The sequence below is a fragment of the Archangium sp. genome (genome assembly GCF_057119385.1).
The window spans coordinates 1-53863 of sequence record NZ_DBNGVP010000133.1 but is presented as its reverse complement, the minus strand read 5'-3'; the positions used below and the strand labels follow the sequence as shown (position 1 = coordinate 53863).

The following is a 53863-nucleotide window of genomic DNA, read 5'->3' as shown; positions in this document are numbered from 1 at the left end:
AAGGCCATTCATGAGCTGTATCGACTCGATGGCACCCTGGTCCGGCGGTATGTGCCTCCAGGCGTCAGCTTCCCCTGAATGACCAAGGCAGGAAATGAGTCACACGATGGACACGGTGCAGCTACAGGACGAACTGGTCGACGCGTGCAAGTGGGGAGAGTTGGACCGCGCCCGTGAGTTGATTTCAAGGTTCGGCGCAGAACCGGAGGCAAGGACCCTGCTCGAGGAGATGTTGCAGGGGGATGATGCGCTCGCAAGACAAGCCGCGGTCTTCGGTCTGGGTGAGCTTGGCGGAACGGCAAGCGTCAAGCGACTGGAGCAACAACTCGCTCTCGAGGAGACACGTGGGGATTACGACGGGAAGTCCGTCGTCGACGAAATCATCAGAACACTGGGGCGGATTGAGGACCCGGAAGCCCGGGCCGTGCTCGTACGAAAGCTGGAGCGGCTGGCCGCGGAAACCGCTCCGGAGGTCAGCGACGTGAACGTGGTGACACAAGCTCTGTGGAGGAGACGCCACCCGGCTCTTCTACCCACCGTCCGGAGATGCCTGGCCCAGCTCGACCTGAAGAATCACGGCTCGCTGCCTGGCCTGCGCGTGCTGCTGGAGAAGACTCCGGATGAGCTCCGTGCGTGGGTAGGCTCCCCCCTGGTCTCCGTGGAGGACAAGACACGAGTCATCACGGTTCTCGACGCGGCTCTTCCCGCCGTCGTGGCGTCCACGTTGCCCTCGTTCATCTCCACTGCCTCCGGGCTGCTCGAGGATGCCGCGGGTCAGGACGGAGAGGCCGCGTACTACTGCGACCGCCTGTTCGTCCTGCTCCCGCGGTACAAGGAGCAAGTCCTCCCTTCACTTCCGGACGAGACGCGCGCCGAGTTGCGCACCCTTGCCCGAAGCCTCGTGCCCGCGGTCTCGCCCAACTGCGCCTTTGGCGCCGTGGCCCTGCTCGAACTCGTCGGGCGACCCGAAGACGCGGCGGTCATCGAAGCGAACCGTCCGGAGGACTCCGTCGGAGCCAAGGCGTTCGACGCCATCGCACGCGCCCTACGCAACCGCCAGGAACAGTCATGAACAGCCGGCTCACGCGCTCTTGCGGCGGCGGATCATCGCCTCGTACGAGCGGTTCACGCCCTGCGAGAGGATGAGCAGCTCGCCCACGTCGGGCGGGGTGAGCTGGCCGGGCCCGTTGTCCACGTACAGCAGGTGCACCAGCTTGCCGCGCACCAGCAGCGGGAGGATGACGGCCGTCGTCGGGTAGTCCCCGCCCAGCAGCTTGTAGAAGAGGCCCGAGGCCGCATCCCGGCGCACCGGGCCCACGTAGTGCGAGCGCGTGTCCCGCACCAGCCGGAAGGTGCTCGGCGCCTGCAGGCCGATGCCGATGCGCTTCACCGCGGCCTCGCGCACCCCCTGCCCCATGCCGCGCCAGCCCGTCACCAGGCTGCCCTGCACGCTCAACAGCAGGCTGCGCTTCCACTTGCCCAGCGCGAAGCGCAGCACCGTGGTGGCCACCTGCTCGCGATCCAGGCTGCGCCCCAGCTCCGCCTGCGCCTCGGCGAAGGTGAGCGGCGTGGGCGGCGGCTCCGGTGCCACCACCACCGGCGCACGCGGCCGCACGGACGCCACCGGGGGCGGCGCCGCGACAGGCGGCGGTGGCTTCGGCGGCACCGCGATGGGAGGCGGCGGCTTCGATGGCACGGCGGGCACCCGGGGCGGAGCGGCGGGCGGCGCCTCCTCCAGCACCATCGCCTCCGGCAGCAACTCCAGCGGCGGCAGCTCCACCGGCGCCTCGGTCACGTACCCCTCGACGATCGGAGCCGGGGCCTCCTCCTCCACCATCTCCACCAGGTCCAACACCGGCTCCGCCCCCACGGGCGCACCCCCACCGGTGAGCGCCTGCGCGTAGAGCGACTGGAACTCCTCCTCGCTCATCAGATCCGCGGACTGCTCCGCCGCGGCCGCCTTCTCCGCCTGCTGCTGCGCGCGCGAGGGCCGCACGGCGTTCATGTCGATGGCCCGCATCGCCCGGAATGCCTTGCAGTAGCGCCGCTGCAGCTGGTTCATCCGGAACTCGGGGATGACCACCGGCACCACGCGCTTACCCGTCCTGAAGGCCAGCGCGTCCAGCGTCTCGATGTCCTGGGGGTTGATGACCGCCACGCTCATCCGCGTGGCGTCCACCCGCATGGGCAGGTAGTCCTTCTCGTCCGCCTCGTTGAGGTCCACCAGCTCCAGCGCACGGGGATCCGGCACCATCTCGCCCGAGGCGGACGCCACGTTGTGCTGCTTGCCCAGCAACCGGGCCAGCTCCTGCTCGGTCAGCAGCCCCAGCTCGACGAGGTTCGTCCCGAGCCGCCCGCCGTGGACGACCTGCGACTCGAGCGCCTCCTCCAGCGCCTCGGGGGTGACGACGTTTTCCTGAAGGAGCAGTTCGCCCAGGCGCATGACGGCACGGCTTGTAGTCCCCCCCCGCCGCCTTCCGCAAGGCGCGCCTGCGCCCTCAGTCCTCCGGGTGGTGACTGAGCGCCACCCGGTTCCCCTCGGGGTCCCGGACGTACACCGTCCAACGCGTCTCGTGCTCCAGCGGCACCCCCGCCCGGGCCAGCGCCTCCACCGCCCCGGCCCGCCCGGCCTTGGGGATGCGGAAGGCCAGCAGGAAGAGGCCCGGCTGCTCGTTCCGGAAGGGGCCCGGCTCGGGCTGCCCCGACACCTCCTCCAGGGCCAGGAAACCTCCTCCCGGCACCCCGACCCAGATGCTGCGCAACGAGCCGTCCGGCCGGTGGTGCCTCTCGAGCTCGGAGAAGCCCAGCACCTCCCGGTAGAAAGCCGTGACCTTCTCAACGTCCCGAACCTGGATTGCCAGGTGGTGGAAGCCCTGAACGTCCATGAATCGAATGCTATGGTGCCCACCCCCCATGGCGCGACTGCTGATCGTCGAGGATCACCCCGAACTCGCCTCCCTCATGGTCGCCGCGGCCGAAAGCCGCGGTCATGAGGCCACGGCCGTCCATACCGGCGAGGCCGCGCTCGCCCTCTTGCGCCCTGCGGCCTTCCATGCCGCGGTGGTGGACCTGCTGCTGCCCGACATGCGGGGCAGCGCCGTGCTCTCCGCGCTCCGGGACCACGCCATCCCCGCCGTGGCCGTCAGCGGCGTCTTCAAGGGAGACCGCTTCGCCCGCGAGGCCACCGAGGTCCACGGCGCCCGCGCCTTCTTCGAGAAACCCTTCGAGCTGCTGCAACTGCTGGAGTCCGTCGAGCAGCTGTGCGGCCTCACCCGTCCCCTGCCGCCCCCTGCGTCCGGCGAGGACGAGGAGGAGGTGGTCGTCTTCGAGGACGCCGCGCTGCTGGACATGGACGACGAGCCCGTCTTCACCTCCTCCGAGGACGAGCCGGGCTTCACCTCCAGCGACGACGAGCCCGTCTTCAGCCCTCCTCCCGAGGAGCACGCCCCCGTCATCGAGGGGCTCGTGCTCGTCGAGGAGGCCCAGGAGCCCATGGGCGGCGAAGCTCCGGCCGAGGCCGCGCCCGAGCTGGAGGCCGTTCCCGAGCTCGAAGCCGTTCCCGAGCTCGAAGCCGTTCCCGAGGCAGAGGCCGAGCCCGGCCCCGACGAACAGGCGCCTGCCTTCGGCCAGGGGGTGCACCCCGTCACCCTCGAGACGGAGGATCTCGAGGAGCTGGATGCCCTGGAGGAGATGGCGTCGGACGACAAGACGCCGACCATGGCGCTCTCCTCGGAAGAGCTCCAGGCGCTGGACTCTCTCGCCCAGCAGATAGAGGAAGCGCCGCCACCGCCCGCCTCCGCCGAGGAGCTCCAGGCGCTGGACGCACTCGAGCCCACCGTCGAGAGGGCGACCCCGCTCCCTTCCGCCGAGGAGCTCCAGGCGCTGGAGGCACTCGCGCCCGCCGCCGAGGCACCGGCGCCAGCCCCCGCCACCGAGGCCTTCGCGGCGTTGGAGGCGCTCGAGCCCACCGCCGAGGCGCCCGCACCGGCCGCGGCCCCGGAGACGTCCCCGGATCCCGAGCCCGGGCTCGCCCTGCCCTTCGGTGAGCGCGAGAAGGTGTGGAGCAAGCCGGCCGCTTCCGGCCCCGGCCGCCGTCCGCCGCCCGAGTGGTCGCTCTCGGGAGACCTGAAGAACACCAGCGTTCCCCGGCTGCTCAACGCCTACTACGAGGCGCGCCACAGCGGAGAGCTGAAGCTCAAGCAGGGCTCAGTGCTGAAGGTCGTCTACTTCGAGGCGGGCCGCCCGGTGTACGCGGCCTCCAACCTCGCGCACGAGCGCTTCGGCCGCTTCTGCGTGCGCCGGGGCGTGCTGCCCGAGGCGAAGCTGCAGGAGGTGGCCACGCTCGCCCGCGAGCAGAACCTCCGCACCAGCGAGGCGATGATGCGCCTGGGCCTGCTGGACGCGCGCAAGTACCCGCAGCTCATCGAGGAGCAGGTGAAGGAGATCCTCTGGTCCACCTTCTCGTGGACCGAGGGTGCCTACGGCTTCAGCCCCACGCGTCCGCCCCGGGCGGGCCTGGTGAAGCTGTCCGTGTTCCCCGGGGATCTCATCCTCGAGGGCGTGCTGCGCTCCGAGCCGCTGGAGACGCTGCGCCAGCACATGCCGCGCTCGCGCCGGCTCTTCCCCGCGGCGGCCCCGCCCTACGGACTGCACGAGCTGAAGCTGAAGGGACCGCAGGCGCTGCTGCTGGCCTACACGGACGGCAGCAAGACGGTGGCGGACCTGCTCACCATCACGGAGCTGCCCGAGCGCGGCGTGCTGGCCACGCTCCGGGGCCTGGAGCTGATCGGCGTGCTGGAGGAGCGGCGCGACGAGCCGGGCACCAGCAACCGCAGCCGCATCAGCTTCGGCCTGTAGGACGCGCGCGGCGGCGGCGCACGGCCGCCACCAGCGCTCCGAGCGCGAACAGCATCGGGCCCGGACCCGAACCGGAGCAGCCACAGCCGGAGTCCGGCACCGAGGGGCCCGTGGGCTCGCGAATGGAGATGAGCTCGCCGCCCAGCCGGGCCTCGCCCTCCATGCGGCGCTCGCCCACCAGGTGCGGACGCGCCACGTACGTGAGCGTGTGGGTGCTCCCGCCCGCCAGGGGCAACCCCGTCGCGGTGAGCGCCCCCGACTCCCAGGTGGCCTCGAGGGGCTGGCCGTCGAACTTCGCGCTGCCCTCCACGTACGTCAGGCCCTCCAGGCGCTCCACGTAGCTCACCCCCGTCACCCCGCATGAGGTGGTGTTGGAGAGGTCCACCGAGACGCCGACGAGCCCCGTCTCCGAGGCGGCGGGCAGCTCGGTGCGGCGGCGCACCTTCACGAAGGGCTCCACGGTGATGGGCACGGTGAGCTGCTGCGAGGCCTCGTTGTCCGGACCCACGCTCGCCGTCACCCGCATCACCACCGACCTGCCCACCAGCGAGTCCAGCCCGGTGTCGCGCGTGACCAGTGACACCGTGGCGCCCGACAGCACCTCCTGCTCGAGCGCGGGGCCCCCATCCTGCTCCTGGACCCAGGTGACCTCCGGCGTCTGGCAGGTGCCCGCCGGGAAGGTCTGGGTCAGGGTGACGCGGGCCTGATCTCCGCACCGGGCGACCAGGGCGGGCACCTCCGGGAATGGCTCCAGCCCCGCGTCCACCCGGAGTGTCGCGACCTCCTGCTGGCGCACCGCGGAGCGCTGGCCCGCGTCGTCCTCCATCCACCCCTTCAACACCACGGGCCGGCCGCACCCCGTCCCCAGGGGCACCTCCCATGTGCCGGGAATGGACAACTCCTGCGTCCTCAGGACGCCGCCATCCTGGCGCTCGAGCCAGACCTGCGCTTGCAGTCCACGACGCGCGGGGCAGTTGAGGTCCGAGTCCACGCCCACCCGCAGCTCGCCCGAGGGGCTCACGTCCGGCACGAGCAGCAGCGAGCCCGCGGCGAAGTCCATCAACGCGGCACGGACGCGCAGGTGGTGCTCCGAGCCCGGACCGGTGATGGCCTCGTCGGACACCAGGTAGTGCTGGGCGGAGACCTTCAGGTCCGCATCGACGCACTCCGGCGTCTCCACCACGTACCGCCCGCCCTCCTCGCGGAACCGGATGCCGACATCCGGCACGACACCGCCATCGGACAGCGTCGGATTCCACCGGGTGGCCACCTCCGGGAAGGGAGACGTTCCATCCATGCAGGCGTGGAGGGGCTTCAAGGGCTCGAGGACCCGCGACTCGCCCGCGACGAGCTCCTCGACCGGACCCGTACCGAAGACCGCGTTCGGCCTGCCCCAGGGCGCCATGCCCACGTTGAACGTCCGGGCGTTGGAGAGGCCCCCGTCGTCCGTGACGCTGAGCTGGAAGCCGAAGCTCCCAGCCGCCGGAGAACAGAACCTGGCCGGCGGCGTGATGATGGCGGTGCCCCCATCCTGCTCCAGCGAGGGAACCCCCGTGCCCGAGAACAGCGGCTCCCATTTCGGATGAAGCACGCAGCCCGCGGCCGTCGTGCCACCGCTGGCCATCCGCAGCACCAGCGGCGGTCCACCCGGCATCAACTGGCTCACGGCACCACTGCCCGGCAGCGTGCCCCCATCGTCGAACACCACCGTGGGCGGCTCCGGCGACGTCGAGTGCTTCACGTACACGTCGACGGTCTCATGTGCCTCATGCCGGGCCAGACCATCCGAGGCGGAGACCGTGAAGCTCCCGAGCTTCCGGGTCTCGCAGGCGGCGGCGGTGGTGACGTCCCAGACCTCGGGGTCCCCCGGCTGCGTTCCGGCATCCCGCACCGCTGTCCACCCTCCCGAGGCTCCACCCGGCGGAGGGGTGGACGTCACCAGCACCGGATCTCCATCCGGATCCTCCGCCGCGAAGGTGAACTGGTAGCGCCCGCCCTCGTCGAGCGTCACCACGGTCTCCGACGCGGAGGTCCCGGCGTCCACCACGCCTCCGTCCGAGACCGTGACCGCCAGCTCCGGGCCCGCGGCGTTGGTGTAGATGAAGAGGTTGCCCCCATCGGCCTTGTCGGCGGAGAAGACGCAGGAGCTCGCCTCCGTGCAGGCCACCGCCTTCAAGGGAGCCGACGAGACCCCCGCCGGAAGGCTCCGGACCCGCCAGAGGGTCCCCGCCTCCGTGTCCGAGAGCATGGGCACCGGACTCATCACCTGTCGGCTCCCGTCCGCCAGTGCCACGATGGCCATGCCGAAACCCTGTCCGGCGGCGCCTCCAGCACCCACGTTCATGGAGACGCCCAGCACGCCCGCATCATCCGCGAGCTGGAGGACCGGCCGGATCGACTTCACGGCAGCCAGCGAGCCCTGCAGCAGCGCGTGCTGGGTGCCCACCACCGCATAGGGAGCGGGCCTCGCCGGAGCACCCGCGGAGAACACATCGATCGCCTGCACGGCGGCGGGCGTCAAACCCGTCTGGCTCTGGAGCTCCTGCCAGGTGAGATTGTTGAGATCAATCCAGTAGACGCTCGAATTGGTCATCGTGGTGCCGAGCAGCGCATAGACGGCGCTGCCCACCCGCACCACCCCGAGCTCCCCACTGAGGGAGCGCAGCTTCGTGCTGTCGAGGGGAACCGGGAAGAAGGACGTGGACTCGTAGAGGCTCTTGTACGACGCGTAGCCCACCACGCCCACCTCGCTGCCGAAATCCACCACCGCCACGGCTCCGCCATCCTGCGCGTGCTTCAGCCGCAGGACGCGGCCGTCCACCGGGACGAGGGAGTTTCCATTGGGTCCGCAGGTGCCCCCATCCGCCCTCACCGCGCTCAGGGCCGCCCCCAACTCCTGGCTGACCGAGATGAAGCAGTCCTCGGGGGGATGGTAGTAGGTGGCGGCGGAGGCGGTGACGGACGAGAGCCCACCAATGGCTCGCGGGGTCCCCCCATCCATGAACAGGTAGGCCCCCTGCCCGTGGCCCACCGAGAAGCGCTCCGGCCCCCACACCTCGAGGACGTGGTTGGGTTGCTCCTTGAGGGAAAGGTCCGTGCGCCAGTCGGCATGCGCCCGGGCGGCGGCGAACATCACCCCTCCCGCGAGCACGCACAGGGACAGGAGCCGCAGACGCACGCCCCACCTAGTACGCCAGCTCCGCCCGAAGATAGAGCCTGTCGGACCCATCACGTGCCTCCTTCGGCAGGCCCGTCCCGGTGAATCCCAGGAGCGTATAGCCCGCGGCCACCCGCAGCCGTTCGTCCACCCGGTATGCCACCTCGCCGCGGAGCGACCCCAGGGATTCGCTCTCGGGCGCGACCGACCGGCCCGCGGCCTCCACCGCGACTTCCAGACCACCCACCACTCGGACCGACGGGCGCAACGAGCCGGTGAGAACCCATATCGACACATCGTCGCGGGTGCTGCGGCTCGCATGCAACCCCGCCGCGAGCGCGAAGCGGTCCCCCAGGCGCACCGCCGGCAGCAGTGAAATTATCTGTTGGCCACGTTCCCCGAAGACGGAGCGCTCGCCGGGCAGCAGCTCGCGGGTGAGGCCGTAGCGCGCCACCAGCAGGAAGGGGCCGGGCCTCCAGGCCAGTGCCGCATAGCCCTCGAGCAGGCGGGCCTCGGCCTCCCTGCTCTCCCGCTGGTACGTGCGGCCGTAGTTCATCCGCGCCGAGAGTGTCAGGTCCTCGCGCAGCACCGCCTCCGTGGCCAGGGCCATCACCGCCTGGATGCGATCCACCGGCTCCGTCGAGCCACGCGGGGGCGTACCGTGCTCGAAGCGCAGCTCCACGCGCCCATCGGCCCGGAGGCGCTCCCACAGGAGCTGCCCGGAGAGGCTCGCCACGTCGCGCCGCAACGAGCCCGGCAGCTCCAGGGGATGGCGCAGGCCCCGCTCGTAACGGGCGCCCACGTTCAACGCGCCGAAGACGGTCTGCTGGAAACCCACCGCCCGCGCCAGGCGCACGGCGTTGGCGTCGTGCGAGGCCACGTCCTCCACGAAGAGGCGCGTCCCGTCCCCCAGCTCCGTGCTCGCCCCGCTCACCGCGCGGCTGGCGCCGAAGTCCGGCCCGTCCACGTCCACCGAGTGGCTGCCGTAGTAGACGTCCTGTCCCCGGCGCCACGTGCCCTGCACCCAGGCCAATGGGCCCAGCTCGGGGCCCCAGCCGCCGCGTACACCCACCCTCCCCTCGTCGCCCACCTTCACGTCCACGCCCGCGGAGGAGAAGCTGTCATCCACGCGGCCCGGCCCCAGGCCCCGCTGGTGGAGCACCTGCCGGTGGCTGGCCGACACGCGCAGCCAGTCATTCACCACGTAGTGGCCCTGCAACCCCGCGGACGTGCGCCCTCCCTCGAGCAGCGCCCCCTCACCGGGCTCCTCGCTGGCGCGCAGGAGGGAGTCCCGGAGGCTCAGCTCCACCCCCCAGCGCTCCGCGGTGTAGCCCCACCCCACGCCCAACGTCCGTGCCCCCAACAGCCCCTCCGCGAAGGGCCGCCGCGGGTCCGCAGAGAGCCGCTCGTCCCCGAGCAGCGTGAGCCGCCAGGGCCCCAGCGGCTGCACGGCGCGCAGGGAGAACTGGCGGAAGGAGCGGGTGTCCGCGTGTGTCCCATCGGAGAACCCCTCGGTCCTCCGGCGGAAGGCCACGTCCACGGAGCCCGTGCCGAAGAGGCCCGGCCCGCGCAGGCGCAGCCCCAGGGCGTCCCCGCCGCCCGCCGTCTCCTCGTCGTCCGGCCGCAGGAAGGTGAGGCCCCCATCGTCCGAGACACCGAAGCGCTCCGGTATCACCGCCGAGCCCCGGCTCCGCGCCACCTCGGCCATGAGCGTGTAACCGCCCAGCGTGGTGCGCGCGTGCCCGGAGAGGAGCAGGAAGGGTGCCCCCCCGCGCTGCTCGCGCACGGCGGACACGGACACCCGCCCGCCCCGCCACTCCGTCCACGCCTCGCCTCCCGCGGCGTCCGCCGGGGAGCCCGACTCCAGCGCGGCGTACTGCACCGTGAGGACGGGCTCCGGCGCCGCCGTGAATGGATCCGCCCGCAGCAGCGGCTCGCCAGCGATGAGGGACAGCGGCCGCGCGAGCAGGATGCGGCCCGCCAGGTAGTCGATGTCGTAGTCCCGGCCCCGGATGAGGTGGCGCTCGGCGAGCGGCAGCCCGGTGAGGCCGTCGCGCACCTCCACGCGCACCCACTCCGAGCCCTCCGCCACCGGGGAGGAGCCCAGGTAGTAGAGGCTGCCGCCGGTGCTGCGCAGCTCCTCGTACGCGGGCTGGGCGGCGAGCGCGCGCGTGGGATCCGCCAGCCCACCGGCGAAGGCATTCACGCCCGCGCGCAGCCGGCCCCATTCCGCCTCCAGCTCGGCGAAGGGACCGAACAGCGGCCGGTGGTAGCGGCCCACCTCCCCTTCCGCCTGATAGGCCCGGTACGTCCCCAGGCCCACCCGGCCGAACCGCTCGTGGCGCACCTCCAGCCGCAGCCGGCTCTCGGTGGGGTTGGGCGTGAGGCCCACGGAGGTGTCTCCCCACTCCGCGATGGCCAGGTCTGGATCCGGCGCCCGATCCAACCGCGGGATGCGGGGACGCAGCCAGTCCGCCACCGGGCGCTCACGCAGGAGATCCACGTCGGTGTCCCGCAGATCCAACTCCCCCACCAGAGACAGGGGCCCCAGGCGCGCCTCACCATGGGCCGCGCCGCGCCCCCGCAGCCGGAAGTTCCCCTGGGACGGCGAGAAGGTGGCCTCCACGTCCAGCAACCCCACCGCGAAGGGCCGGGGCACCGCCTCCAGTTGGATCGTCACCGTCCGGGCCGGCTCGCCGGGAGGCTGCACCTCCAGCGCCACCAGGTTGCGGCCCGGGACGAGCACCAGCGGCACCAGCGCGGACCCCTCCGGCCCCACCGTCACCTCGCCCCGTGACGAGCGCACGCGCGTGCCCGCGGGGTACTCGGCCATCAACGAGGAGGGGCCACTCGCCGGTGGCTCGTCCCTGCTGCCCGGCAGCCGCAACACCCCCGCCGGCTCGGGCTCGCGAGGAATGACGAGCAGGCCGCCCTCGCGCGACACCACGTCGATGCGCTGGCGGAAGAGGCGCAGGGTCGACTCCGGCCCGAAGGCGGTGATGGACAGCACGTTCTCCCCGGGCACGAGCCGGACGCTCGCACGCCAGTCGCCGCGCGCGTCCACCTCGGCCGGGCGGCCGCCCACCAGCACCTCGTCTCCCGGCGAGGCATGCCCCGCCACGACGAAGTCCACCCCGCCCGGCACCGCCGCCGCGGCGGGAGGTGTCGTGTCATAGCCGAGCACCAGGGGAGGCGTGGACTCGGGCAGGGAACGCACCGCGAAGTCCCGCAGCACCACGGCGGCCCAGGGCACCTCCACCGTGACGGCCTCGGGGACGGCCACGCTGTCGGGCGGCAGCGTGCGCGCATCCACCTTCAGCCGCTGCCGGCCGGGCCGCAGGTGCACTCCGCCCGTCGTATCGGGCCCGCGCGCGTCCACCTCGGCGAAGTGGTAGCGGCCCCGAGCGTCCGTGCGCACCTCGCGGCCCGTGGCCAGCACCAGCCGGACATCCGCCAGGCCCGGCTCCTCGGGGGCACACCGGCCATCCGCGTCCAGGTCCCGGCACACGCGCCCGGTGATGGCCGCCGCCAGCTCCGGAGACTCCGCCCGCGCGAGCTGCGCACGCACCGCGCCCGGCAGCAGGAGCAAGCCCACGCACAGTGCCCACGTGGCCCGGCTCAAGGCCGCACCTCGGCGAGCGCGGTGACACCGGTGGCCACGTCCGCCACCGAGACACTCACCGGCCCGTCATGCGTCACCTGGAAGCTGCCGCGCCCGTCCTTCACCTCGATGGCACCGCGCTGACCGGCGGACAGGGACACGTGGGCCTCGCGGCCCTGCAACACCCGGCCCGACGCGTCCTCCATCCAGAACGTGACGCGCGAGCCCTCCACCTTCAGCCGCACGTTCACCGGCACGGAGGGCGCGAGCCGCACCGTCCGCTCCGCATGGGCGCGGGCGAGGGGCGGCTCCAGCGGAAACACCGGCCCGCCCTCGGCCACCACGTGCACCGTCTCCCGGAGGCCGGGCCACAGGCCGTGCACCACCTCCACCCGGCCCGGGCGCACGGGGCCGAGCACCACCGTGCCCTCCTCACCCGTCACCCGCTCCTCGCCGCCCACGCGCAACGGCTGTCCCGGCACCGGCAGGCCGGCCAGATCCGTCACGCCCGCGGACAGCACACCGCCGTCCGCCCAGACACGCAGGCGCGCCGGCTCCGTGCCCGGCGGGCCATACGCGTGCACCTCCACCTCCGCGTCGCCCGGCGTACCGTCCGGAGGCAGCGTCCAGGCACTGCCGAACACGCCGGGGGCTTCCTCGCGAGGCGGACTGAACGTGCCCACCGGAGCGCGGAGCACCACCACGGCCCCGGGCCTCGGCTGGCCGGAGGCATCCCGCGGGGTGACGGTGACGGCCACCGTCGAGCCGAGGTGCACCACCGTCTCGGCCAGCGACAGGGTGGTGCTCGCCACGGGCCCCTGCACGAGCCACAGCGGTAGCTCCTCGCGCGAGCTGGTGCCCCGCTCCGGCCAGGTGGCCACCAGCCGCAACGGCTCCGCCGACGGAGTGCTCGGAGCGGTGAAGATCCACTCGAGCAGGCCCCCCGCGGCGCGCGTCGGCCCGCTCAAGGTGCCGCCGCGGACCGAGGCCGTCACCCGCGCGTCCTGCACCGGCCGGCCGTAGGCGTCGCTGGTGGCGCACAGCATGCGCGCCCGGGAAACACCATCCGCTGGGAGCCGCTGCGGGTTGAGGACACACGCCAGCCCATCCGTGGGCGGCAGCGCCAGATCCATCCTCGAGCGCCGCACGTTGCCCGCCGCGTCCACCGCGCGGATCTGCGCGACGCTGTGCCCGGGAGGGACGATGACGGGCAGCCGGAAGCGCCCGTCCGGCGCGGCCTTCACCGGCCCGAAGCTCGTCCCGGCGATGGTGGCGGAGAGATCCGCGTTGGGCTCGGTGCGGCCCGGCAGCTCCACCGAGGCGGCGAGCGGCACCAGCACCTTGCCGTAGGCGCCGTAGATGGACTGGGGGTGGGGCCAGGCCGAGAGGGCCACCAGGATGGCCACCTCCGGGTAGCGCGTGTCCGGCAGCACGTAGCGGGCCCGCCACGTCCCGGGCCCGGTGCGCTCCAACTCCTCCACCCGTCCCACGTTGGCGCGCAGCACGGGAGGCGCCCCGGAGTCATCCGGCGTGCCATCCGGCTGGAGCATCCGCACCGTGAGCCGCGCCTCCTTGTCCCTCCCCTTCACGGGCGCGGGCGGCTCCACCGTGAGCGACACCTGGGTGGCCGGCGGGCCCAGCACGTACCGCGCCTCGGCCCTCAGCCCCGCCCCCTCGGCCGTCACCCGCCCCTCCCGTGCACCCGGCTCCGGGACGACGACGAACGTCCGCAAGGGCGCCTGCTCGGGCCCGGGCCTCAACCGGGCGCCGCTCGCCGACACGGACAGTCCCTGCGCCGCCACGGGCGCACCCGTCCCGTCCCGCCGCACCAGGGCGATGGGAAACCCATCGGGTGGGACGGGCGCGGACGGACCCAGGATGTCGAGCGTGTCCGCCGAGGCCGCCGAGGCCACGAGCAGCAGCACGGGAAGGAGACAGTTCAGAGTGTTGGTAATTTATCAGCGACCTTGCCGTGCCCGAAATTCTATCGCCGCGACGCGACAAGGCTCCGCGCCCGGGTGGCCCGTCCGTCACGAAGCAGCAACGAGGCGAACAGCCAGACACCCAGCAGGGCCACCGGGCCGCCCGCGGCGCCACAGCCCCCGCGCACCCCTTCCAGCGGCTCTCCGTCCGGTGTCCCACCCGTCTCCGAGCCGCCGTCCCGGACGCGCTTGCCCTCGTACCCGCTGGGGACGAAGTACCGCGTGAGGGCGGCCGCCGGTGGCCGGGCCTCCACCTGCGCGGGGACGAGCTGGCCGTAGCGGGACTCCGTCTCCTGGGACATCCCCTCCTCGGGCCCGATGTCACAGGTCATCTCGCCATAGAGACGCACCCGGAACGCACTGCCGGGAGCGCCCGCGGCCTGGGCGGACAGCGCGAGCCGGCCCTGGAGCGGCACCTTGCGGGCCAGACTCGTGACGTCCTCCCGGATCTCATCCGGGCCCACATGCAGGCCCACCCCCATCCACACCCAGCCCGCGGTGGCCGGCGACGCCTCGAAACCGTTGTCCACGCAGAGCACCCCGGTGCCCGTGCTCTCGAACTCCGTGGAGACCACCTCCGGGGCCCCCTCGGCGCGGCTCACCACCAGCGAGCCCAGCAGCGAGCGCGTACCGGGCGAGGCGCACACGGCGGCGGCATCCTTGATGGGAGTGCGCGTGCAATCGGCCGGCAGGCGGAACACGTAGGCGTACACGTTGAGATTGCCGCCCTGCCGCACCGTCCACGCCACCCGCACCAGCCCATCCTCGCCCATGCTGATGTCGCTGAGCGTCTCGCTCTCCGGCGTCTCGGTGAGGCGGTAGTACGTCTGCGTGCGCAAGTCATACAGCACGACGTCGAAGTTGGGCGTCGCGCTGGACGCCTCCCGCCGCTCGAAGGCGATGAGCGGGCCGCTCACGTTGGGGTTGGTGTCCGTGCCCGGGAGCGCGAGGCGATGGACCTCGCCCCCACCCACCGGCTGCCAGGCGATGTCCGACTCCACCACGCCGTCGACGACGGAGCGCGTCACGTACGCCACCACCTCGCCGTTGGTGTCGGGCAGGGACTCCTCGCCCTCGGGCCCCGTGAGCTGGGAGACGTCGTAGCCGCCCTCCACCTCGCGGGCCGCCCAGAGGTCACACCCGTTGGTGCTGGTGACGCACCGGGTCCACACCACCACCCGCCCATCCGCGCTGACGGCGGGCGAGCGATCCACGCGCGTGTCCTCGGTCAGCCGGGTGAGCGCGAGCGTGTCCAGGCGGTAGGCGAAGATCTCCGGCGGCAGGGACTCGGCGGTGTAGCCCAGTTCCTGCCAGGCCACCGTCTGGCCCCCGATGGAAGCCGCGCGCCGATCCGCGCCGGACCGCGGGGCGAGCTCCCGCGCGCCACCTTCCGCGCCCACGTCGAAGCGGAAGACGCGGCTGTCGTCGGTGGTGCGGGTGAAGACGATCGTGTTGCCACTGATGTCGGCCAGGGAGTCGTAGCCCCCCTCGGTGGGGATGGCCCGGTCCACGCCCGTGAGCAGATCGTGGTAGCGGATCTCACTGCTGCTGAGGCTGCCCTGGTGGGTGTAGGCGATCAGCGCCCCGCTCACGTGGGGATCCGTCTGATCCCCGGGCCCGTCGTTGACCACCTGCGTCCTGCCCGTCAGCGGTGCCAGGAGCTGGCCCAGCGCCAGCGCGGGGACCAGACACACGAGGGGAATCAGCGTTCGCGACATCGTGGCGGACCTCGGATGCACATCGGGGAGATGGACCCATCCCGCCCAAGGACACTCCCGGGTACAGCCCCCCAACGCCACGCTCGGCGCCAGTTCCCACGGCAACCACGGCCGGCCCACTTCAGGCCCCACGGCTTTGCGCACCCAGGCTTTCACCCGGGATTGCCCTTGTGCAGGGACGACTCTCAGTTCTTGAGATGGTGCAAATCCGAGGCCGGGCGGCCGGATGGCGGGGCGCTCGTCTGTACGCCCGCCGTCATGGGCCCTTGGACCCTGGGTCATCCCAGAGACCCGGGTCCACTTTGACCGAGGGCGGGGTGGTATCCAGGTTGAAATCGCGCGCCTCCTCCTGGCGCAGACCGCCCACGGAGACCGCCTGCACCTGGACGGAGTTCTGGCCTTCCTGGAGAGGCAGGACCTGGGAGAAGCGGCCCTCCTCGTCGGTGGGGACGATTCGACCCCCCACCCGCACCTGAGTGCCGGGGTCGGTCTGCCCGGAGACGACGACCTTGCGCCGCGGGTGGGCGGGCCAGTTCACCTTGAGCAGGAGGCTGGTGGGGATGGGGGTGGGCTCCACGGGCGCGCGGCCGGGGCGGATGATGGACTGCTGGCCGGCGCGGACGATGACGACCTTGCGCTGGCCACTGAAGGCGACCTCGCCCTTGAGGGTGGCCAGGGACACCGTGCCCGCGCCGTTGTTGTTCATGGTAAAGGTACCGCCCTCGGTGCGGGCCTCGGCGTCGCTGCCGGCGGCCTTCATCTCGAAGGTCTGCCCCGCCCCCATGTCGACGCGGGCCGTCGTCATACCGTTGGTGAGCAGGAAGCGGGTGAGCGAGTGCGTGAGGGCCTCCACGGACACCTCGGCACCGGCCTCCATGCGCACCTCCACGGCCTCGCCACCGATGATGACGGCGTAGGCGCCTTCCCGGGTGCGCACCGCGTCCGAGGGGTGCAGGGCCTCGCCCACGCTGGCGGTGCGCCATTCGCCGCCGCCCCGGCGCACTTCCACCGTGCCGCGGATCTCCTCCAGCTTGAGCTCCATCGCGCGCTGCTCGGGCGGAGCCTCCGGAGCCGGGGCCACGGGGGGCGGGGCCTCCACCACCGGCGGAGGCGGAGGAGCCGGGGGCTGATGGAGGAAGAGGAAATAGCCCAGCGGCAGTGCCGCCAGGATGGCGAGAAGACCCAGGAGGAAGGGCGCACTGCGCCGGGGGGAGCGGGGGGCGTCCATACAGCCCCCAAGCTACCTCAGGCGGGGCCCGGGCCTCACGCCTTCGGCAACCACACGGTGAAACAGGTGCCCTGCCCCACCTCCGTGCGCACATCGATGGTACCGCCCGCCTCGCTGACCACCCGCCAGGCCACGGAGAGCCCCAGGCCCACGTTGGACCAGACGTCCTTGGTGGTGAAGAAGGGCTCGAAGATGCGCGAGCGGTGCTCGGGGGCGATGCCCTTGCCGGTGTCTTCCACCTCGAAGAAGCCCCGCCCGTCCCGCTCGCCGGTGCGCAGGGTGAGCCGCTTCACCTCCGTCTTCATCATCGCGGTGCGCGCGTTGGACACCAGGGCCAGCACCACCTGGGACAGGTGTCCTGGATCCGCCTTCACCTTCGCCTGCGGAGAGGCCAGCTCCGTGGTGAGGACGATGCCCTCCCCCCTGAGCTGATTCTCCGTGAGCGAGAGCGCGTCGCGCAGCACGGCGTTGAGATCCACCGCGCGCAGCTCCGGCTTCGCCCGTTGCTGGGAGAAGCGCAGCAGGTTCTGGGTGATCTCCTTGCAGCGCTTGGCGCTCAGCTCGATCTTCCGCAGCGTGTCGAAGTCGGGATCCTTCTCGTCGCGCTCGAGCATCAACAGCTGGGTGTTGCCCAGGATGCCGGCCAGGGGGTTGTTGATCTCATGGGCCACACCGGCGCCGAGCTGCCCCACGGCCGCGAGCTTCTGGGCCTCGAGCAGCTGGGCCTGGGCGGCCTTCAGCTCGGCGGTGGCCTCGTCCACGCGGAGCTTGAGATCGTCATTCCAGCGCAGCATCCGGGCGCGGGCGGCCTCCAGCTCGGAGCCCATGCGGTTGAAGGTGGAAGCCAGCTCGCTGAGCTCGTCCCCTCCGTCCACCGTGACGCGCCGATCCAACTCGCCACGCCCGAAGGCCTCGGCACCGGCCACCACCCGGGACAGGCGGAGGTTGAGCCGGCGCGTGAAGAGCGCGCCCAGGCCGAGCAGCACCACGAAGGCGCCCCCGATGGACAGCAGCACCGTGCGGCGCATGCCGTGCACCGGGGCCAGGGCGACGGCCTCGTCCACGGCCACCACCACCTCGAAGCCGGGCACCTTGGGCACCCGCGCGGCGCTCACCCAGATGGCGGGAGCGTCCACCCGGAAGCCACGCACCGGCGCGTCGCCCGAGGCGAGCTGGGCGGCCAGCGCGGGCTCCAGCGGCTGGAGGCGGCGATCCGGCAGGGAGCTGGCCAGGATGCGCCCGGCCGTGGTGTCCACCAGGTGGATGTACCCCGGGTTGCCCTGGGCGCGCCGGGCCAGCAGGGCCTCCAGGTCGGAGAGGACCACCTCGGCGAGCGCGAAGGGCGCGTCCTCTCCATCCCCCAGCTTCACCGCCACCGCCACCGCGGCTCGGCCACTGAGGGCGTGCGCGTAGACGCGGCCCAGGGCGGCCTGTCCCTTGTTGCCCCGGCGCAGCGTCTGCACCGGCACGGCCCGGGCGAGCGCCTGCGTCGCGGAGGGCTCGAAGCCCGGGTGCTCGCTGTCGCCAGCGGCCTGGAAGACGGGCGGGCCGCGCGGGTTGCCCTGCGCATCCAGGTGCAGCACCGCGCTGACGGCGGGAGACTGCCCGTAGAGCAGCTGCAGCCCACCCTGGAACTCCTCGGGGGTGATGCTCTCCCAGTTGAAGAGCTCCGCCGAGCGGGCCAGCGCATCCACCGTCTTCATCAGCTCCGAGGACGCGCTCTCGGCGGTGCTCTCCGCGATGACGCGCTGCTCGGAGAGGATGCGCCCGGCCAGCTCCGCCTCCGCGCGCGACAGCAGCAGGAAGCCCACCGCCGCCAGGGGCAGCACGGTGGCCGCGAGCATGAAGAGGATGAGTTGCTGGTAGAGCCTCATCCCGTGGCCGTCCGGATGACCGCCAGCTCCCGATCACTGCGCAGGTAGACGGAGCCGTGAATCGCCTTGGCGCGCTTCTTCATGTCCGCGGCCTGCCGCGCCAGCTCGGCATGATCGCTGGACAGCCCATCGCTCAGCACCGCCACCACGGACACGCTCATGATGGGGAACTTGCGCTTGTCTCCGTAGCGGTCATCCGCCTCGATGTAGCCGCGCTCCCGGTCCTGCTTGTCGTAGTAGAGCGGGATGATGCGATCGAAGGCCTCGATGGCGCGCTGGCAGATGCGATCCACGCTCTCCGGCGAGGTGACGAAGACGAAGTCGTCACCCGCCACGTGGCCGAGGAAGTCCCCGGGCAGGCCGTCCTGGCCGAACACCTCGCGCAGCAGATCTCCCGTCTGGCGGATGACGCCGTCGGCCTTCGCGAAGCCGTAGTAGTCGTTGTAGGCCTTGAGGTTGTCCAGGTCGAGGTAGCAGAAGGCGAAGGGCCGGCGCTCGGCGAGCCGGCGCTGCACCTCGCGCTCGATGGCGCCCGAGCCGGGCAGCTGCGTGGTGGGCGAGGCGCCCAGCTCCTGCTCCTTTCGGCGCAGCACCATCTCCACGCGCGCGCCCATCTCCAGCGCGTCGAAGGGCTTGGTGAGGTAGTCGTCCGCGCCCAGCTTGAGGGCACGCACCTTGGCGCTCGTCTCGGTATGGCCGGAGATGAAGATGACGGAGATGTAACCGCTGGCGCGCTCGGCCTTGAGCTCCGCGAGGAAGTGGTAGCCGTCGCCGTCAGGCAGTTGCACGTCCAGCAGCAGCACGTCCGGGCGGCGCTCGCGCAGGGCCCGGTGCGCCTCCTCCAGGGTGGAGGCCACCTGCACCTCGTAGCCGAGGCTCACCAGCACCTCGCGGCAGATGACGCCCACCTTCTCGTCATCGTCCACCACCAGCACGCGCCCGTGGTGCTGGCCGGCGCTGCCGCGCACCAGCGAATCCACGGTGGCCAGCAGCCGATCCGACTGCAGCGGCATGGGCAGGAAGGCGTCCGCTCCGGCCCGGAAGGCGCGCTGACGCTCGTCGAAGGCGGAGAAGAGCAACAACGGCAGCTGCCGCGTCTCCGGATCATGCCGGAGGATCTCCGCCAGGCGCAGGCCGTCGATGACGGGCAGCCGCGCATCCACCAGCAGACCATCCGGGTGGTGGGCGCGCGCCTGGGTGAGGCACTCCTCGGCGTTGGGGGCCAGACGCACCTCGTAGCCGCGGGCGCGCAGCAGGGCCTTGGTGATGTAGCCGATGTCCGGCTCGGACTCGGCGAGCACCAGGCTGCCCCGCCGCTCGGGGTTGTGCTTCTGGGTGAAGTCCAGGCCGTCCGGGCGCAGGTACTCGGGGGGCGGCTCCACGGGCAGCACCACCACGAAGCGCACGCCGTCCTGGCAGGGCTCGCACCAGATGTGGCCGGCGTGGGCCTCCACGATGTTGCGGCAGATGGCCAGGCCCAGCCCGGTGCCCCGCACGGTGCGGTTGGCCTGGGTGCGAGCCTGCTCGAAACGGTCGAAGATGCGCTCCAGGTTCTCCTCGGCGATGGGCTCGCCGCTGTTCCAGCACGTGAGCGCCACGTAGCCGGGCACCGCCGAGGTGGCCTTGAGCTCCAGCCGCACCTCCCCGCCCTCGGGGGTGAACTTGGCGGCGTTGGTGAGCAGGTTGTTGAGCACCTGGGTGAGCCGGTTGGGATCCGCCAGCGCCCGCAGGCCGTGCTGCGGCAGGCCGGCGGACACCTTGATGCGCCGCTCCATGAAGGCGGGGCCGTACTTCTCCACCGCGCGGCGCACCTGCTCGTCCACGTACGTCCACTCGAAATTCATCCGCAGCCGGCCCTTGGCGAACTTGGCCAGGTCCAGCAGGTCATCCACGATGGCGTTGAGCTTCTCCGTCGAGTCGCGCGCCAGCATCAGGTAGCGGCGCTGCTTCTCGTTCATGTCGCTGGCCAGGAAGTTGAGCACCAGGTCCAACGAGCCGGAGATGGAGGTGAGCGGCGTGCGCAGCTCGTGGCTCACCATGTGGACGAACTCGTCCTTGCGCTCCTCGAGCTGCTTCTGCTCGGTGACGTCGCGCAGCACCACGCACACGCCGCGCAGCACCCCGCGCGAGTCATTCACCGGGGTGACGGTGGTGTGGATGGTGCGCTCGTCGAGCTTCAGCTCCTCGCGCAGCACCTGGGCGCCGCCGTACTCCCAGCCGCGCACCAGCTCGAAGGGATCGAACCCGAGCTTCTCGCGCAGCCGCTTGCTGGCGTCCGGCGAGGGGGGCCCCTCCCCCAGCACGAGCATGCGGCGCGCGGCGGGGTTGAGCACGACGATCTCATTCTTCTCGTCGGTGAGGATGACACCATCGGCCATGGACTCGACCATGCGATCGATCCGCTGGCGCGAGGCCTCCTCGGAGGCGCGCAGGGACTGGATGGCGTCCGCCGTCTGGTTGGCGAGCGTGTCGAGCAGCGCGCCATCCTCCTCGGAGTAGACGTGGGCGCGCTGGGAGAAGAGCGACAACAGGCCCACGGGGCGGCCCCCGGCGGTGAGGGCGACGGTGAGCTGGCTGGCCCAGGAGGCCGGAGCGGAGGCGTCCTGCGAGGTGGTGCCCGTCACGTGCGTGATGACGCGATCCTCGGGCAGCACCAGCCCCGAGCGCTGGCCCCACGCGGCCAGCATGGACTCCTTCACGCCCAGCAGGGACTGCTCCCCGACGACGGTGCCCTGGCAGCGCAGGCGCAGGGTGGCGGTGCGATCCCAGCCCAACGCGATGAGGGCCGCGCCACAGTCGTAGGGCAGCACGCGCGACACCGCGGTGAGGACGCGGTCGATGATGGCGTCGTAGCCGAGCGGCTCGCCGGCACTGGCGCGGCTCACCTCGTAGAGGACACCGAGCGCCTCCACCCGCTGGTGGAGCTGGCGCAGCAGCCGCTCCTTGTCCCGCCGCAGCTGGGTGTACTCCACCGCGTTCTTCACGGTGATGACCAGGTCGTTCAGGTCCCAGGGCTTGGTGATGTAGCGGTACACCTGGCCGCGGTTGATGGCGGCGATGATGTCCTCGGGATCCGTGTAGCCGGTGAGGAGGATCGCCGTGACGTCGATGCCCTCGGCGCGCGCGGCGGCCACCAGCTCGATGCCCGTCATCTCCGGCATGCGCTGGTCGGTGATGAGCACGTCCACGCGATGCTGCCGCAGCAGCCCCAGCGCCTCGGGCCCGGAGTGGGCCGAGAGCACCTGGTAGCGCTTCTGGAACATGCGCACGAGGAGGTCGATGACGTCGGGCTCGTCGTCGACCAACAGGAGGGTATGTCGGGGCTCGGACAAGGTGTCTGGAAGTCTACGCGCAGAAGGGGGGAGACCCCAGGGCCTGTTCGGAACCGGCGGACCCACACGGATTGTCCGTGCTCATCCTTGAACGAATTGACTCTATACGTATGTTCAGGGAGCATGACGGTACTGAAAGTTTGTTGCGCCGGTGGGTTGCCCACCAGACGAGGGAGCGAGGCATGGAAGAGCTGACGGAACGCCAGCGGGAAATCCTGGCCTTCATCGTCAAGGAGACGGAGTCGCGGGGCTTCCCGCCGACCATCCGCGAGATTGGCGAGGAGATGGACATCCGCTCGACCAACGGGGTGAACGATCACCTCAAGGCGCTCGAGCGCAAGGGCTACCTCAACCGGGGCGAGCAGCAGAGCCGGTCACTGGTGCCCACCAAGCGGGCACGGCTGCTGCTCGGCCTGGGAGTGAAGAAGGAGTCGGGGTTGGTGGAGATCCCCCTGCTGGGCAAGGTGGCGGCCGGCGCTCCCCTGCTCGCCCAGGAGAACGTGGAGGACTCGGTCCGGATCGACAGCTTCCTGCTGGGCGGTCAGGGACGCGAGGTCTTCGCGCTCCGCGTCAAGGGCAACTCGATGATCGACGACGGCATCTTCGACGGGGACTACCTCTTCGTGCGCAAGACGCCGCAGGCCCAGGCCGGGGACATCGTGGTGGCGCTCATCGAGGACGAGGCCACGGTGAAGCGCTACTACCCGGAGGGCGAGCGCATCCGCTTCCAGCCGGCCAACGCCACCATGCAGCCCATCTACGTGAGCAAGGCGGACTTCCGCTCGACGATGATCCTGGGCCAGGTGGTCGGCGTGTACCGCAAGCTGCCGGGCGGAAAGAACTAGCCCCCGTTTCACTTCTACGCGCGTGGAAGTGGATTGCCCCAGGCCCGTTTCACTGGTCACCGGTGACCAGTGGAATGGGCCTGTCGCGTTTCACTTGTCACCGGTGACCAGTGGAATGGGCCTGTTGCGTTTCACTCGTCACCGGTGACCAGTGGAATGGGCCTGTCGCGTTTCACTCGTCACCGGTGACCAGTGGAATGCGCCGGACGGCCGCGCCGCACTTTTCCGCTTCGGGCGTTGCTCAGGGGCACTTCTTGAGCTTCACACCACCGCTGGCGATCCGTTCACACACGGTGCGCACGGTGGCCTCGTCCTTCAGCTCCTGGGCCAGGGTGGCGGTGCGCAGCTGTAGGTCCAGGTTCTTGGCGTGGTCCGGCTCGGCGCTCAAGTTGGAGAGGATGCGCAAGGCGTCCGGCTTGCGGTCGAACGTGGTGAGCAGCTCCGCCAGCTCGGTGAGCTCATGGACGTCCGAGCCGGAGACGGTCTCGAGGGCGCGCCCCAGCTCCTCCTCGGCGGCCTTGCGGTCATCGCGGCCCAGGTGGAGGCGCGCCATGGCCACGTGGACGATGGCCCGATCCTTCACGCGCAGGGACTCGCGGTAGGCCGCGAGCGCCTCCTCCGGCTTCTCCAGCTTCGAGTAGATCTCCCCGACGAGCTCCCACAGCGTGGGATCCTTGGGAGACGCGGCGGCGGCATCACGGTAGGACGTCGCGGCGCGGAGCAGCTCACCGGCCCGCACCTGCTCGTCGCCGAGCGCGGTGAGCAGCTCGGGAGTCCGCACCCCCTTCCCCGTCCACTCGCCCAGCAGCAACAGGGCCTCGGCGTGGCGCCCGTCCGCCGTGAGCACGTCCACGGCGCGCAGCACGAGGGGGGCCTTGCTGGCATCCGGGCTCGCCTCGGCGGCGAGGACGAAGTGCTTCACGGCGGCGTCCTTCTCGCCGCGCTTCACGTGCAGCTCCGCCAGTTGCTCGAGGGCGTTGAAGTCCTTGGGGTTCAGGGCGAGTGCCTTGCGCAGCGAGCCCTGGGCCGCGTCGGCCTTGCCGAGCTGGGCCTGGATGAAGCCGAGCCGGCTCCAATTGGTGGAGCGCTTGGAATCCCGCTTGAGGGCGAGCTCGAACTGGGTGGAGGCGTCACCGAGGCGGCCCATGGACAGGTAGAGCTCGCCCATGGCCGCGGGCAGGCGGGGGTCGTCCGGGGACAGCTCCTTCATCGTGTTGAAGGACGTCAGGGCCTCGTCGAACTTGCCCTGGAGGTACTCGGTGGTGCCCTTCACGTAGTAGCCCTCGGCCTGCTCCTTGGGAGAGGGCTGTGAGGGACGGTCCTCGCAACCAGCGGCGAGGAGGGCAAGCAGGGAGAGGACACGCCAGCGAGGGTGCATGCGGGGAGCTCCGGGCTCAGAAGTGCCAGGCGATGCCGGCGTTGAGTTCGAGGTTGAGGCCACTGCCCAGTCCCCCATCGGAGAGACCGAGCGTGGCCTGGGCGAGGTTGGTGGAGGCCTCGAGTTGGATGCCGAGATGGCCGGCGATGAGGTACTCGCAGCCGAAGAAGCCGATGACGGTGGGAAGCGGGCCGGTCTGCCGGAAGATGCCGAATTCGCCGAAGGACAGCTGCACGCCGAGACCCAGTCCCCAGTACGGGCGGAAGGCGCGCTCGACGTTGTGGTAGTGGCGCAGGCCGAGCACGCTGGGCAGCACGTTGAGGCCGCCCTTGCGCCCCGCCTCCTGGGCCGTCACGTAGGTGAGGCCCACCTGCCCGAAGACGATCCACTCGGGATGGAACTGGAAGCCGAGCTCCACGTCACCACCGGGGTTGAAGGTGGAGAGGTTGGAGATGAGGCTGTTGTTGAACCGCACGCCGACGAGCAACGAGCCCACTCCGGGGACCTTCGTGACGGTGGGCGCCTTCACGATCGCGCGCTCCGTGGGCTCCGGGATGAGCGTAGCGAGCAGTTGATCCGCGACCGACACAGCGGCGCGAGGCAGGGCCTCCCGCGCGGCCACCTCGATGCGAGGCCGGCCCAGGACGCGTCCACCCTCCGAGTCCACGACGTGGGTGGTGAGCAGGTAGCGGGAGCCAAAACCATCGAGCCGGCCGGTGACGACGTAGCGCGCCTTGCTGGAGCCGGGAGTGCCGGGAGCGGCCTCGGGACACGGGCCCGCGGCGCAGACGCCCGCGAGGCGGACGGCCTCTTGATCCGACGCGGTGGAGACCGCGAGGCGGGAAGACTCGGCGAGCCGGCTCACGAGGAGCGACGTCACACCCGCGGCCTGCTCCCGGGCATCCGCGTTGCTCTCCAGGGGCAGGAGGATGACGGTGAGGACGGGAGCCGGCTCCGGGGCCTCGGGAGACGGCTCCGCGGCGGGCGGCGCGGCCTCCGGCTCCGAGGAGGAGGGCTGCGCGCCGGCGGCCGTGCCGAGCAGGAGGACGAGCAGGAGTGGCGGAAGGCGACTCACGGGGCGCCACTCTAGTACCAGACGGCCCACCCGGGGCGGCGAGAAGCGGGCCCGGCATGGGCCCACCTGCCCGCCCGGTGTGCCAGCGTCGCTCAGCGGGCCTTCTTCACCCGGGCCACGAACACGGTGCCCAGTGCGAAGTAGACGATGGCGATGGCGAAGATGACGGTGTAGCCCAGCGTGGACCGGCCGCCCTGCTTGCCGAAGGCATTGAAGGTGTCCAGCAGCCACCCGGCCACGGGGGTGGCCAGGAACTGCGGCACCGTCAGCGCCATGTGCCAGATGCCCATGTCCTTCGCCGCGTCGTCCATGTCCGGCAGCACGTCCGTGGCCAGCGCCCAGTTGACGCTCTCGTAGGCCCCGTAGCCGACGCCGAACAGGGCGCCGATGAAGAGTGCCGCCAGGTAGTTGTCGGTGACGATGAAGCCCGCGGCCACCACCGCCTGGATGCCTCCGGCGACGTAGACCACGCGCTTGCGCCCATACCGGTCCGAGAGCTTTCCGGCGATCACCGTGCTGGGCAGGGCCAGCAGGAGCAGCAGGCCCAACACGCCCAGCACGGCCAGCTCCGGCGTCGTGGCCAGCGGACGGCCGAACACCGAGAAGTCCTTCACCACGTCCCGCAGATAGAACATGAGGAAGCTCTGGACGCTGAACACACCCATGGACATCAACATCCGGGTGAGGAACACCCAGCGGAAGTCCAGCGAGCGGAACGGCGCCACGAAGCCCCGCAGGAACGAGCCCCAGTCGAAGGGCTTGGGCTCGGTGGTGAGCGGCTGCTCGCGCGTGCCGAGCACGGTGACGAGCACGCCCACCACCAGGATGAGGCCGATGAGCAGGTAGACGCGGTAGATCTGCCCCTGGAACTCGCCCAGGGAGGCCTGCTGGCTCACCATGGAGCTCGCGAGGCCCATGCCCACGCCATTGCCGAGCAGCGTCATCAACCCGTACCACCCGGCCACGGAGCCGCGCTGCTCCGGGTGCACCACGTCCGGCATGAGGGCCGTGTAGGGGGCCGTGGCGACGTTGTTGGCGAAGTTGGCCATGAGGTAGGCCCCCACGTACAACCAGTACGCGCCGGTGAAGCCCCACAGGCTGTCCGTCTTGAGGAAGGGGAAGGTGGCCATGCCCACCAGCGCCACCAGGTTGAGCGCCGTGCCCACCAGCATGAAGGGCCGCCGCCGCCCCATGCGCAGCCTGACGCGATCACTCCAGGTGCCCAGCAGGGGCGGCACGAGGATGCCGGTGAGGGAGCCGATGGCGATCGCCGTGCCCACCCCGGCCCCCTTGGACTCGTCCCCCACCATGACGAGCACCTGGGACTGCACCAGGATGGTGAGGATGGCGCCCCAGTGCACGTTGCTGGAGAACCAGAAGAACGTCAGATAGAGCTGCTCCAGCGTGCCCAACCGTTTGGACTCGTGGGGTAGCACCGCGGCCGTGACTTCCAAGGTCGCCTCATTCCTGATGTAGCATGGGGCCCCCATTCTGGCCCCGGCGCGTTTCGGTCCACACGATGCCCCGGAGCCCCCCACGAAGGAAAGAGGGCCCCATGCCTTCCTCCGCCTCTGCCCGTACCCTGTTGTGCGGTCTCCTGCTCCTGGGTTCCAACTCGCTGGCCGAGGGACCCACCGGGGATACCCCCGAGGTTCCTCGCGCCACGCCTCCGCTGACCGGCATGCCCGCGCGGCGCCTCAACTTCGATCACTTCGTGGGCGGGGGCGTCAATCCGACGGTGGCCGAGTACAAGGTGCGCATCAGCGACACGCGGCGTCTGGGTCAGAGCGAGGACATCCTCTGGCGCGACACCTTCGTGGGACTGGGCGGACAGGTGCGCATCAACCCCTGCTACACGGCGGTGGGGCCCCTGGTGAATTGGCAGCCCATCGCCGTCTTCAACCTCAAGGCCCTGGTGGATGCCTACGGTTTCTTCGGCACCGCCGGCATGCTCCAGTCCTTCCGCTCCCCGCTGGACGAGTACTCCGACGCGGTGCAGCGCGCGAACACCGCCTCCCAACGGACCTACGGCACCCTCGGCTGGCACGCCATGCTGCAGCCGACCTTGCAGGCCCAGGTCGGGCCCGTCGCCCTCCAGAACGTCGTCACCCTCGACTACTTCAACATGCGCCTGCGGGGGGATGACACGCTCTGGTACGACGCCGGCCCGGACACCCTGCTCCCCGGCCGCGGCCTGGTGCTCACGGAAGAGGTCAACCTCGTCTACTTCGCCGGCCCGCTGACGTTGGGCGCCACCTTCCGCTACCTCCTGCCCTTCTACGACGAGGAGAACTTCCGGCCCGGCGAGGACGTGAAGGCCGCGAACAACGCCAACATGCGGCTGGGCGCGCTCGTGGCCTACACCTTCAAGGATGGAGGCTACTCCTCCTTCAACCACCCCACCGCCTTCCTCACGGCGGCGTGGCACGTGCGCCACCGCTACCGCGCCGGCCAGGAGACGTCCCAGGCCATCCCCTTCGTGGGCGTGGGCTTCGCCTTCCAGCAGGACTTCGTCTTCTAGGCCGCGTCGTCCGTGCGCGCCTGGGGGCTGAGTCCCAGGCCGCGCGCCAGCTCCTGGAAGGTGGCCACCGCCGGAGTCGGCACCCGCCTCCTGTCCGGACTGCCGTAGTCCACCCGGAACAGGCCGAAGCGCGGCTCGTAGCCCTCCGCCCACTCGAAGTTGTCCATGAGGGACCAGTGGAAGTAGCCGCGCACGTCCACGCCCTCGTGGGCCGCGCGCACCAGCGCCTCGAAGTGCTCGCGCAGGAAGCCGGGCCGGCGCTCCCCCTTCCCGTCCGCCATGCCGTTCTCGGTGATGTAGATGGGAAGGCCCGCCCGCCCGTAGCGCTTCAGCGCCTGGTAGAGGCCCTCGGGGTAGATGTCCCAGCCCAGGTCGTTCACCGGCCGGCCCTCGGCCACGTACTGGCGCGACAGCGTGGGGCTGCTGAAGTCCGCGCGCACCATGTCCCGCGAGTAGTAGTTGAGCCCCAGGTAGTCGTACGAGCCCTTCAGGTCCGGCACCGCCTCGTCCATGTCCGCCATGCCCGGCACGGACATCTGGATGCGGCCGGTGCGGTTCACATCCACCAGCAGCTGATTGAAGAGGCGATCCGTGAAGCCCGCCATCACCCGATCCATGGGCGAGCGCGTGGCCGGCTGGAAGATGCGCACGTGGTGCGCGATGCCCACCCGCGTGGCGTGGCCGTCTCCATCCGCGTCCACCGTGTCGTGCTCGCGCAGCTCGCGCGCCATGCGGGCGTGGGCGCGGATCTGCCGCGCCAGCACCTGCAGCCCGAGCTTCCCGTCCTTCAACCCCGGCGGCCACTCGCCCTTCATGTAGCCGAACGCCATCAGCACGTTGGGCTCGTTGAGGGTGCACCACAGGTCCACCTCGGAGCCCAGCTTGCGGGCCACCCGGCGGGTGTAGGCGGCGATCCACTCCACCGTCTTCTCATTGGCCCACCCGCCCTGGGCGGCCACCCAGCGCGGCAGGGTGAAGTGGCTGAGCGTCACCATGGGTTGAATCCCCTGGGCGCGCAGCATCCGCATCCACTCCAGGTACCGGTCCGCCGCCGCCTCGTTCCACGAGCCCTCCTCGGGCTCGAGCCGGCTCCACTCCACGGACAGCCGGTAGGCATTGGCCCCCAGCTCGCGCAGCAGCGCCACGTCGCTGGAGAAGCGGTTCCACGAGTCACACGCCGCCCCGGACACGTCCCGGTGCTTGATGTGGGGCTTGCCGTCCGGGTACGAGCCCTTCTCCCACTCGGACCAGTCGTTGTCGTTGCCCCCCTCCACCTGGTGGCTGGCGGTGGCGGCGCCCAGCAGGAAGCCGGACGGCAGCACCTGCCGCGTGGGAGGCAGGGGCGCCAGACCGGACCGCGGAGGGGCCGGCGGATGGGGCGCCTTGACCAGGGAACCGAGGGCGATCTTCGCGGCGTGGAGCAGGCTCATGGGCGATCCCCTACCACGGGAGTCCACCCGTCCGGCAACCGGGAGCGTCCCGGGAGCGTCACGACGCTGGCAGCGGGCCCAGATAGTCGAGCGGATCCACCGGCTTGCCGCCGACACGCACCTCCAGGTGGAGCTGCGGGCCGCTCGTCTTGCCGGACTCGCCCACGGTGGCGATGACCTGGCCGCGCCGCACCTTCTGGCCGGTGCGCACGCGCAGGTCGCGGTTGTGCGCGTAGAGCGTGATGAGGTGTTCCGAGTGCTGGATGATGACGATGAGCCCGTAGCCGCGTTGCTCGCCCGCGTACAGCACGGAGCCTTCCTGGGCGGTCTTCACCGGCGTGCCCGCGGGCGCCGCCAGGTCGATGCCATCATGCGGCTCGCGGCCCTTCTTCCCGAAGCGGGCGTACAGCACCCCGCGCAGGGGCCAGTCCAACATGCCCTTCGTCTCCGGCACGGGGCGGGAAGACGCTGGAGGCGTCGTGGGCCGGGGCGTCTGACGTGACGGTGCCGTGACGACGACGGGAGGCCTGGGCGGACGCTCGGACGCGGGAGGCTTCGAGCCCGGCCCCGGCCGCTCCCGCTCGGGTTCCGGCGTGGGAGAGGACTCGGTGGCCACCCGCACCGGCTTCTCGAAGCCGGGGATGATCAGCTCCTGGCCCACGGCGAGGGTGCGCGGATCGGAGATGCCGTTGGCCTCGGACAGCTCCTCCACGGTGATGCCGTAGGTGCGGGAGATGCGGTACATCGTCTCGCCCGGGGCCACGGTATGCCGGACGGAGACGAGCTCCGGCTCCGGGTGGGGCTCGCGCAACTCTCCGAGCTCCACGGGGGGAGACTCGGAGACAGGCGCGGGAGTGGAATCAGCCACAACGGGAGGACGGGTGACGCCCTGCGCTACCGCGCAGCCGGTGGTGGCGAGCAGCGCGAGCAGCAGCAACCCCGCTGCCCGCGCCGGGCTGGCGCCCACCACCGCCAACCTCAGTCCCCTCCCTTGCTGAATCCCTCGAGGGTCCAACCCGACAACGCCGCCAGGGACTGGGTGTCGGTCAGCTCGAAGTTGAGGGGCGTCACCGAGATGCGGCGATCATCGTGCACGGCATTGCAATCGCTGCCGGGGATGTCCTCGTGCTCGTAGGTGCTGCCGCCGATCCAGTAGTACTTGCGGCCGCGCGGGTCTTCCTTCTCCACCACGTCGTAGCCGTACGAGTGACGGCCCAGGCGGGTGATGGCGTAGCCCTTGGGCTCGCCCCGGGGGATGTTGACGCTGAGCAGCATCCGGGCCGGCAGCTTGGGCTGGGCGAGCGCCGCCGCCACCAGCGAGCGGGCGAAACGCGCCCCGTGCTGGAAGTCGAACGGCGCACGCGACACCAGGCTGAAGGCGATGGACGGGATGCCCAGCAGCGCCGCCTCCCGGGCAGCCGCCACCGTTCCCGAGTAGTTGACGTCGTCGGCCAGGTTGGCCCCGTGGTTGATGCCGGACACCATGATCCGCGGGCGATCATCCTTCAGGAGGTGATGGATCGCCAGATAAGCGCTGTCCGCCGGGGTGCCATCCACGGCGAACCAGCGCTCCCGGACCTCGGTGATGCGCAGGGGGCGGTTGAGGGAGATGGAGTGCGAGGCCGCGCTCTGCTCGCGGTCCGGTGCCACCACCCACACCTCCCCCAGCGGGCTCACCGCGTCCGCCAGGGCGCGCAGGCCCTCGGAGAAGTAGCCGTCGTCGTTGGAGACCAGGATGCGAGGTTTCTTGTCGGCCACGTCTCTCTCGTTTCCTTACTTCAGGCCCTTGATGGCCCGCTTGCCCGCGTAACGCGCACCGGCGCCCAGCTCCTGCTCGATGCGCAGCAGCTGGTTGTACTTGGCGACGCGGTCCGAGCGCGACGCCGAGCCCGTCTTGATCTGCCCGCAGTCGAGCGCCACGGCCAGGTCCGCGATGGTGGTGTCCTCGGTCTCGCCCGAGCGGTGGCTCATCACCGAGGTGTAGCCGGCCTTGTGGGCCATGCGCACCGCGTCGAAGGTCTCGGTGAGGCTGCCGATCTGGTTCACCTTCACCAGGATGGAGTTGGCCACGCCGCCCTGGATGCCGCGGCCCAGGCGCTCCACGTTGGTGACGAAGAGGTCATCGCCCACCAGCTGGATCTTCTCGCCGAGCGCGTCGGTGAGGCCCTTCCAGCCCTCCCAGTCGTCCTCGGCCATGCCGTCCTCGATGGAGACGATGGGGTAGCGCGACACGAGCTGCTGGTAGTAGTCCATCATGCCCTTGGCGTCGAACTCCTTGCCCTCGCCCTTGAGGCGGTACTTCTTCGAGCCCTTGTCGAAGAACTCGCTGGCGGCCACGTCCAGCGCGAGGAACATCTGCTCGCCGGCCTTGAAGCCCGCCGCGGAGATGGCCTCCATGATGAGCTTGAGGGCCTCCTCGTTGGCCGGCAGGTCCGGGGCATAGCCGCCCTCGTCACCCACGCCGGTGGCCAGCTTGCGGCCCTTGAGGATCTTCTTCAGCGCGTGGAAGACCTCGGCGCCCCAGCGCAGGCCCTCGGAGAACGAGGGAGCGCCCGCGGGCACCACCATGAACTCCTGCACGTCCACGCGGGTGTCGGCATGGGCGCCACCGTTGAGGATGTTCATCAGCGGCACCGGCAGGGTGCGCGCCTGGGCCCCGCCCACGTAGCGGTAGAAGGGAACGCCGAAGGCATCCGCCGCCGCGCGCGCCGTGGCCATGGACACCGCGAGGATGGCGTTGGCGCCCAGCTTGCTCTTGGTGGGCGTGCCGTCCATCTCCAGCATCTGCTGGTCCACCGCGAACTGGTCCGCCGCGTCCATGCCCACCAGCTCGGGGGCGATGGTGTCCATGATGTGGGTGACGGCCTTGCGCACGCCCTTGCCCAGGTAGCGATCCTTCTCCCCGTCCCGCAGTTCGAGCGCCTCGTGCTCACCGGTGGAAGCACCGGAGGGTACCGCCGCACGGCCCTTGGCCCCACCCGCCAGGAAAACCTCGGCCTCCACGGTGGGGTTGCCGCGGGAGTCGAGCACTTCACGCGCCACGATTTGAGCAATCTCGGTCATGGCGCGGGGTTCTAGAGGACGGCTCCCGCCCTCGCAAGCTTGCTCGATGGGAGGGCTGCTACACTGTCGGCCCCCTGAAGGCTCTTCCCCCCCTCGCATGCCGCCTCCACGCCGACCCGTCACTCCTGGACCCGACCCCTACCCGAGCCAGCGTGGCCGAGGCGCGCTGCTGGGGCTCGCCGTGGGAGATGCGCTCGGCGTCCCCTTGAAGGCGCGGCTGCTCCCCGCCCCTCCCTTCCCCCAGCTGGCGGACGGGCCGCACCGCGCCCTCAAGGGAGGTGGCCCCTTCGAGCTGCGCAGGGGCCAGGTGGGCGAGAACGGGCAGATGGCGAGCTGCCTGGGCGTGGGCCTGCGCGAGCTGGGCACCTATGACGCGGATCAGCAGCTGCGCCGTTACCTCGCCTGGCAGGGGCACGCCGCCGGCCTGAGCGAGTACATGACCGAGGTGCTGACGGAAGTGGCCGAGTCCGGCCTCCCCAAGGCGACGGCGGGGCGGCGCGTGTGGCTGAAGGGCATGCGGCGCGTGGCCCACAACGGCAGCCTGGCGCGCACCGCGCCCCTCGGCGTCTTCTTCCACGAGGACACCCAGGCCCGCGTCCAGGCCTCGCTCGCGGACTCGGCGCTCACGCACTTCGACCCGCGCTGCCAGCTGGCGTGCGCCGCCTTCAATGGCTCCCTCGCGCACGCCCTCACCGCGGGCGAGCCGTTGAAGAAGGAGGACCTCATCACCGCCGCCATGAGCGGGCTGACGGTGGGCAGTGCGATCCTCGGCCGCTCGGCGGGCGACTACGTCCAGGAAGTCACGGTCGCCACCCAGGCCCTCAAGGAGGACCTGGCCGCGGCCCAGCAGGAGGATCCGATGCTCTACTGGCCGGACCTGCACATGCACCGGAAGCAGGACCACGTGCGGGTGGCCTTCCGGCTGGCCTACTGGGAGGTGCTGCACGCGCCCAGCTTCGAGACCGGACTGCTGGACGTCATCAACCGGGGTGGAGACGCGGACGCGAACGGGGCCGTCGCCGGAGCACTCCTGGGTGCATTCCACGGCGAGGACGCCATCCCGTCCGAGTGGCGGCACGGCGTGCTGGAGGCGTTGGGGCCCGGCTCGGGTCCGCTCGGCTCGCTCTACCACCCCCGCCAGCTGCTGCCGCTGGCGCCGGAGTGAGGCGGCCACAGGTACCAGGAAGCACGAAGCCCGCGTGGGCCGTCCCCGTGACAGGACGTCCACCGCGGGCCTCGGAATGACGCAAGCGGGACCGGCTCAGCCGAGCAGGTCGATGATGATGACGCCGCGCTGCGGCTTCTCGTCGTCGTCGGCGTCGGACCGGCGCTTGGGACGATCCTCGGGCAGCGGCAGCGGGATCTCCAGGGCGGGGCGATCCCGCTCTTCCCGGTTGCGTTCCCGGCGCTTGATTTCCTCGATGATGAAGGCGTCGAGCATGGGTTCGGTTTCTCCACTCAGCCTACGTACCCTGATGTACGCCCGCCATCCCGCTCCTGGTTTCCTGCCACCCTATCGGCTTCTGAGTACTTCAGATGCAAAGTAAGGACCCTGGTTCCTTCTGAATACGCGCAAGCAACCTCGTACGCTTGCCCGTCTACCACCCGGCACCTGGAGTTGGCGGAAATGTCCAGGAAACGATGTGGCCTCGAACCACCGGACGCCGAGAACGTTGACTCGATTCTAATCGAGCCAGCGCCCCCCGCAAGCGCTCCAACCGGACGGAGTCACCGGAACATCCGGAGTGACGGCTCTTGCGGGCTCCGGGCCGTCCACCCGCCTGCCCTCCGGCGGACCGGAGGGCATATGCCGCACAGCGTCGAAGCCGCTAGGCGCCCTCGGCCCGGCGCTTGAGGGCATCCAGCATCTTGGGCAGCGACTGGTCCACCAGGGCGTTGAGGATGGACTTGGGGACCAGGGGGCCCACGGTCACATCCACGCTGTAGGTGACCTTGGTGCGGCCCTCGCCTTCCGGCTCCAGCACCCAGCTGCCCTTGTTGTCCTTCATCACCTCGCCCTCCAGGAAGGACCAGGACATCCGCTTGGGCCGCTCCTCGCGGGCGAGGATGGTGTAGTGGATGGTCTTGATCTTGAAGTCCACCTCGTAGTGGATCTTCACCTCGTCGCCCTTGCGATCCGAGGTGCGGATCTTCTTCACCTCGCCGAGCCACTCGGGGTAGCGGTCGTAGGTGGTGACGATGTCGTAGACCTTCTCGGGCGGGGCGTTGACGACGATGCTCCGTGAGGCGCCAGGCATGGTGCGGGTCTCCTCGATGGGGGTTGCCTAGAAGTTGTAACCCGGCTTGCTGTCCAGGCGGTGACGAGACTGGATGAAACGCACCGTTCCGGTCTTGCTGCGCATGACCACCGAGTGCGTCTCGCAGCCGTTGCCGAAGAAGCGCACGCCGCGCAGGAAGTCGCCGGTGGTGACGCCGGAGGCGGCGAACATCACCTCGCCGCCCGCCAGCTCCTCGGCCGTGTAGATCTTCGAGATGTCGGTGATGCCCATGCGTTTGGCGCGGGCGATCTCGTCGTTGTTGCGAGGCACCAGGCGGCCCTGCATGTCGCCGCCCGTGGAGCGGATGGCCGCGGCGGTGATGACGCCCTCGGGGGCGCCGCCGATGCCCATCAGCACGTCCACGCCGGTGTCCTCGAAGCAGGTGGCGATGCCGCCGGCCACGTCTCCGTCATCGATGAGGCGGATGCGCGCGCCCGCGGCCCGCACCTCCTTGATGAGGTCCGCGTGCCGCTCGCGGTCGAGGATGACCACGGTGAGATCCGACACGTAGAGCTTCATCCGCTCCGCGATGGCGTGGAGGTTCTCGGTGGGGCTGCGGCGCAGGTCGATGGCGCCCCGGGCGCGGGGGCCCACGACGATCTTCTCCATGTAGGTGTCCGGCGCGTTGAGCAGCTTGCCCTTGCCGGCCATGGCCACCACGGAGATGCTGCCCGGACGGCCGTAGGCGCACAGGTTGGTGCCCTCGAGCGGATCCAACGCGATGTCCACCTCGGGATCCTCGGGGTTGCGCCGGCCCACCTTCTCGCCGATGTAGAGCATGGGGGCCTCATCGCGCTCGCCCTCGCCGATGACCACGGTGCCCTGGATCTGCAGGGCGTCGAAGGCCCGGCGCATGGCGTCCACGGCGGCCTGATCCGACTCGTTCTTGTGGCCGCGGCCCATGAGCCGGGCGGAGGCGATGGCCGCCATCTCGGTGACGCGCACGGCCTCCATTGCCAGGTTGCGATCCATTGTGTGTCTCCTTGGAAACGACGTGAAGAAGTGGGGACTCAGGGCGATTCGTGCAACAGGCGCACGACCGCGTCCGGCAGGCGGGTGGGCTTGCCATCGCGGCCCACGCAGGCGTGCACGGTGCGCCCGGTGCACAGGGGGGTATCCGGGCCCCCCTCGCGGAAGATCTCGTAGGTGAACGTCAGCGACACCCGCTTTACCTCGCTCACGCAGGGGCGCACGAGCAGCATGTCCTCGTAGCGAGCGGGCGACTTATAGGAGGCAGTGGCCTCCACCACGGGCAGGGAGAGCCCCTCGCGCTCCACCTCGCGGTAGCTGCCTCCGCGGGAGCGGAAGTACTCACTGCGAGCGAACTCGAAGTAGCGGAAATAATTGGCGTGATACACGACCCCCATCTGGTCCGTGTCGCCGTAGATCACTCGGATTCGTGCTTCGACCATGAGTCGCGGCGACCGTAACAGGGGAGTGTGCGCCCGGAAAGCATGGGGCTCGGGAGTTGGTTGCTTCTGAGCAAGAGGCATGGAGGATCCATATCCATGCTCCGTGTCCTGTTCCCGCTGCTGCTGCTCACCGCCCTACCCGCCCTGGCCACGCCCCCCCGTTTGACGCTCTTCATCACGGTGGATGCGATGGGCTCGGATCTGCTGCTGCGCACGAAGCCGCGCCTCAAGGGAGGGCTGCGGCAGCTCATCGACTCGGGGGCCTTCTACCCGTACGCGCGCTATGGCTACGCCAAGCCGCGCACCGCGCCGGGCCATACCACCCTGGCCACCGGGGCCAACCCCTGGCGCCACGGCATCGTGGACAATCGGATCATCGACCGGGCCACGGGCAAGCCCGAGCGCGTCTTCCCGGATCCAGCGCACCCGGTGTTGGAGGCGCCCCTCTCCCAGGAGGACGTGAGCCCGGCCAACCTCATGGCGGAGACGTTCGCGGACCGGCTGCGGCTGTCCACGCAGGAGCAGGGCAAGGTCATCGCGTTGTCGGGCAAGGCGCGCTCGGCCATCCCGCTGGCGGGCCGGCTCGGCCAGGCCTACTGGTTCGACGAGACGGTGGGAAAGTTCACCACGGGCACCTGGTACACGAAGGAGTTGCCGGGCTGGCTGAAGGCCTTCAACGCGGCCAACCCCGCCGAGGCGTGGTTCAACAAGACGTGGGAGCCGCTGCTGCCCCGCACCGCGTACGTGGGGGAGGATGACCGGCCCTACGAGGGCGAGCACTACGGGCTGGGGCGTGTGTTTCCGCATCCCCTCACCGGCGGCCTCCCCTCCCCTGGCCCCCAGTCCTATACCGCGTTCGCCATCTCCCCCCTGTCCATGGACCTGGTGGTGAAGGCGGCCCGGGCGGCCATCGAGGGCGAGAACCTGGGCAAGGACGAGGTGCCGGACGTGCTCACGGTGAGCTTCAGCGCCACGGATCGCGTCTTCCACCAGTACGGCCCCAACTCGTGGGAGATGCAGGACACGATGCACCGGCTGGACAAGGCGGTGGGAGATCTGGTGGCCCTGGCCGAGCGCGCCGCGGGCGGGCGGGCCAACCTCCTGGTGGTGCTCTCGGCGGACCACGGCGGCGCGGCGGTGCCCGAGCACTGGGCGGCCTCGGGCGTGGATGCCGAGCGGGTGGATCCGCGAGCCCTCTCCAAGGGGTTGACCGAGGCGCTGCGCGCGCGGTTCGGCGGAGACGTCACGGCCACCGTCGAGGAGCTGGACGTGTACCTGGGCGGCAAGACGCTGGAAGGAGGCAAGGTGGACGGGGCGGCGGTGCGGCGGGCCGCGGCGGCCTGGCTGGCGAAGCAGCCGGCCATCACGCTGGCGGTGGCGAGCGACGACCTCTACACGACGCCGGACGTGGCGGGGTGGGTGGAGCCCCTGCGCAAGGGCTACTACCCGGGGCGCAGTGGCGACGTGCTGTACGTGGTGAAGCCCTTCCACGTCATCAGCGCCGAGTCCGTCGGCACCAACCACGGCACCCCGTACGCGTACGATCAGCTCGTGCCCCTCGTGCTGGCGGGCAAGGGAGTGAAGCCGGGCATCTACCCGCGGGAGATCAGCACCACGGACGTGGCGCCCACCGTGGCGGCGGCGCTGGAGATGAACCTCCCCGCGTCGGCCGAGGGAGAGCCTCGTTACGAAGCCCTCGTCCCCAGCCGCTGAGCGGACGGCCTACCGCGCCTGGACGATCTCCAGGGAGAGGTCCATGGCGCGCGCCGAGTGGGTGAGCGCGCCCATGGACACGAAGTCCACGCCGAGCTTCGCCAGACGAGGCAGGCGCTCCAGGGTGATGCCGCCGGAGACCTCGAGCGGGATGCGGCCGGCCGTGAGCTCCACGGCGCGGCGGATCTGCTCGTCGTCCATGTTGTCGAGCATCACCACGTCCGCACCCTCCTCCAGCGCCTCGGCGAGCTGATCGAGGTGGGTGACCTCGATTTCGATCTTCACCAGTTGAGGCGCGTTGGTGCGGGCGCGGCGGAGCGCCTCGCGGACGGAGCCGCCCACGGCCGCGATGTGGTTGTCCTTGATGAGGACGCCATCGAAGAGGCCGAAGCGGTGGTTGAAGGCACCACCGGCCTTCACGGCCTGCTTGGACAGCGAGCGCATGCCGGGGGCGGTCTTCCGCGTGTCGAGGATGCGCAGCTTGGTGCCGCGCACCGCGGCCATGACCTGCTGGGCCATGGTGGCCATGCCCGAGGTGCGCTGGACGATGTTGAGGGCGGTGCGCTCGGCGGTGAGGAGCGCACGCATGCGGCCGTGAACCCGGGCCACGAGGGCCTTGGGTTGCACCTCCTGTCCGTCGCGCGCGAGGAGCTCGACCTTGACGTCGGGATCCACGCGCACGAAGACGCGGGCGAAGGTGTCCAGCCCGGCGAGCACGAGCCGCTCCTTGGCGATGAGCTCGGCGGAGCCCATGGCGTCCGCGGGGACGAGGGCTTCGGTGGTGATGTCGCCCGCCGCCCCGAGGTCTTCCTCCAGGGCGAGCGAGATGAGGCGATCCAGGAAGGCATCCATGTGAGTCGCGTCTCCGATCGAGGTCAGCGCCGGGCCTTGGCCGGAGCCTTCTTGGCCGCGGCCTTCTTCGCCGGTGCCTTGCTGGCAACAGCCTTCTTGGCCGGAGCCTTCTTGGCTGGAGCCTTCTTGGCCGCGGCCTTCTTCACCGGAGCCGCCTTCTTGGCCGCCGCCTTCTTCACGGGGGCCGCCTTCTTGGCTGCTGCCTTCTTCACAGGAGCCGCCTTCTTGGCTGGAGCCTTCTTGGCCGCCGCCTTCTTCACGGGGGCCGCCTTCTTGGCCGCCGCCTTCTGTGCCGGCTTCGGAGGCGGAGCCGGCTTCGGGGCCGGAGTCGGCTTCGGAGTCGGGGTTGGAGTCGGCTTCGGGGTCGGAGTCGGCTTCGGCTTCGGGGCCGGAGTCGGCTTTGGGGCCGGGGCTGGGGTCGGCTTCGGGACCGGAGCCGCCTTCTTGGCGGGGGCCTTCTTCTCCGCCGAAGCCCTGACGGGCGAGGCCTCGGGGGCGACCTTGGCCTTCACCTCGCCCTGGGCGGTGTCGCCCTTGCGCTCGGCCCTGGCCGGAGCCTCTCCGGCTTCCGCCTCTCCGATCGCGTGGCCGTCCCCGTCGTCCTCGTCGAACTCCTCGTCGATGGCCTCGAACTCCTCGTCGTCCTCGTCCACGACGGTCGTCGTCTCGACGGCACCCGCTTCGGTCTCCACGGCCTCGGCCTCGACGGCACCCGCCTCGGCCTTGACGACCTCACCCTCTGCGTCCGCCTTGCTGGCGCTGGGCTCGGGAGCCGGCGTCTCGGCCTCGGCGGGCGTGCTCGTGTCGGGAGCGAGCCGCTTCAGGCTGTCCTGCAGCTTGGAGATGCGCGCCGTGAGCTCCTCGACGCGGGCCTTGTCCTTCTCCACCACGTCCGGAGGCGCCTTGGCGACGAAGTTGGGGTTGTCCAGCTTGCGCTGGATGCCGCCCAGTTCCTGCTCGGAGCGGGAGATCTCCTTGGTGAGGCGCTCGCGCTCGGCATCCACGTCGATGAGGCCGGCGAGCGGGACGAAGACCTCCATCCGCGGGCCCACGAAGGCCGCGGACTGCGCGGGCTTGGGTCCCGGAGCGGAAATCCGCAGCTCGCCCAGGCCGGCCAGGGGCATCAGGTAGCCGCGCGAGCGCTCGAGCAGCTCGCGGGTGCGCGCATCCGCGCTCTGCACGTACGCGGTGATGCGGGCCGAGGGCGGCAGGTTGCTCTCGCCGCGGATGTTGCGCAGGCCCTCGATGGCGGCGATGACCGGGCCCATCTGCTCCTCGGCGGCGGCGTCCACGAGCTGCGCATCCGGCTCGGGGTACGAGGCGATCATGAGGGAGTCGGTCTCCCGCTCCATCGGCAGCTTCTGCCAGATCTCCTCGGTGATGAAGGGCATGAAGGGGTGGAGCAGCCGGAGGATGCGGTCCAGGCAGAAGACGAGCACCGCGCGGGTGTTGTCCTTGGCCTTGGCGTCCTCACCGTAGAGCGCGCCCTTGGCCAGCTCGATGTACCAGTCACAGAACTCGGCCCAGAGGAACTGGTAGAGGGTGGAGGCGGCCTCGCCGAAGTTGTAGGCCTCGAGCGCGGTGCGGGTCTCCGTGGTGGCGCGCTGCAGCCGGGAGATGATCCACCGGTCCGCCAGGGTGAGCTCGCGATCGGTGATGCGCCTCTCGTTCTCGAGCTTGAAGTCGCCCATGTTCATCAGGGCGAAGCGGCTGGCGTTCCACAGCTTGTTGGCGAAGGCCTTGTAGCCGGCCACGCGATCCAGCGAGAGCTTGATGTCGCGGCCCTGCTGGGTGAGCGAGGCCAGGGTGAAGCGCAGCGCGTCCGCGCCGTGGGCGGGCATGCCCTGGGGGAACTTGTTGCGCAGGTTCTTGTTGAGCTGATCGGCCGGAGCGCCCAGGACGATGTCGAGGGGATCGATCACGTTCCCCTTCGTCTTGGACATCTTCTCGCCCTTCTCGTCGCGCACCATCGCGTGCAGGTACACGGTGCGGAAGGGCACGTCCTTCATGAAGTGCAGGCCGAACATCATCATCCGGGCGACCCAGAAGAAGAGGATGTCGTGGCCCGTCTCCATGACGGAGTTGGGGTAGTAGGCCTTCAGCTCGGGGGTCTGCTCGGGCCAGCCCAGGGTGCTGAAGGGCCACAGGCCCGAGGAGAACCACGTGTCGAGCACGTCCGGGTCCTGCTCCAGGCGAGAGCCGCCGCACTTGGGGCACGCCTCCGGCGCGGTGCGTGAGACGTGGGGCTCGGCGCGCGAGTAGTCGATGCCGCCGGTGGCCTCCAGGCGCGGGCTGCACTCGGCGCAGTACCAGGCCGGAATCTGGTGGCCCCACCACAGCTGGCGGCTGATGGTCCAGTCGTGGATGTTGCGCATCCAGTGGAAGTACGTGTTCGTCCACGACTCCGGGATGATCTTCGTGCGGCCCTGCTCCACCGCCTCGATGGCGGGCCTGGCGAGCGGCTCGATCTTCACGAACCACTGCGGAGACAGGCGCGGCTCCACCACGGTGGCGCAGCGCTGGCAGCCGCCCACGGACAGCTTGTGCGGCTCCTCCTTCTCCAGCAGGCCCTGGGCGGTGAGGTCCTCGAGGATCTTCTTGCGCGCGGCGAAGCGCTCCAGGCCCGCGTACGCACCGCCCTCCTTGTTGATGCGCGCGGCCTCGTCCAGGACGTTGAGCATGGGCAGGTGGTGCCGCAGGCCCGTCTGGTAGTCGTTGAAGTCATGGGCGGGCGTCACCTTCACCACGCCGGTGCCGAAGGCCGGATCCACCAGCTCGGCGTCGGCGATGATGGGGATTTCGCGGCCGGTGAGCGGCAGCACCACGAACTGGCCGGCGAGCCCCTGGTAGCGCTCGTCGTCGGGGTGGATGGCCACGGCGGTGTCGCCGAGCATCGTCTCCGGGCGGGTGGTGGCGACGGTGAGCTTCCGGTCGCTGCCCTTCACCGGGTACTGGATGTGCCAGAGCGAGCCCTGCTTCTCCTCGTGCTCGACCTCCAGGTCGCTGAGGGCGGTGTGGCACGAGGGGCACCAGTTGATGAGCTTCTGGGCGCGGTAGATGAGGCCCTCTTCGTACAGGCGGACGAAGACCTCGCGCACCGCGGCCGAGACACCCGGATCCATGGTGAAGCGCTCGCGGCTCCAGTCCAGGCTGGCGCCGAGCACCTTGTGCTGCTCGCGGATGCGGTTGCCGTACTTGTTCTTCCACTCCCAGACGCGCTCGAGGAACTTCTCGCGGCCCAGGTCGTGGCGGGACTTCTTCTCCTTCTCCTTGAGCTCGCGCTCCACCACCATCTGCGTGGCGATGCCGGCGTGGTCCGTGCCAGGCACCCAGAGGGCGTTGAAGCCGCTCATGCGCTTCCACCGGATGAGGATGTCCTGGATGGTGGCGGTGAGCGCGTGGCCCAGGTGGAGGCTGCCCGTCACGTTGGGCGGCGGCAGCACGATGCAGAAGGCGGGCTTGTCGGACGCGGGGTCGGCGCGGAAGTAGTTCCGCTCCATCCAGCAGGCGTACCAGCGAGCCTCGACCTCCTTCGGGTCATAGGCCTTGGGCAGTTCGGTCGTATCGCTCATGGAAAACGAGAACCGGCCCACGCGGGCCGGTGGAAGGACCGGCCCGACGAGGGCCGGTCGGGGTGAGAAAGCAGCTACGAAGATGGGAGCTCAGTGCTTCGTCTCGCGGTCCTTGATCAACCGCTCCAGCTCCTCGCGGATGATCGTCTCGGCCAGCTGGGGAACGACCTCCCAGGCGATCTTCTCGATGACCTCGCGGGAGGCCTTGGAGAGGGCCTCGCGCAGCAGGGCCTCGCCACCATCGGCGGCGGGAGCGTGCCGGGCCTCCGCGACGGGCGCCGGAGTGCGGGCCGGCGCCGGAGCGATGGGCTCGGGCTCATCGAGCGAGAGCTCCTCCAGGCCACTGGCCTCGGCCGGCTCCTCGATGGGAGCGGGCTGGGCCGCGGGGGCACCCAGACCGAACGGATCCCTGCCGCGGCCCGCGGCGGGAGGCGCCGCCGTGGGCAGCGCCGTGGCACCCGGAGGACGAGGCAGACCGCCCGTCGGCATGCCCGCGGTGGGAGAGGCCCCAGGCCCCGGCATTCCCGGACGCGGCATGCCCGGAGCGCCCGGACCCGGCGGCATGCCCGGTCCCGGAGGACGCGCCATGCCCGGAGCACCCGGACCCGGCGGCATGCCCGGTCCCGGCATCCCCGGACGAGGACCCGGACCCGGCGGCATGCCCGGCCCCGGAGGACGCGCCATGCCCGGAGCGCCCGGCCCCGGCGGCATGCCCGGCCCCGGCATCCCCGGACGAGGACCCGGCCCCGGCGGCATGCCCGGCCCCGGAGGACGCGCCATGCCCGGAGCGCCTGGACCCGGCGGCATGCCCGGCCCCGGCATTCCCGGACGAGGACCCGGCCCCGGCGGCATGCCCGGCCCCGGAGGACGCGCCATGCCCGGAGCACCCGGCCCCGGGGGCACACCCGGACCCGGCATGCCCGGCCCCGGAGGACGCGGCACGCCAGGGCCCGGAGGACCGGCGGGACGCTGCGGCTGCGGGGCGGCGGTGGGGCCACTGGAGATGACCTGGGTGGCGGCGGAGGCGGGCATGGTGTTGGACTTCTGCCCCACCAGCGTCTTCACCTTGTCGAGCAGCACCTGGCTCTCGAAGGGCTTGGTGATGTGGTCGTCCGCCCTGGCCGCACGCGCACGGGCCTCGTCGAAGGCCTCGAAGGTACCGGCCAGCAACAGCACGGGGATGCTCTGCGTGGCCGGATCGTTCTTGAGTGCCTCGCAGACCTCGTAGCCGTTCTTGCCCGGCATCATCACATCCGCGAGCACCACGTCCGGACGCAGCTCGCGCGACCGGGTGATGGCGTCCAGCCCGTTGTCGACCGCGGTGACCTGAAAGTCCTCGGTCGCGAAGATCATCCCGATCACCTTGCGGATGGTGAGCGAGTCATCGGCGACCAGCAGATTCTTGGGCATCGGTTCGGGCCTCGGGGGTCCAAACCCCCTGGAATTCGGTGAGAAATCGGGACGATGCGTCCCACTGTCAAGCCGGGCAGCTTACGGTTGGGCACCCGGGCCTTCAAGAAAACAAGCGGCTGCTCAAGAAAACATGCGCCGCAGGTCCAGAAAGAGCACGGGGCCGGGCACGCCGGGCGCGGTGAACTCCCCCGGCTCCCCTGCGGGCTCGAAGCGGGGGTGGACGCCCAGCACGCGCGAGGCGCACAGCCCCAGGCTCCGGCCCTCCAGCTCGGCCAGCACCAGGAAGTCCTCCGCCCGGGAGGGGCCTCCCAGCAGCGCCGGCGCCGAGTACAGGGGCCAGAGCGCCTGGCCATGGGGCATGACGCCCGCGACCGCCCCACTCCGCCCCGGCAGCGCGCTGAAGGCGGGCCCGCGCATCACCACCTGGGACACCCAGGACAGTGGGACACCAAACAAACGCCCCTGCGACTCGAAGACGAGCGAGCGTTCAGGCGCCAACTCGGTGAGCCGTACGGGGAGCTGCGGAGGGGGGCGCACGGTGCCGGGCTCGTGGGGGAGCGCCTCGGCGTTGATCTCCAGGTAGAGCCGCTCCTTGTGGAGCACGGCGCTGCGGCTGAGCGCGGCCAGCGTGCCGCCCAGGCCCGTGGGCAGCAGGAAGTGGGGAGCCGGGGCCACGTCCGTCACCTCGACGATGGAGCGGACGCGGACGGCCAGCGTGGGGCTGACGTCGAAGACCACGACCATGCCCGGGGTCTGCTCCGGCTCGCCGCCGAGCAGCACGGACAAGTCCTTCACCTCGAGCACACCGCGCAGACTGGTCTCATCGGGTCCCGGCGCGGCGACCTCCATGACGGAGGTGGCCTCGACGGAGAAGCGGGTGTCGCCCGCTTCCATCAGGAGACAGAGCCGGCGTCCGCTTTCGTAGGGAGGCACGGAGGCAGGCTAGCAGCCCCGGAGCCGGGGTGGTAAGCCCTTCGGTGAGATGGCGCGCCTCCTCCTCGTGGATGACGAAAAAATCGCCCGGGCCCTGTACGGCGACTACCTGCGTGGGGTGGGCCACGACGTCACCGCCGTGGCCAGCGTCCAGGAGGTCAAGGAGGCGCTGGCCCAGGCCCCCTACGACGTGGTGGTGACGGACCTCATCCTCCCCACCGGGGACGGGATGGAGGTGCTGCGCCACACCAAGGAGCACTACCCGGGCATCGAGGTGATCGTCATCACCGGCCTGGACAAGGTGGATCCGGCGGTGCGCGCGATCAAGAGCGGGGCCTCCGAGTACCTCGTCAAGCCGGTGGCGCCCGAGGTGCTCCAGCACGCCGTGAACCGGGCGCTCGCCACGCGCGAGCTGCTGACGGAGAACGCGGCGCTGCGCCGGTACGTCTCCCTGTTGGAAACGGGACAGCGCATCTCCACCACGCTCGACCGGGCCCGGCTGACGGAGACCGCCTGCGCCGCCTTCCTCTCCAGGGCCTCGGCCGGCGCCGCCCTGCTGTTCCAGTGTGATGGCAGCGGCCGGACGCGGCTGCTGGGCACCCAGGGGCTGAGCAGTCAGACGCAGGAGGCCACCCTCATCACCTCCGTGGCGCCGCGGCTGGGCACGTCCCGGGAGGTGCGGGTGCTGGAGGGGCTGCCGGGCCTCTGGCCGCGCGCCCTCGCCGTGCCCGCCATCGAGGGGGAGGATCTGCTCGGCCATGCCGTCCTCCTCTACCCCGGCTCTCCGCCCGAGGGCATCGCCGAGGCCACGGGCTTCCTCGCCCGCTGTCTGGCGCTCGCCCTGCGCAACCTGGGCCGCATCGCCGAGGTGGAGGACCTGGCCTACCTGGACGACCTCACCCACCTCTTCAACACGCGCTACCTGCACCTGGTGCTGGACCGCGAGGTGAAGAGCGCCCAGCAGACCCAGGGCGTCTTCAGCCTCCTCTTCCTGGACCTGGACTACTTCAAGAGCGTCAACGACACCCACGGGCACCTGGTGGGCTCGCAGTTGCTGGTGGAGATGGCGCGGGTGCTCAAGGGGTGCGTGAGAGACAGGGACGTGGCGGTGCGCTACGGCGGCGACGAGTACGTGGTGCTGCTGCGGGGTACCGACTCGGGCGGGGCGCTGAAGGTGGCCGAGCGCATCCGGCGCACCGTGGAGAACCACCGCTTCCTCGCGCGCGAGGGCCACTCGTTGGCGCTCTCCACCTGCATCGGCATGGCCAGCTTCCCCGAGCACGCGCAGGACAAGGCCACGCTGTTGGACCTGGCGGATCGCGCCATGTACCGGGGCAAGAAGGGCAGCCGCAACGTCGTCTACATGGCGGCCCGCGACTTGGAGGCCACGCCCCAGGCCCGCCACAGCCAGCCCACCGGAAGCTGAGCCGGGCTCAGCGCCGCAGCGAGCCCACCGTCAGCCGCTTGTCCAGGCCGGGCTCGGGCGCGGCGGAGCCCCCGCCCCCCCCCTCGCCCGCGGACTCCACCGCCTCGTGCGAGGCGCCGGAGACGATGAGCCGGTACTTTTCCGACATCACCTTGATGTGCTCGGCCTGGGCGGGATCCAGGCGGGCGATCAGCTCCCAGAAGAGCGCGGCGTGCTCGCGCTCCTCGTCCATGACGTGACGGAGGATGGCCTTGGCGTCCTCGTTGTCCGTGGCGTCGATGTGGGCGGCGTAGAGGTTGATGGCGTCCAGCTCCGCCTCCATGTCCAGGCGGATGGCGCGGGCCAGCTCCGAGTCCGTCAACTTCCTGGGCACCATCGCGTGGAAGGGATTGGTCTGCGGCATGAAGGACTCCCCGGGCACATACGGTGAGTATGAGCGGAAGGTGTGGCGCCAGCAGCATCCGTGCGCCAGGGGCCGCTGGTCAACGGATTCCAGCGGCTCGCGTTGCGGCCGGGCGGGTGGCTCGGCCATGCTGATGAACCATGGACATCCCGGTCCCGCTCGCGCACCTGCTGCAGGCCCTGGAGGCGGGAGATCTGCCGGCGGCGAAGGCCGCCGCCGCGGAGCTGCAACGCACCAGCACGGTCTCCACCCAGCTCGCGGCCGAAGTGCTCCACGAGCTCCGCCAGCCGCTGTTGGGGGTGAAGGCCTATACCCAGATGCTGTCCGAGGAGATCGGCACGCGCGGCCCCCTGAAGCAGATGCTGGCCCAGGTGGAGCGGATGGAGCAGATCATCTCCGACTTCACCCGGCTGGCCAGCGAGCGCCCCGCGCCGCAGCAGGCCGTGTCGCTGGTGACGCACGTGCAGGCGGCGACGCGCGCCTTCGGCCTCAACCCGGACTCCGCCCGCGTCACGCTCCAGGTGGAGGCGCCCGAGGACCTGACCGTCCAGGGCAATGGCCGGCTGCTGGAGCAGCTCACCCTCAACCTGCTCAACAACGCGCGCGACGCGGTGTCGGGGCCGGGGCGCGTGAAGGTGGTGCTGGGGCGCGAGGGAACGTCGCCGGTGATGTACGTGGCGGACTGGGGCCCGGGCGTCTCCGAGGCCGTGCGCCACCGCCTCTTCGAGCCCTATGTGACGGGCAACAAGCGCGGCACCGGGCTGGGGCTCGCGGTGTGCCGGCGCATCGCGCAGGAGCACCATGCGCGGCTGGAGCTCGTCCCCTCCTCGGTGCTGGCGGCTCAACCTCCGCCCACCACCGTCTTCCGCGTCCTCTTCCCCGCCCCGGGCTCGCTCCCGGTGGCCTCCCCCTGCCCTGCCCCGGGCGCCCCCGCGCCCACGCAGGCCCCCGCGCGCCGCCGCCTGCTGGTGGTGGATGACGAGGAGATCATCCGCAGCGTCTTCAAGGACCTGATGGGCCGGGAGTGCGAGGTGCTCGAGGCCGCCACCGCCGAGGACGCGCTCGAGCAGCTGAAGCGGGGAGCGGTGGACCTCATCGTCACGGACAAGAACCTGCCGGGCCTCTCGGGCCTGGAGCTGGCGCAGCAGGCGCGCCGGTTGGATCCCCACTCGCGCGTCATCCTGATGACGGGCTACCCCTCGCTGGTGACGGCGCAGCAGGCCATGGAGCTGGGGCTGCTGGACTACCTGCTCAAGCCCTTCGACGACATCCGCGAGGTGCGCACGAAGCTGCGCGAGGCCCTCACGCAAGCCGCGCCCCCCCGGCGGGCACAGCCCCCGGCGAGCCGCCGCGTGGACGTCTTCGAGGAGAGCCCCGCCGCGGCCCGGCGGCTCACCGAGGCGCTCGCCCTGCTGGGACTGGAGGCGCGGGTGCTGACGGGCGCGCCCGCGGAGCCCACCGCGGAGGCCCCGGCGGCCGTGGTGGTGAGCTGGGAGCTGCCTGGCGCCTACGGGAAACAGGCGTTGGACCTGGCGCGGAAGCAGGCCCGGGGAGCCCCCTTCGTGGTGCTCGCCGGGTACCTCTCGCAGGAGCTGGTGCTGGAGGCCCTGCGCGCGGGTGCGTCCGGGTGCCTGCCCCGGGACCTGGATGCCCGGGAGCTCGGCCACGAGCTGTCCCGCCTCCTGGGCGCTCCCTCTCCCTCTGGGAGAGGGCCGGGGTGAGGGTCTTCCCTCCGCGTCCACCGAGTCCCCGAAACACCACGGCCCCGAGCACCTCCTCGAGGGAGGCACCCGGGGCCGGGAGCTCAGCTCAAGTCACTGAAGCTCAGTACTCCAGATCGTCGCCGCCGTAGTCCGGGGCGCCGCCAGCCGCCGCGCCCTTGGCCTTCTTCTTGGGACGATCGGCGACCATGGCCTCGGTGGTCAGCAGCAGCGAGGCGACGGAGGCGGCGTTCTGCAGCGCGGTGCGCTCCACCTTGGTGGGGTCGATGACGCCGGCCTTCTCCAGGTCCTCGAACACGTCCGTGCGGGCGTTGTAGCCGAACGCGCCCTGGCCCTCGCGGACCTTGTTGATGATGACGGCGCCCTCGAGGCCCGCGTTGGAGGCGATCTTCCGCAGCGGCTCCTGCAGGGCCTTGCGGATGATGTCCACGCCGAAGTCCTGCTCCCCGCCCAGCTTCATCTTGTCCAGGGCGGCCAGGGTGCGCAGGTAGGCCACGCCGCCGCCGGGGACGATGCCCTCCTCCACGGCCGCGCGGGTGGCGTGCAGCGCGTCCTCGACGCGGGCCTTCTTCTCCTTCATCTCCGTCTCGGTCGCGGCGCCCACGTGGATGACGGCCACGCCGCCGGCCAGCTTCGCCAGCCGCTCCTGCAGCTTCTCGCGATCGTAGTCGCTGGTGGTCGTCTCCATCTGGCCGCGGATCAGCTTGATGCGGCCCTCGATGGCCTCGCGCTTGCCGGCACCGTCGACGATGGTGGTGTTGTCCTTGTCGATGGTGATGCGCTTGGCGCGGCCCAGGTCGTTGAGCGTGAGGGCGTCGAACTTGTGGCCCAGCTCCTCGCTCACCACCGTGCCACCCGTCAGCGTGGCGATGTCCTGCAGCATCTCCTTGCGGCGATCACCGAAGCCCGGGGCCTTCACGGCGGCCACGTTCAGCACGCCGCGGATCTTGTTCACCACCAGGGTGGCCAGGGCCTCGCCCTCCACGTCCTCGGCGATGATCAGCAGCGGCTTGCCCGAGCGCGCCACCTGCTCGAGCACGGGGATGAGGTCCTGCATCGCCGAGACCTTCTTCTCGCTGATGAGCAGGTAGGCGTCATCCAGCACGGCCTCCATGCGGTCCCGGTTGGTGACGAAGTAGGGGGACACGTAGCCGCGGTCGAACTGCATGCCCTCGACCACGTCCAGCGTCGTCTCCAGGCCCTTGCCCTCCTCCACCGTGATGACGCCCTCCTTGCCCACCTTCTCCATGGCGTCGGCGATGATGGTGCCGATCGTCTCGTCGCCGTTGGCGGAGATGGTGCCCACCTGGGCAATGGCCTTCTTGTCGGCCGTGGGCTTGGACAGCTTCTTCAGCTCGGCGACCACCGTCTCCACGGCCTTGTCGATGCCGCGCTTGAGGTCCATCGGACTGTGGCCGGCGGCCACCAGCTTCAGGCCCTCCTCGTAGATGGCCCGGGCCAGCACCGTGGCCGTCGTGGTGCCGTCACCGGCCTTGTCCGATGTCTTGGACGCCACCTCCTTGACCATCTGGGCGCCCATGTTCTCGAACTTGTTCTCGAGATCGATCTCCTTGGCGACCGTCACACCGTCCTTGGTCACCGTGGGCGAGCCGAACGACTTCTCGATCACCACGTTGCGGCCCTTGGGACCGAGCGTCACCGCCACCGCGTCCGAGAGGGTGCGCACGCCGCGCAGGATCGCCTCGCGGGCGGACTGGTGGAAGAAGATCTCCTTGGCTGCCATCGTAACCTCCTGAAAAAATTGAAGAATGGACTACGCGGGCCGGGGTGCGGGGATTAGCACTCGGCCCAGGCGAGCGCCAAAATAAGAGCCGGCCCCGGGTTGTCAACACGGAAGGAAGTGGCTGTGGGGGAGCGGACGGCCCGGGTGGAGGGCGGGCTACTCGGCGAAGCGCACGAGGTTGAGAAGCTGATTGAAGTCCAGGGGCTTCTCCAGCGTCATGGCCACGCCCTTGCGCAGGCCCTTGTCGTGCACGTTGCCATCGGCGTTGCCCGTCATGAGGATGACGGAGGTGCCCTGGTGACGGGGGTCCGCCTTGAGCATCTCGGTGAACTGGATGCCGTCCATGTGGGGCATCCGGTAGTCACTGATGACGAGGCCCACTTCGTGACGCTCGAGGATGTCGAGGGCCTGCAAGGCGTCTGCCGCGGAATAGACGGTGTAGCCGTGCTTCTCCAGGAACCGAGAGAGCAGCGTGCACAGCTCGACGTCATCATCCACGACCAGAATGTTCACGGGCCCTTACGAGGGAGGCAGGGGGCCGCGGAACGTAACAGCCGTGACGCACGTTGACAACGCGCGGAAGGGGTTCGTATGTCGCCGCACATGGGGAAGCGTACGTCGAAGCAGGCGGCGCCGTCGGACGTGGAGGTTCGGCTCGACGGGGTGGCGGCGGCATTTGAAGAGGGCGCCTACGAGGAGGCCCTGGCCGGAGCGGAGGCGCTGCTGGCCAAGGCCCCGGGGCTGCCGGAGGCCCTGCACTGGCGCTCGGCCACCCTGGCGGAGCTGGGGCGGATGGAGGAGGCCCTGGAGGCATACGGGAAAGCCCTCAAGGCGGCCCCGGATGACCTCGAATTGCTGCTCGGGGCGGCCGAGTGCCTGGTGTGCCGGGCGGGAGACGACCGCGAGGCGGTGGAGGAGGGCCTGGAGCTGTGCGCCCGGGGCCGGAAGCTGGCCCAGCGGGCGGGCGACGTGGAGCTGCTCTTCGAGTTCCTCCTGTTGGAGGGCACCGGGCTGAACCAGGTGGGCGAGTGTGCGCGGGCGATGGGGAGCCTGGACGCGGCGCTGGGGCACGTGCCGAGGTCGGTGGAGGCGCGGCTGGAGCGGGCGATTGCCCTGTTCGAGCTGTGCCGGTTCGAGGAGGCGCAGGCGGCGTTCGAGGAGGTGTTGAGGGACGCGGCGGACGAGCCGTGGGCGCACCACTACCTGGGACTGCTGGCGGAGCGGCGGGGAGATGGGAAGGAGGCGCGCAAGCGGTTCGGGAAGGCGCAGGCGGTGGCGCCCCAGGAGTTCCCCCCGCCGGTGGAGCTGGGCGAGGAGGCCTTCGACAAGGCGGTGGAGGACGCGGTGAAGGCGCTGCCCGGGCACGTGAAGGAGTACCTGGACAACGTCACCATCGCGGTGGAGGAGATTCCCAAGGACGAGGATCTGCTGGGGGAGAGTCCGCCGCTGTCGCCGTGCATCCTGGGGGTGTTCCGGGGCTCGCCGGTGGGCGAGCGCCACAGCATCCTGGGGAACTTCGACCCCTACCCCGCGTCCATCGTGCTGTACCAGAAGAACCTGGAGCGCTTCGCGAAGACGCGCGAGGAGCTCCTCGAGCAGATCGGCATCACGGTGATGCACGAGGTCGGGCATTTGATGGGGCTGGACGAGGATGACTTGTGGCAGCGCGGGTTGGATTGAAACGCGGCGTTGACGCGGGAGGCACGGCCCGGCAGTAATCGCGAGTGGTAGGACCTCCGGACCTGGTGGCCGGCCCGGTCTTCAAAACCGGTGGGGGGCATGGAGACATGTCCCTGGGAGGTTCGATTCCTCTGTCCTACCGACCCCTATTCTCCTCTAAGAATGGGCGTTTGCGGCGGGTGAGCCCTTGGGCCCAGGTGTTCACCAGCGTTCGGGGGCGTCCGTTCGATTACGTCCCTTTTACGTCCCTCAAGAGGGCAGCCCCTTCGCTTTCATCCCTCATAGGGAAGTGCGCTCGGAAGCAATGATGCCGGGCATGCGGCTGCGCTCGTAGAACGAGCACGCGGGGCCTTGGGTCGGTCGCGATCCAGCCTTCATGCGCTGGTGGGACTCACGAAGTCTCTCGGGTCACAAGAGAGACGGGGCCAGAACCGCATGGTAGAAGCGGTGCGCATGTCGAGCTCATTTCTGGCGGTCTCTGGATTTGAGGCACTCGTCCGCCGCCTCGCTGAAGGAGCCAAGCACGTACCGGGGAGACGCGCGATCGCATGGTCCATCTCGAGAGGGGGAACCGCTCGCCGCGAAATCACCGACGGCTGCGTGGTGGTACTGGCCGAGGACATCGAACGCTGTCTCGCCGACCCCTGGTGGTCACGGTGTTTCGATGCCATCTGGCTGGAGCTGCCCCACCTTCCTTCGGAGCGCACCGTCCGGCGCACCCTGCGCGCACTGCTCGACCCGGGCCTCGTGGTCGATTTGCTGTTGGTCCAGTCCAGCCCTTCCGATAGCTCCCCCCTCGATGCCACTCGAATGCTGGCCCAGAACCTCCAGCTGCCCCTGAGGATCCTGCTCGACGAGGCGGGGTTGATGACGAGCCTCACGACCGCGCCGCCCGCCGCCCCGAGGGCGCTGGAGGGCCCTCCCCTCTCGATCGAAGATCTTCGCAACGACGTCGAGAGCTTCCGCTCCGCTCTGGTGTGGACGGCTAAGCACCTGCGCCGCGGTGAGCTCTGGTACACGCGCCGCAAGAAGTTCGATCGGCTGCTTCCCCATCTACTTCAGCGCATGCTCGCCGCCCACGCGTGGGCAACGGCCCGGGCCCGGACGTCTCCCGACGGCCTGCACCTCGAGACCTGGGCCGATCCGCGCGCCCTTGCCGCGCTCGCTCAGGTATTTCCCCGTCATGACCTGGTCGCCTTGGCCCGCTCGCTCCTGCACGTCATGAAGCTATATCGCTGGCTTACCGATGAGACTGCAAAGGCGCTCGCGGAACCGCTCACCCGTCCGACGGATGAACGTGTGTATGACTGGGTGGAATTATGCATCGTGCCCTTGCTGGCACAACCAGACCGGCAGACGCCCAGCGCACCGCGAGAGGACGGCGGTGCCGGCCTGGCGCCGATGGAGGCATTCCTGCACCGGCTCATCCAGTGGGCGGAAGCCACCCCCGACATCCGAGCCCTGCTGCTGTTCGGCTCCCATGCCGTCGACGGCCGGGCGGACCGGTGGTCGGATCTCGACATCATCGTGCTCTCAAGCAACCCGGATCGATACCTCGATGACGAAGCGTGGCTGCGCACCTTCGGCAATCTCTGGTCTGCCACGATGTACCGGCACAGCCCGCCGGAGAAGGGAATGCCGGACCCTCTCGGCGGACACCTCGTCAGGGCGTTGTACGAAGACGCGCTCGAGTGCGATATGGTGATGAGCACCGTCCCGGTACCGGGCGCCTCCCTGCCAGATAAGATCAAGATGACCCTGCAGGGGGACCACCGGCTCCTGCTGGACAAGGACAGCCTCTTGCGCTCCGTTCCCGTGACGAGCGAAGCCAGGGATCGCACCCGCCGACCACCGTCCTGCTACGAATTCCAGCGCACCGTCTCCGACGTCCTGCTGGCCGCGACCGAGGCCGCGAAGTGGCTGCACGTGGGTGAGGTGTGGTTCCCTTGCTTCTGGCTGCTCAACGAATCCATGAAGTTCACCCTGCTCGCCCGCATGCTCGAATGGCACGCGAGTTCCGTCTCTGGCTGGGCCCACGACATGCCCGAGCGTCGCTTCGAGCAATGGGTGGATCGCCGTTGGCTCGAGCGGGTACCGCAGTGGTTTCCGACCTACGACGCGCAGTCGGCGTCCGCCGTGCTGCTGGAGTTGCTAGAGGTATTCGCCTCGGCGGCGAACGAACTGGCGACCGCGTTGGGCCATCCGGTTCCGGGCCCCCAATTCGACCGTGTGAGCCAGTGGATCCGCACCACGCTCCCGGCGCCCGCCCGCCCTTCCCGTGAATGACGACTATGGTCGAGTGCCGCCTCTGCCGGTTGTAGAAGACCTCAATGTATTAGAAGAGGGCCCGCCGCGTCTGCTCGTGCGTGACGAAGTCCGTGGTGTAAACGAGTTCTTGCTTCAGTGCGCAGAAGAAGCTCTCCACCACGGCGTTGTCCCAACAGTTGCCCCGACGCGACATGCGGCACTGGCTGCCTCGTGCAGCCAGCGCCCGTTGGTAGTCCTCGCTGGCGTACTGGCGTAAGCCTCCGATCCAGCCCAGGTAGTGCAGGTGCTCGAGGAGCCGCAGAGTGCGCGGCGCGATGACGACGAGCACAGCGACGACGAAGGCGGAGCCAGCGTGGTTGGAAGCAGCACGGCGGCCCCGGTGGACA

General features: G+C 70.4%; 37 protein-coding genes, 1 tRNA gene, 1 pseudogene and 1 riboswitch. Of the genes and pseudogenes, 11 read left to right on the top strand and 28 right to left on the bottom strand.

Translation table 11 applies throughout. From position 1 onward, the window contains the following. The first annotated feature begins 106 nt into the window (after positions 1–106). Positions 107–1072 carry a HEAT repeat domain-containing protein gene (locus AC16DP_RS32565; RefSeq protein ID WP_329728789.1) on the top strand — a complete coding sequence of 322 codons (966 nt, stop codon included), beginning with the start codon at positions 107–109 and terminating at the stop codon, positions 1070–1072. A 9-nt stretch (positions 1073–1081) separates the two neighbouring features. Here the strand turns inward: AC16DP_RS32565 and AC16DP_RS32560 are convergent, their stop codons facing one another. Both AC16DP_RS32560 and AC16DP_RS32555 read right to left on the bottom strand, forming a co-directional pair. Beyond that, entirely contained in the window at positions 1082–2443 is a 1362-nt protein-coding gene (locus AC16DP_RS32560; protein WP_329728788.1) for a cyclic di-GMP-binding domain-containing protein, MshE-related, read from the bottom strand. 55 nt (positions 2444–2498) lie between these two features. Next, a complete protein-coding gene (locus AC16DP_RS32555; protein ID WP_329728787.1) occupies positions 2499–2885 on the bottom strand; it encodes a VOC family protein in 387 nt (128 codons plus the stop codon). A 28-nt stretch (positions 2886–2913) separates the two neighbouring features. On the opposite strand from AC16DP_RS32555, the gene AC16DP_RS32550 reads away from it, so the two are divergent. Further along, entirely contained in the window at positions 2914–4857 is a 1944-nt protein-coding gene (locus AC16DP_RS32550) for a DUF4388 domain-containing protein (protein WP_329728786.1), read from the top strand. Here AC16DP_RS32550 and AC16DP_RS32545 read toward each other — a convergent pair. The 7 genes from AC16DP_RS32545 to AC16DP_RS32515 form a co-directional block, all read right to left on the bottom strand. Continuing rightward, the gene (locus AC16DP_RS32545; protein WP_329728785.1) at positions 4841–8035 is read right to left on the bottom strand and encodes a hypothetical protein; all 3195 of its coding nucleotides are present in this window, start codon (positions 8033–8035) and stop codon (positions 4841–4843) included. The genes AC16DP_RS32550 and AC16DP_RS32545 overlap by 17 nt on opposite strands. A 7-nt stretch (positions 8036–8042) precedes the next feature. Further along, positions 8043–11636 carry a flagellar motor protein gene (locus AC16DP_RS32540; protein ID WP_329728784.1) on the bottom strand — a complete coding sequence of 1198 codons (3594 nt, stop codon included), beginning with the start codon at positions 11634–11636 and terminating at the stop codon, positions 8043–8045. After that, positions 11633–13537, bottom strand: a complete 1905-nt coding sequence (locus tag AC16DP_RS32535; RefSeq protein WP_329728791.1) for a hypothetical protein — start codon at positions 13535–13537, stop codon at positions 11633–11635. The genes AC16DP_RS32540 and AC16DP_RS32535 overlap by 4 nt, the downstream gene beginning before the upstream one ends. Positions 13538–13599: 62 nt before the next feature. Next, on the bottom strand, positions 13600–15315 hold the full coding sequence (locus tag AC16DP_RS32530) for a TolB family protein (RefSeq protein ID WP_329728783.1): 1716 nt from the start codon (positions 15313–15315) through the stop codon (positions 13600–13602). 97 nt (positions 15316–15412) lie between these two features. Beyond that, positions 15413–15492: riboswitch (cyclic di-GMP riboswitch) on the bottom strand. Between the two features lie 79 nt (positions 15493–15571). Next, on the bottom strand, positions 15572–16543 hold the full coding sequence (locus tag AC16DP_RS32525) for a hypothetical protein (protein ID WP_329728782.1): 972 nt from the start codon (positions 16541–16543) through the stop codon (positions 15572–15574). Between the two features lie 35 nt (positions 16544–16578). Further along, positions 16579–18417, bottom strand: coding sequence for a sensor histidine kinase (locus AC16DP_RS32520; RefSeq protein WP_329728781.1), 1839 nt, complete (start codon positions 18415–18417; stop codon positions 16579–16581). Continuing rightward, entirely contained in the window at positions 18414–21749 is a 3336-nt protein-coding gene (locus tag AC16DP_RS32515; protein WP_329728780.1) for a response regulator, read from the bottom strand. The genes AC16DP_RS32520 and AC16DP_RS32515 overlap by 4 nt, the downstream gene beginning before the upstream one ends. A 182-nt stretch (positions 21750–21931) precedes the next feature. On the opposite strand from AC16DP_RS32515, the gene lexA reads away from it, so the two are divergent. Continuing rightward, on the top strand, positions 21932–22594 hold the full coding sequence (gene lexA, locus AC16DP_RS32510) for a transcriptional repressor LexA (protein WP_329728779.1): 663 nt from the start codon (positions 21932–21934) through the stop codon (positions 22592–22594). A gap of 241 nt (positions 22595–22835) precedes the next feature. Here lexA and AC16DP_RS32505 read toward each other — a convergent pair whose 3' ends face one another. The 3 genes from AC16DP_RS32505 to AC16DP_RS32495 all read right to left on the bottom strand — a co-directional run bounded on the left by AC16DP_RS32505 (position 22836) and on the right by AC16DP_RS32495 (position 26501). Next, positions 22836–23972 carry a tetratricopeptide repeat protein gene (locus AC16DP_RS32505; RefSeq protein ID WP_329728778.1) on the bottom strand — a complete coding sequence of 379 codons (1137 nt, stop codon included), beginning with the start codon at positions 23970–23972 and terminating at the stop codon, positions 22836–22838. A 16-nt stretch (positions 23973–23988) separates the two neighbouring features. Next, complete coding sequence (locus AC16DP_RS32500; RefSeq protein WP_329728777.1) at positions 23989–25047, bottom strand: hypothetical protein; 1059 nt, start codon at positions 25045–25047, stop codon at positions 23989–23991. 92 nt (positions 25048–25139) lie between these two features. After that, the gene (locus AC16DP_RS32495) at positions 25140–26501 is read right to left on the bottom strand and encodes an MFS transporter (protein ID WP_329728776.1); all 1362 of its coding nucleotides are present in this window, start codon (positions 26499–26501) and stop codon (positions 25140–25142) included. Positions 26502–26602: 101 nt separating this feature from the next. On the opposite strand from AC16DP_RS32495, the gene AC16DP_RS32490 reads away from it, so the two are divergent. Then, positions 26603–27568, top strand: a complete 966-nt coding sequence (locus AC16DP_RS32490) for a hypothetical protein (protein ID WP_329728775.1) — start codon at positions 26603–26605, stop codon at positions 27566–27568. On the opposite strand, the gene AC16DP_RS32485 is transcribed toward AC16DP_RS32490, so the two are convergent. Genes AC16DP_RS32485 through eno form a run of 4 tightly spaced genes read right to left on the bottom strand, consistent with a single transcriptional unit; the run spans position 27565 to position 32061 of the window. Then, positions 27565–28998, bottom strand: a complete 1434-nt coding sequence (locus tag AC16DP_RS32485; RefSeq protein WP_329728774.1) for a glycoside hydrolase family 1 protein — start codon at positions 28996–28998, stop codon at positions 27565–27567. The genes AC16DP_RS32490 and AC16DP_RS32485 overlap by 4 nt on opposite strands. 58 nt (positions 28999–29056) lie before the next feature. Then, complete coding sequence (locus AC16DP_RS32480; RefSeq protein ID WP_414640713.1) at positions 29057–29974, bottom strand: peptidoglycan DD-metalloendopeptidase family protein; 918 nt, start codon at positions 29972–29974, stop codon at positions 29057–29059. A gap of 2 nt (positions 29975–29976) precedes the next feature. Beyond that, complete coding sequence (surE, locus tag AC16DP_RS32475; RefSeq protein ID WP_329728773.1) at positions 29977–30756, bottom strand: 5'/3'-nucleotidase SurE; 780 nt, start codon at positions 30754–30756, stop codon at positions 29977–29979. Positions 30757–30771: 15 nt separating this feature from the next. Further along, a complete protein-coding gene (gene eno / locus AC16DP_RS32470) occupies positions 30772–32061 on the bottom strand; it encodes a phosphopyruvate hydratase (protein ID WP_329728772.1) in 1290 nt (429 codons plus the stop codon). A 46-nt stretch (positions 32062–32107) separates the two neighbouring features. Between eno and AC16DP_RS32465 the strand changes: the two genes are divergently transcribed. Further along, the gene (locus tag AC16DP_RS32465) at positions 32108–33226 is read left to right on the top strand and encodes an ADP-ribosylglycohydrolase family protein (protein WP_329728771.1); all 1119 of its coding nucleotides are present in this window, start codon (positions 32108–32110) and stop codon (positions 33224–33226) included. A gap of 96 nt (positions 33227–33322) precedes the next feature. Here AC16DP_RS32465 and AC16DP_RS32460 read toward each other — a convergent pair whose 3' ends face one another. From AC16DP_RS32460 to AC16DP_RS32445, 4 genes are all read right to left on the bottom strand, one after another. Further along, a complete protein-coding gene (locus AC16DP_RS32460; RefSeq protein WP_047857058.1) occupies positions 33323–33502 on the bottom strand; it encodes a hypothetical protein in 180 nt (59 codons plus the stop codon). A 388-nt stretch (positions 33503–33890) separates the two neighbouring features. Next, positions 33891–34319 carry a type II toxin-antitoxin system RatA family toxin gene (locus tag AC16DP_RS32455; RefSeq protein ID WP_329728770.1) on the bottom strand — a complete coding sequence of 143 codons (429 nt, stop codon included), beginning with the start codon at positions 34317–34319 and terminating at the stop codon, positions 33891–33893. A gap of 27 nt (positions 34320–34346) precedes the next feature. After that, on the bottom strand, positions 34347–35312 hold the full coding sequence (glpX, locus tag AC16DP_RS32450; protein ID WP_329728769.1) for a class II fructose-bisphosphatase: 966 nt from the start codon (positions 35310–35312) through the stop codon (positions 34347–34349). A 38-nt stretch (positions 35313–35350) separates the two neighbouring features. Further along, complete coding sequence (locus tag AC16DP_RS32445; RefSeq protein WP_329728768.1) at positions 35351–35752, bottom strand: acyl-CoA thioesterase; 402 nt, start codon at positions 35750–35752, stop codon at positions 35351–35353. Between the two features lie 96 nt (positions 35753–35848). Here AC16DP_RS32445 and AC16DP_RS32440 point away from each other — a divergent pair, with 96 nt between their 5' ends. Beyond that, complete coding sequence (locus AC16DP_RS32440) at positions 35849–37465, top strand: alkaline phosphatase family protein (protein WP_329728767.1); 1617 nt, start codon at positions 35849–35851, stop codon at positions 37463–37465. Between the two features lie 9 nt (positions 37466–37474). Here AC16DP_RS32440 and nadC read toward each other — a convergent pair whose 3' ends face one another. The 4 genes from nadC to AC16DP_RS32420 all read right to left on the bottom strand — a co-directional run bounded on the left by nadC (position 37475) and on the right by AC16DP_RS32420 (position 44235). Further along, positions 37475–38317: a carboxylating nicotinate-nucleotide diphosphorylase gene (nadC, locus tag AC16DP_RS32435; RefSeq protein ID WP_329728766.1), complete on the bottom strand. Its 843-nt coding sequence runs from the start codon at positions 38315–38317 to the stop codon at positions 37475–37477. A gap of 23 nt (positions 38318–38340) precedes the next feature. Further along, positions 38341–41889, bottom strand: a complete 3549-nt coding sequence (locus AC16DP_RS32430; RefSeq protein WP_329728765.1) for a valine--tRNA ligase — start codon at positions 41887–41889, stop codon at positions 38341–38343. 90 nt (positions 41890–41979) lie between these two features. Then, positions 41980–43299, bottom strand: coding sequence for a response regulator (locus AC16DP_RS32425; RefSeq protein WP_483956915.1), 1320 nt, complete (start codon positions 43297–43299; stop codon positions 41980–41982). A gap of 123 nt (positions 43300–43422) precedes the next feature. Further along, complete coding sequence (locus AC16DP_RS32420; RefSeq protein WP_329728763.1) at positions 43423–44235, bottom strand: chemotaxis protein CheW; 813 nt, start codon at positions 44233–44235, stop codon at positions 43423–43425. A gap of 49 nt (positions 44236–44284) precedes the next feature. On the opposite strand from AC16DP_RS32420, the gene AC16DP_RS32415 reads away from it, so the two are divergent. Continuing rightward, positions 44285–45661 (top strand): GGDEF domain-containing response regulator, encoded by a 1377-nt coding sequence (locus tag AC16DP_RS32415; RefSeq protein ID WP_329728762.1) that lies wholly within the window; start codon positions 44285–44287, stop codon positions 45659–45661. Between the two features lie 7 nt (positions 45662–45668). On the opposite strand, the gene AC16DP_RS32410 is transcribed toward AC16DP_RS32415, so the two are convergent. Continuing rightward, positions 45669–46064, bottom strand: a complete 396-nt coding sequence (locus tag AC16DP_RS32410; RefSeq protein ID WP_329728761.1) for a demethoxyubiquinone hydroxylase family protein — start codon at positions 46062–46064, stop codon at positions 45669–45671. A 140-nt stretch (positions 46065–46204) separates the two neighbouring features. On the opposite strand from AC16DP_RS32410, the gene sinK reads away from it, so the two are divergent. Continuing rightward, positions 46205–47785, top strand: a complete 1581-nt coding sequence (gene sinK, locus AC16DP_RS32405) for a hybrid histidine protein kinase/response regulator SinK (protein ID WP_329728760.1) — start codon at positions 46205–46207, stop codon at positions 47783–47785. 103 nt (positions 47786–47888) lie between these two features. On the opposite strand, the gene groL is transcribed toward sinK, so the two are convergent. Then, positions 47889–49529, bottom strand: coding sequence for a chaperonin GroEL (groL, locus tag AC16DP_RS32400; protein WP_329728759.1), 1641 nt, complete (start codon positions 49527–49529; stop codon positions 47889–47891). 156 nt (positions 49530–49685) lie between these two features. Beyond that, positions 49686–50042 (bottom strand): response regulator, encoded by a 357-nt coding sequence (locus AC16DP_RS32395; RefSeq protein ID WP_073563930.1) that lies wholly within the window; start codon positions 50040–50042, stop codon positions 49686–49688. 90 nt (positions 50043–50132) lie between these two features. Here AC16DP_RS32395 and AC16DP_RS32390 point away from each other — a divergent pair, with 90 nt between their 5' ends. The 3 genes from AC16DP_RS32390 (at position 50133) to AC16DP_RS32380 (ending at position 53495) form a co-directional block, all read left to right on the top strand. Next, positions 50133–51209: a metallopeptidase family protein gene (locus AC16DP_RS32390; RefSeq protein ID WP_329728758.1), complete on the top strand. Its 1077-nt coding sequence runs from the start codon at positions 50133–50135 to the stop codon at positions 51207–51209. Positions 51210–51255: 46 nt separating this feature from the next. After that, positions 51256–51351 (top strand) — tRNA-Sec (locus AC16DP_RS32385). A 293-nt stretch (positions 51352–51644) separates the two neighbouring features. Continuing rightward, positions 51645–53495: an aminoglycoside 6-adenylyltransferase gene (locus tag AC16DP_RS32380; protein ID WP_329728757.1), complete on the top strand. Its 1851-nt coding sequence runs from the start codon at positions 51645–51647 to the stop codon at positions 53493–53495. Between the two features lie 52 nt (positions 53496–53547). On the opposite strand, the pseudogene AC16DP_RS32375 reads toward AC16DP_RS32380, so the two are convergent. Then, positions 53548–53863: pseudogene (locus AC16DP_RS32375) on the bottom strand (integrase core domain-containing protein); the annotation flags it as partial.

Coding starts and splice junctions, on each gene's coding strand:
- AC16DP_RS32565 (WP_329728789.1), top strand. CDS start 107: ATGGACACGGTGCAGCTACAGGACGAACTGGTCGACGCGTGCAAGTGG.
- AC16DP_RS32560 (WP_329728788.1), bottom strand. CDS start 2,443: ATGCGCCTGGGCGAACTGCTCCTTCAGGAAAACGTCGTCACCCCCGAG.
- AC16DP_RS32555 (WP_329728787.1), bottom strand. CDS start 2,885: ATGGACGTTCAGGGCTTCCACCACCTGGCAATCCAGGTTCGGGACGTT.
- AC16DP_RS32550 (WP_329728786.1), top strand. CDS start 2,914: ATGGCGCGACTGCTGATCGTCGAGGATCACCCCGAACTCGCCTCCCTC.
- AC16DP_RS32530 (WP_329728783.1), bottom strand. CDS start 15,315: ATGTCGCGAACGCTGATTCCCCTCGTGTGTCTGGTCCCCGCGCTGGCG.
- AC16DP_RS32525 (WP_329728782.1), bottom strand. CDS start 16,543: ATGGACGCCCCCCGCTCCCCCCGGCGCAGTGCGCCCTTCCTCCTGGGT.
- AC16DP_RS32520 (WP_329728781.1), bottom strand. CDS start 18,417: ATGAGGCTCTACCAGCAACTCATCCTCTTCATGCTCGCGGCCACCGTG.
- lexA (WP_329728779.1), top strand. CDS start 21,932: ATGGAAGAGCTGACGGAACGCCAGCGGGAAATCCTGGCCTTCATCGTC.
- AC16DP_RS32505 (WP_329728778.1), bottom strand. CDS start 23,972: ATGCACCCTCGCTGGCGTGTCCTCTCCCTGCTTGCCCTCCTCGCCGCT.
- AC16DP_RS32490 (WP_329728775.1), top strand. CDS start 26,603: ATGCCTTCCTCCGCCTCTGCCCGTACCCTGTTGTGCGGTCTCCTGCTC.
- AC16DP_RS32485 (WP_329728774.1), bottom strand. CDS start 28,998: ATGAGCCTGCTCCACGCCGCGAAGATCGCCCTCGGTTCCCTGGTCAAG.
- eno (WP_329728772.1), bottom strand. CDS start 32,061: ATGACCGAGATTGCTCAAATCGTGGCGCGTGAAGTGCTCGACTCCCGC.
- AC16DP_RS32465 (WP_329728771.1), top strand. CDS start 32,108: ATGGGAGGGCTGCTACACTGTCGGCCCCCTGAAGGCTCTTCCCCCCCT.
- AC16DP_RS32460 (WP_047857058.1), bottom strand. CDS start 33,502: ATGCTCGACGCCTTCATCATCGAGGAAATCAAGCGCCGGGAACGCAAC.
- AC16DP_RS32455 (WP_329728770.1), bottom strand. CDS start 34,319: ATGCCTGGCGCCTCACGGAGCATCGTCGTCAACGCCCCGCCCGAGAAG.
- glpX (WP_329728769.1), bottom strand. CDS start 35,312: ATGGATCGCAACCTGGCAATGGAGGCCGTGCGCGTCACCGAGATGGCG.
- AC16DP_RS32445 (WP_329728768.1), bottom strand. CDS start 35,752: ATGGTCGAAGCACGAATCCGAGTGATCTACGGCGACACGGACCAGATG.
- AC16DP_RS32440 (WP_329728767.1), top strand. CDS start 35,849: ATGCTCCGTGTCCTGTTCCCGCTGCTGCTGCTCACCGCCCTACCCGCC.
- nadC (WP_329728766.1), bottom strand. CDS start 38,317: ATGGATGCCTTCCTGGATCGCCTCATCTCGCTCGCCCTGGAGGAAGAC.
- AC16DP_RS32430 (WP_329728765.1), bottom strand. CDS start 41,889: ATGAGCGATACGACCGAACTGCCCAAGGCCTATGACCCGAAGGAGGTC.
- AC16DP_RS32425 (WP_483956915.1), bottom strand. CDS start 43,299: ATGCCCAAGAATCTGCTGGTCGCCGATGACTCGCTCACCATCCGCAAG.
- AC16DP_RS32415 (WP_329728762.1), top strand. CDS start 44,285: ATGGCGCGCCTCCTCCTCGTGGATGACGAAAAAATCGCCCGGGCCCTG.
- AC16DP_RS32410 (WP_329728761.1), bottom strand. CDS start 46,064: ATGCCGCAGACCAATCCCTTCCACGCGATGGTGCCCAGGAAGTTGACG.
- sinK (WP_329728760.1), top strand. CDS start 46,205: ATGGACATCCCGGTCCCGCTCGCGCACCTGCTGCAGGCCCTGGAGGCG.
- groL (WP_329728759.1), bottom strand. CDS start 49,529: ATGGCAGCCAAGGAGATCTTCTTCCACCAGTCCGCCCGCGAGGCGATC.
- AC16DP_RS32390 (WP_329728758.1), top strand. CDS start 50,133: ATGGGGAAGCGTACGTCGAAGCAGGCGGCGCCGTCGGACGTGGAGGTT.
- AC16DP_RS32380 (WP_329728757.1), top strand. CDS start 51,645: ATGGTAGAAGCGGTGCGCATGTCGAGCTCATTTCTGGCGGTCTCTGGA.